Origin of the sequence: Salipiger marinus (genome assembly GCF_035481585.1) — a bacterium.
Classification (GTDB): domain Bacteria; phylum Pseudomonadota; class Alphaproteobacteria; order Rhodobacterales; family Rhodobacteraceae; genus Salipiger; species Salipiger marinus.
This window is the reverse complement of sequence record NZ_JAYKSL010000018.1, coordinates 56,459-111,623: the sequence shown is the minus strand read 5'-3', so window position 1 is coordinate 111,623 and position 55,165 is coordinate 56,459. Positions and strand designations below refer to the sequence as shown.

Sequence of the window (55,165 nt, the reverse complement as noted above, 5' to 3'; positions counted from 1 at the left end):
GTTCATGAACATGCCAATGATGACCTACATCACCGAAGTCTCGCCGCGACCGATCTTGCTGATTGCCGGCTCCGAGGCGCATTCGCGTTACTTCAGCGAGGATGCCTACGCCGCGGCAGCGGAGCCGAAGGAGCTGATGATCATCGACGGCGCCGACCATGTCGATCTGTACGATCGGAGGGACGTGATTCCGTTCGACCGGCTGGCCGAGTTCTTTGGCGAGCATCTCGCGGCCTGAGCCATGCGAGAGGGCCCTGCGCGAGAGCGCGGGCCCCATGCCCGCCCAAATTAGCTGAAGGGAGGCACGTCAACATGTGGACATCGACACTGGGCGCTGCCGCTTTCGCCCTGGGATTGTCTGGAGCTGCCATGGCACAGGAACAGATTCGAGTTTCGTCAGACTGGGGCGAGGTGACCGCCACGCTTGCCGATAACAAGGCCGCCCATGCCTTGCTGGAGATGCTGCCGCTGACCATCGACATGCGCGACCATCTTCGCCAGGAAAAGACAGGCCATCTGCCGTCTGACTTGCCTGAACTGGCGCGACAGCGCGACTTCTCGACCGGCACGCTCGGTCTGTGGAACTCCAATCACGTCGTGATCTACTACAGCTCTGGCAGCGTCCCGGCTCCGGGAATCATCATCCTCGGGCAGATCACGGGCGATGTGTCGGTCTTCGATCAGCCTGGCAACGTCACTGTCGAACTGACCCGTCTCGATTGAACCAGCGGCTGCGCTGACCGAGCCACAATCCCGCTGCGGTTCGGACGGCGGTCCGCCGTTTCATGCCGGATTCCAGGTCCAACTTCTTCGGCCTGCCGGCAGAACACTCACCACACCAAGGATACCTGATGAAGTTTATCGCACCCCTTACCGTCGCCCTCAGCATGTCCGCTGGAGTCGCCATGGGCCAGACCGACGTGACCAGCCGCGTATCGCCGGCGCTCTCGCATTACAACTCCTCCGTCGTCGAAGAAGACGTCTGGCAGAGGCATGACCTTTCCGCCCGCGACCGCAGCGTGGTGACCGTCGCCACCCTGATTGCGCGGCAACAGACAGCGCTGATGCCGCAGGAGTTCTCGCGCGCGCTGGAGAACGGCGTCACGCCTGCCGAGATGTCAGAGGTCGTGACTCATCTGGCTTTCTACTCGGGGTGGGGGAACGCGGCGGCCGCGGCTGAAGCGCTGGCGCCAATCTTTGAGGCGCAAGGTGTCGCCGCGGACAGCCTGCCCGGCGCAGATGTCGACCTGTTGCCGCTCGACATGGAGGCCGAGAGCGCGCGCGAGGAGAATGTGCAGGCCGATCACGCCGAAACCGCCATTGGCGTGGTCGATTATACTCGCGAGACGCTTTTCCGCGACCTCTGGCTGCGCCCGGACCTTGCCCCGCGCGATCGCAGCCTGATCACCGTGACCGCGCTGGTAGCCTCGGGACAGAGCGAGCAGGTGCCGTTCCACTTGGGCCGAGCAATGGATAACGGCCTGACCCGGGACGAGGCGTCCGAAGCTCTGACCCAGCTCGCCTTCTACGCTGGATGGCCGCGCGTGTTTTCGGCGATGCCCGCTTTCCGCAACGTCTTCGATGACCGCGCGGCAGACTAGCGGGCCGCTTGCGAACGAACCTAACAGATCGAAGGAGAACCTGATGAAGAACGTCTGAATCGGAGCCTCTGCAGCGGAGGAAATCCGCGAGGCGCATGGCAAGAGCCAGCCGGGTGTGCGGGTGAGGTGTTGCTGTCCTTAACAGGCCGGCCAGCTCTCCATTTGGTGCGCGGTGGGCTGACGTTTGTAATTGGCAATATTCAGGCAGCTTCCGCTGCGTCAGGTTCCGGCAAGTCGGAACCTTCGTCATCTTGCGGAACATCCTCTCCCTCTTCGGGTGCTGCATCGGTCGGTTGATTGAGTGACCCTTTGCAAACCATGTTGTCCGGCGCGCAGCAGATGTCGCGGTTCTGGTCGGTATACGCTTGGTTCACTGACAGCCCGGACTGCCGCCTCGCCCCTCAAACCATCACCGCTTCGGCCGGCCTGCGCGCCGACATTGGCATCGCGGACGCCCGTCCGAAGCGCATCACGATATCGGGTCTGCGCCCTGGCAGACCGACCAGTGCGGCGAGGTCTGCCCGCAGGGCGGAAACCTCGACCGGCTGATTTATGTATGCGGTCTTCAGCCCTAGGGCGGTCGCCTGCAAGGAAAACCGCTGGCAGGCGCGACCGGCTTGCACCCAGTGTTCGGGCTCGTCCCGTGCCGACACGAACACCGCAATACCGGAGGAGGTGGCGATCTGGCGCGCGTATTTCGCGTTCTCCGCCCTGGCGGTGAACACCATGTCGAAGAGGCGCGGCGCCAGCCAGTCCGGCATGGCGGGGTTGCCGCTGGCTGCGCTGTAAAGGCCGTCGCCCGGTGTCATGGCTGCTGCCGGGTTGAACCGCAGCCAGTGCATCAGTTCTGCCACGAAGGCCGGGTCGGCCATCTGGGCGCTGTTGCCCGCGATCACGAGGTCGCGCAGTTGCTCGATCTGGCCGCGTTCGGTGATCAGGATCAGATCGACGCCCTCGACCGCTGCTGCCGTCGCAAGCTGCGACAGGTCGGCGGCGCTGACCGCACTGCCGTCATAGTCGGATCGCGTGGACTGCCGCAGCGGAATCGCGTCGAAGAGGGCCGTATCGACGACAGGTGCACTGCGCAGATCGACGCGCAGCTTGCCGCCGCCTTCCGGATCGAAGGCAATCTCGCCCGATTGTCCCCGCGCGCGTGCGGCAAGCGCGAGGTTTTCCGCCGCGCATCCGAGGCTTGCAAAAAGATGGTGATCGTCGGGGTCCACAACGGGGGTCCGGCGGGTGAAATCGGGCAGGATGTCGATGCCCTGTGCATCCGGGCGGAACAGCCAGGGCTGGGTGTTGTGTCCGTTTGCGGCCAGCGTCGCATAGCGGATCAGATCGCGGCTGGTGGCCGGAACGGGCAGGGGGGCCCGCAACCCCGCTGCGTAGTCAGACATGTCCGCCGCCGCCCGCCTCCGTTGCCAGCCGGCCCAAGCGGCGCCGCCAAGGGCCAGCGCCCCGAGGCCGCCACCGATCAGCAGGGATCTGCGCCGCATCATGACACCGCGCCTGTGGCGCAGGATGCGAGGGGCGGCATCATTCGGTTGCCACGCCATCGAAGGCCTCATGCGAAGCCTCGGCCTCGGCCTTGGTCTTCTGAACCAGATGGTCCATGTGTTCCGGCGGACCGTAGAGCGTGTAAAGATGCAGGGGCTTTTCGCCCGTGTTGGTGACGTTATGGACCGCCCCGGCGGGCACGATGACGCAGTCGCCGCCCTTGACCTTGTGGGTCACGCCGTCGATCACGGCAGCGCCTTTGCCTTTCTCGATGCGAAAGAACTGGTCATGGGTCGCGTGCGTTTCCGCGCCGATGTCCTGACCCGGTTTCAGCGTCATCAGCACCAGTTGCAGATGCGCGCCAGTGTAGAGAACCTGCCTGAACTTTTCATTCTTCTCGGCAAGCTTCTCGATATCGGCAACATAGCCTTTCATCGCGGTCTCCTTTTCCATGCCTGTCTCTGGCCGGGTCCGGCGGGATGCCAGCGCGCGTGCAGTAAAGGCGTGATTGGCCGCGCCGTCCCTGATGCACATCAATGCAGGGGCCGGTGCATCGGGTCACAGTCGGATCAGGCGCCACATGCGGGGCGAGGCGCGACACGGAAAGGAGACCCGATGCCCAAGGCGACACCCGCAGGGCAAGTCCGTGCCGGGCGCGGCGCGGCGTGCCATGGCGCAGGGTATCCGCCTGCGCCCCACGAGGCGCTGCTGGCGCCCCGGCCTGCCGAGGCGGGAGGCTGGGATTTTGCGCGCAGAACTGACTTGAACGCTCTCGTCCTTGATCGTGTGGGCGCTCTGCCTCGCGAGACGCGAGCGGAACTGTGTGATCGCCGTCCAGCCCCCGGGTGCGGGATTGATGCAGGGACAGGCCCCGGATGACGGCTTTGTTTCATGATCGCCTGAACGTTGCCCTGCTGGGTCTGGCCCTGCTGGGTCTGGTGTCCGGCCTTGTGTTCTGGCTGCTGGGGGAGCCGGGCTTTGCCGCGATCGCGTGGACGGCAGGTGTCATCCCCGTCCTTGCGGCGCTCTGCGTCGAAATCCTGCGCAGCCTTGGGCAAGGCGAGGTCGGGCTCGACATTGTGGCGGCGCTGTCGATGTCGGCAGCCCTTCTGTTCGGCGAGACGCTGGCGGCGGCGGTGGTCGCGCTTATGTATTCGGGCGGCACCTTCCTTGAAAGCTTCGCGCAGGGCCGTGCCCGGCGCGAGATGAGCGACCTTCTGTCCCGCGTGCCCCGCACCGCCACCCGCCACCGCAATGGTGCGCTTGACGAGGTGCCTCTGGCTGACATCGCCCCGGGCGACCTGCTGCTGATCCGGCAGGGCGACGTGGCGCCGGTGGACGGGACGGTAGAGAGCGCGGGCGCGATGCTGGACCAGTCGGCGCTGACCGGCGAGTCGATGCCCGCCCGGCTGGAACACGGGCAGGCCGTCATGAGCGGCTACACCAATGCGGGCGAGGCGTTCGATCTTCGGGTCACGCGGCGTGCTGCCGACAGCACCTATGCCGGGATCGTCAGGCTGGTCGAGGCGGCGCAGAAATCCAAGGCGCCGATGGCGCGGCTGGCCGACCGGTATTCGCTGCTGTTCCTGATCGTGACGGTCGCGCTGGCGACTGCGGCCTGGTGGTTTACCGGCGATCCGATCCGCGCGGTGGCGGTTCTGGTGGTCGCGACACCCTGTCCGCTTATTCTTGCCGTGCCGGTGGCGCTGGTGGCGGGGCTGTCGCGGGCGGCGCATTTCGGGGTTCTGATCAAGGGGGCGAAACCGCTCGAGGCGCTGGCCCGGATCAGGACGCTGATCCTCGACAAGACCGGGACGCTGACAGAGGGGCGGCCACAGATCGTGTCGGTCAACCGGCAGGGGGACCTGTCCGAAGAGGAGATCCTGTATTTCGCCGCCGCGCTCGATCAGGCATCGAAGCATCCGATCGCTCAGGCGGTTGTCGCGGCGGCGCAGGCGCGTGGTCTCGCCCTGCCTGTTCCCGAGAGTGTCGTGGAGACGCCGGGCGAAGGCGTTGCAGGCAGCGTCGACGGACGACGGGTCGTTGTGGGCGGCGCGGGTTTTGTTGCCGCGCAGATCGGTGTGGCCACCCCGGAAGGCACGGTCCTCACGGCGGGGTCGGTGGTCGTGTCGCTTGCCGTGGACGGCAGGTTGGCGGGTCATCTGGTGATGGCTGACGCGCTGCGTGCTGGCACGGCTGACCTGCTGGCGGGGCTGCGCCGGTTGGGGATCACGCGCATCCTGCTGGCGACCGGCGACCGCCGCGCCGTCGCCGCTGCGGTGACGGAGGGGCTGGGGCTCGACGCTGTGCGGGCCGATCTGACCCCCGATCAGAAGGTGCGTCTGGTTGTGACAGAGCGCAAGACCGGCCCGGTCATGATGGTCGGCGATGGCGTCAACGATGCGCCAGCGCTGGCGGTCGCGGATATCGGCGTCGCGATGGGGGCGCGCGGGGCGGCAGCTTCGGCCGAGGCGGCGGATGTCGTGCTGCTGGTCGATCATCTGGACCGCCTGTTGCCGGGGATCGAAATCGCGCAGCGGTCAAAACGCATCGCGCTTGAAAGCGTCGCAGTCGGGATCGGTCTTTCGGTGCTTGGCATGGTGGCGGCGGCTTTCGGATACCTGACACCCGTGCAGGGCGCGCTTTTGCAGGAGGTGATCGACGTTGCGGTGATCCTGAACGCCTTGCGGGCGCTGAGGATCGAGCCGGGGCGGACAGGTCAGGGCGCGGGCAGTCCGGCCGATGCAACAGCGCGCCGCCTGCCGCGGCCCAAATCGACCGCCGCATAGGTCGAAGGGATCCGTCAGATGAACAGGCTCTCTGACATGCCCGAGGCGGAGCTGGAGGATCTGATCCGTGACGGTCGGTTGGGCGGGGGGCCACCCACTGGCCACAGCGTTGTGGCACCGCTGGTCACTGGATCTTATCCCTGCGCTGGTTTGGCAAATTTCTTGCAAGGGCTCCTCAAAGCCGGGCAGGTTCAGGGCAGGTCAGGGGCTGAGCCGGGCCCGCAGCGCCGCAGTTTGCTGCGGCCGCTCTTCTTCTGGAACCTTTTGGCCGGGGGCCGCGTTTGTCTATGAACACTGACCTAGGACAGGAGTGGATCATGGCTGCGACCGCATCCAAGACCGAAAATGGTTCTGCAATGGAGAAAACTGTGAGCAAGGATACCGACGCCGTCAGCGATCAGATCGCAACCCTGCGGGCCGATGTGGCCGCGCTGACCGAACTGGTGGGGGAAATCACCTCGCGTCACGGTCGCGAGGCGCGCAGCCGGGTTGATGCCGCCGCGCATGATCTGAAGGACCGCGCCAACCACGCGGTGCATGATGCCCGCGACCGCACCGAAGAGGCGCTGCGCGAAGCAGGCCGCCGCGCCGCCGAGTTCGAGGACAACACCCGCGGCTCGATCCAGAGCAATCCGTTTCAGGCGGTGGGCCTTGCCGCTGCGGTGGGTTTCCTGATGGGCTATCTGGGCTCGCGGAGGTAATCCGGCTTGCTCGGGATGCTTGAAGCACGGCTGCGCGCGGGTCTGACCCGCGCCTGCCGCAATCTTGCCGGGGCGGTCTGCCTGACCGTCGCGGCCATTTTTTTGACTCGCGCAGCGTGGCTGTCCCTTGCCCTCTCTTATAATCCGCAGACCGCCGCGCTGGTGGTGGGGCTGGTCTATCTGGTGCTGGCGCTGCTGCTGTTCTTCATCCCCGTGCGCCGCCGCGTGCCCGTGGCTGCCGCCCCCCGCGCCACCTCCATGGCTGCGGTGATCGACGCGTTTCTGGCCGGGCGCAATGCCGGGCGGGCGATGCGGGACGACTGAAATCTGCCCTGTCGGGGGCATGGCGCGGATGTGTCCGGATCACACCCGCGCCATGCCTTTTGATTTGTCGCTGTCGGGTCATTGCCCCACCCGCGCAAGTGTGGCACAACCTCTTCCATGGAAATCTGAACGGAAGAGTTTAGCAGATGACCGATTTCGCCATGCTGCGCCGCATGATGGTGGACACGCAGGTTCGTCCTTCGGATGTCACCAAGTTCCCGATCATTGATTCGATGCTGCGGATCCCGCGCGAGCAGTTCGTGCCCGCGGAATTGCGCGATGCCGCCTATGCCGGTCGCAATGTCGACCTCGGCGGCGGTCGCGTGGTGCTGGACCCGCGCACCTTTGCCAAGATGCTCGACGCGCTGAACCTCGGGGCCAATGATCTGGTGCTCGATCTGGGGGCGGGGCTGGGCTATTCCGCCGCCGTCATCGCCCGCATCGCCGAGGCCGTGGTTGCGGTCGAGGATGACGAGGCCCGCGTCTCCGAGGCGCAGGGCCTGCTGAGCGATCATGCCGACAACGTGATCCTGCAGACCGGTCCTCTGGCCGAAGGTGCGCCCCAGCACGGCCCCTATGACGCGATTCTTGTCGAAGGCGGCGTGCAGGCGCTGCCCGACACCATCGCGGCCCAGCTGAAGGAAGGCGGGCGCATCGCCTGCATCTTCATGGAAGGCGCACTGGGAACGGTGCGGGTCGGCTGGAAGATCGATGGCGCCATCAACTGGCGGTTTTCGTTCAATGCCACGGCGCCGGTGCTGCCGGGCTTTGAACACAAGACGGAATTTGCCCTCTAGGCGCCAGCGGCACCTTGAGGGACAGAACAGGCCAGAGAGGGCAGAGCATGGCGCGCAGGACGCTGAAGGGAATGATCGCGGGGGTCTGCCTTGCGGCGGCATCCGTGGGTCCGGTCACGGCCGAGACGCTGGCAGAGGCGCTGGTCGGAGCTTACAACACCAGCGGACTTCTGGAACAGAACCGCGCGGTGCTGCGCGCCGCAGACGAAGACGTGGCGCAGTCGGTGGCCGCGCTGCGCCCGGTCATCGCATGGAGCAGCGATGTCACCCGCAGCTTCAGCGACACCCGCAGCGCTGCCACGCTGAGTTCGGTCAGCAACACCGCCAGCCTTGGCCTGTCCGCGACGCTGACGCTGTTTGACGGCGGCAACAACCGCCTGTCGCTGGAAGGGGCCAAGGAATCCGTGCTGGCCACCCGCGCCGCACTGGTCTCGATCGAGCAGGAGGTGATGCTGCGCGGCGTTCAGGCCTTCATGGAAGTGGTGCGCGCCACCGAAGCCCTGCAGCTGCGCCAGAACAACGTGCGCGTCATCGGCGAAGAACTGCGCGCCGCCGAGGACCGGTTCGAGGTGGGCGAAGTGACCCGCACCGACGTGGCCGCCGCAGAGGCGCGTTTGGCCGAGGCCCGTGCGCTGCTGGCCTCTGCCGAAGGCTCGCTCGACATCGCGCGCGAGGAATATCTGGCGGTGGTCGGGCGCTATCCCGGCACGCTGGTCGAACCGCAGGCCCTGCCGACGCTGCCCGCCAATGTCGAGGCGGCGAAGTCGCAGGCGCTGCGCAACCATCCCGACATGTCGCAGGCCCAGCATCAGGTGACCGCCGCCGAAATCGGCATCGCCATCGCCGAGGCGGCCCGCCGCCCCACGGTGTCGCTGCGCGGCAGCTACGGGCTGGACGAGAACTTTGACAATGACAACCGCCAGATCGGCGGCACCATCGGCCTGCAGGCCGAAGGCCCGATCTATAGCGGCGGCGCGCTCAGCTCCTCGCGGCGTCAGGCGATGGCGGTGCGTGACCAGAACCGGGCGCAGCTGCTGCAGGTCTCGCAGATCGTGCCGCAGAACGTGGGCACCGCCTATGCGCAGCTGCGTGTGGCGCGGGCCTCGATCTCGGCCTCGTCCGAGCAGGTGCGCGCCGCAGGCGTGGCCTTTGACGGCATCCGCGAGGAAGCGACGCTGGGTGCGCGCACCACGCTGGACGTGCTGGATGCGGAACAGGAACTGCTGGACGCGCGCAACGCGCTGATCTCTTCGGAAGTGGACGAGACCATCGCGGCCTATACCGTGCTGGCCACGCTGGGGCTGCTGACCGCAGAGTCGCTGCAGCTGAACGTGCCGCGTTATGATCCCGCCGAATACTACAATCTGGTGAAATCGGCCCCCGTGCAGTCGCGGCAGGGCGCCGATCTGGATCGCATCCTGAATGCGCTGGGGCGCGAATAAGCCTCGCCACGGTCTGTTGTCGGGGTGAGCCGCTCGGGCTACACTCCGGCAACAGGCAAGAGTGGTAAAAAATGTCCGACCCCGTTACCAAAGTTGAAATAGAGGACGTGCTGTCCTCGATCCGGCGACTCGTCACCGAAGACATCCGCACCCGTCAGCAGACCCAGTCCGCCCCCGCAGAGGGGCGGCTTGTGCTGACACCGGCGCTGCGCGTGGCGGAGTCCGCGCCCGAGCCCAGGCCCGAACCCGCCTCCCGTCCCGCGCCGCTGCGCCTGCACACGCCCGTGGCGGTGCCGGACAGCGCCCCGGCAGACGCAGCCCCCGAGCATCAGCCCGAAAGCCCGGCAGACCAGCCGGACATGGCCCGCAAGCTGGCCGAGATCGAATCCGCCTTGGCCCGCCGCAGCCTCGCGTCAGAGACCGGGGCGGAGGCGCCTGCCTCCGAGGAAGAGGGGCCAGCGGCCTTCATCCGCCATGCGTCGGCTCCGGCGCCCGACGCGCCTGTGGCCGCAGCAGACAGCCTGCTGGAGGCCGAGCCGACGGAGGAGGCGGAGGAGGGGCCGCTCTCCCTTGGCAGCGCCGAGGCGGTCCGCGCGGATGCGCCACCGCTTGATCTGTCGCGGCTGGACGAACAGGCGCTGCGGGCGCTGGTGACAGAGATTGTGCGGCAGGAACTGCAGGGTGCGCTTGGCGAGCGGATCACCCGCAACGTGCGCAAGCTGGTGCGGCGCGAGATTCAGCGCGTGATGACCACTCAGGATGTGGACTGACGCTGACGCAGCGGCAGAGGATCATGGTCCAGAACGTCGAAGGCGCGCTCCGCAGGGAGCGCGCCTTCGACATGACGGGCCAGAGCGGCCCGAGGTTCCTGATCAGGCAGCTTCGGCCTGATCGGCAGAGGCGGCAGCGTGACGGCGTTCGCTTTCTTCGCGCGACAGCGCGACAGAGGTGCGAACCCCCTTGGACACGAACTCCATCAGACCGGACACAACCCGTTCGTTGGGGTCGATCCCGGCGCAGGACAGAACCTCGCGGCCATCCCGCGAGCGCGCCCAGCGGGCGATCTGCTCGGGGCCATTGCCGTATTTCTTGTCATCAGCGATGGCATCGTCAAGCGCAGCCAGAACCACGGCGGCAAAAAGCTTCCGCGCGCGGTTGCCTTGCTCGGCATTATAGGCTGTGCTGTCCACGAAATCTTTCATGTTTCGACCTTAGATTATTGCTCTTGTGTTTTCCGGCGTGTGGCGCGTTATGGACCATTCAAACCGATTCGGATACACCACAAGTGCATAGCACGTTTGCGCTCCCCGCATATCTCTGGATGGCTTGAACACGAGATATCGTTGTCTTGCACGGGTCCGACCAGCCAGATATAGGAGGCACCAAAATCCCTTCAACCTTTCTTCAAGGTTTATCCATGCCCAAGATCAACGGTAACGAGATCCGCCCCGGCAACGTGCTGGAGCATGAAGGCGGCCTCTGGGCCGCTGTAAAGGTCGATCATGTGAAGCCCGGCAAGGGCGGCGCTTTCGCCCAGGTGGAACTGCGCAACCTGCGCAACGGCACCAAGCTGAACGAGCGCTTCCGCTCCGCCGACAAGGTGGAACGGGTCCGGCTGGAACAGAAGGACATGCAGTTCCTTTACGAAGAAAACGGCCAGCTGATCTTCATGGACACCGAAACCTATGAACAGGTGCAGCTGCCCGCCGAGATCCTTGGCGAACGTCGGCCGTTCCTGCAGGATGGCATGACCATCTTCGTGGAATTCCACAACGAAGAGGCGCTGAACGCCAGCCTGCCGCAGAAAGTCACCTGCAAGATCGTCGAGACCGAGCCGGTGGTCAAAGGCCAGACCGCCGCCAACAGCTTCAAGCCCGCCGTGCTCGACAATGGCGTGCGCATCACCGTGCCGCCCTTCGTGGCGCAGGACGAGCTGATCATCGTGAACACCGAAACCATGGAATATTCGGAACGCGCATAACCCGCGCGCCGACATTCTGTCCCCGTGCGATCCGGGGGCAGCGACGGACGACCAAGGCCTCCGGCGCCCAGCCCCGGAGGCCTTTTGTATGATTGCTCCCTGCACCACATCCGACATTCCCGCGCTGGCGGCCCTGCTGCGCGGGTTGCAAGCACATCACGCCGCGCATCTGCCGCAGCGTTTCCATGACCGCGCCACCGAGGCCGATCTGCGCGACGTGCTACACCACGCGCTGTCCGAAGGTGCCGAACTGCTGGCCTATCGCGTCGAGGGCGTGCCGCGCGGCTATCTGATGTGGCGCTGGGGGGATCGCCGCGATGGCATGCCGGGTCTGGCACAGCTCGATCACCTCTGGACGGATCCGTCATGGCGGCGGCGCGGCATCGCGCGGCGGCTGCTTGCGGCGTTCGAGGCGCGGACGATAGCGCAGGGCGCCCAAGGCTGGAGCGTGGCGCCGCAGGGCACCAATGCCGCCGCGCGGGCGCTGATGGCGGGGGCAGGGGCACGCCCTGCCGCCCGGATGCTGGAAAAACGTTTCGCCCCGGTCTGACGGGGCAGGCGGTCAGGGCAGGCGGCGCAGCACCGCGTCGCCCGCCGTCATCTCGCCCTCGGCGCGGTCGAAGCGCAGATAGGCGATGCCCTGACCATTGGCCTGCGTGTAAAGCGTGCCCGCGACCTTTTCGCCCGCCATGATCTCGGTGCCGACGGGGGCGCTGCCCTGCACCTCGACCAGCGCCAGACCCTTGCGCAGTTCGGTCTTGTGCTTCATCCGCGCGGTGACCTCCTGCCCGACATAACAGCCCTTGCGGAAATCCACGCCACCAAGCCGTTCGAATCCGGCTTCAAGGATGAAGGTGTCCGGGGTCAGTTCCACCCCGCTCTGCGGCACGCAGGCGGCAACGCGCAGCGCGTCCCAGTCGGCGGGCTGCGACGGCTGGCCATCATAGCCGCGCCAGCCAAGGCTGGGGTGGCGCGGATCGGCAAAGGCGCCCTCGGGGGCGGGGCCGGTGCCTTGGCTCACGGTGATCTCCGTAGGCTCCAGCGTGACCTTGGCGCGCAGCTTGTAAAGCGACAGCGCGCGGGTCAGATCCTCCGCCAGGGCGGCTGCCACGTCCAGCAGGACCGAGCCATCCTGCTGCGGCACAAGGAAGAAATCGGCGCGGTATTTGCCCTGCGCGGTCAGCATCGCGGCATAGACCAGCCCGTGTTTCATCTGCGCCACGTCATTGGTGACGAGCCCCTGCAGGAACTCCGCCGCCTCGGGTCCGCTGACGCGCAGCACCGTCCTGTCTTCGGTCATGGGGGCTCTCCGTGCTTTGGTTGCTGCCCAGACTATAAGGGCTCTACAGCGCGGGTTACAGGGGGGCGTCCGCATCCTCGAACTGCATGGCATGCAGGCGGGCATAGGCGCCGTCGCGGGCGATCAGCTCGTCATGGCTGCCCTGTTCGACCACGCGGCCCTGATCCATCACCACGATCATGTCGGCATTGCGGATGGTCGACAGCCTATGCGCGATGACCAGCGTCGTGCGGCCCGCCGACAGCCGGTCCAGCGCCTGCTGCACCACCTGTTCCGAGGCGGCATCAAGGGCCGAGGTCGCCTCGTCCAGCAGCAGCACCGGCGTGTCGCGCAGNGCCGGTCCAGCGCCTGCTGCACCACCTGTTCCGAGGCGGCATCAAGGGCCGAGGTCGCCTCGTCCAGCAGCAGCACCGGCGTGTCGCGCAGCAGCGCGCGGGCGATGGCGATGCGCTGGCGCTGCCCGCCCGACAGGTTGGATCCGCGCGGTCCGGCGCGGCTGTCCAGCCCCTCTGGCAGGCGAGGCAGGAAATCCGCCACATGCGCGGCCTCCAGCACCTGCTGCAACTCCTCCTCGGTCACGTCATCGCGGCCCAGCAGGATGTTGTCGCGCAGGCTGTCCTCGAACAGCAGCGCGTCCTGCGACACGACCGAAAACAGCCCGCGCAGATCCGCAAGCCGCATGGCGGAGACCGGCACGCCGCCGATGGTGACCTCGCCCTGTTCGGGATCAACAAGACGCGTCAACACGTTGAATACCGTGGATTTTCCCGCACCAGAGGCACCGACCAGCGCCGTGGTCTTGCCCGCCTCGGCGACAAAGGAGGTGCCGCGCAGCACCGCAGCCCCGGAATAGCTCAGCTCCACATTGCGCAGCGCGATTTCCGGCACGCCCGAGGGGGCCGGGACGGGATCGGGCGGGTCGCGCAGTTCTGGCGTGGTTTCCAGCAGTTCCTTGATCCGCTCGATCGAGGCGGCGGCGATCTGCCAGCTGCCGCTGACCGCGCCCAGACGGCGCAGCGGCTCGAAGGCAAGGCCGATGGCGGTGAAGAACGCCATGAAATCGCCCACGGTCTTTTCGCCGGAGATGATCTCTCCGCCGCCGTAAAGCAGCACGCCCAGAATGCCGACGCCCGACATGATGTCGATGAGCCCGGGCAGCGCCGCCTGTCCCATGCTGGAATTGACCGTGGTGCGCACCCGTTCGCGGGTCAGACGGCGGTAGCGCCCCGCCTGATAGGCTTCCAGCCGGTTGAGCTTGACCGGCACGATGCCGTGAAAGATCTCGTTGAGCCGCGTGGACAGCCCCGCCGAGATGTCGCGGGCGTGGCGGGCATATTTGCGCACATAGCGCTGCAGCAGCACGGTGGGGGCGATCATCAGCGGCACGCCGACCAGCGCCACCAGCGTCCAGCGCCAGTCCATGCCGATGGCGACCGCAAACAGCGCCACCAATGCGATGGCATCGCGCCCGGTGCCGGTGATGAGAATGCGCCAGACCTTGTTGATGGCGTCCACATCGCCCTCGACCCGCTGCATCAGATAGCCGGGCCCGTGTTTCTGGTGAAAGGCGCCATCCAGTGTCATCAGATGCGCCAGCAGGTCGTTGCGGATGTCGGCCACGGTCAGCTGCGACACGCGGGTCAGCAGCACCTTCTGCACGATGCTGGCCAGCGCGCGGGCCATGAAGATGCCGAAGATGGCAAAGCCCACCCAGATCAGCGCGGATTCCGACCCGCCCACCAGCACCTGATCGAACATCGGCTTCATCATGTAGCTGAGAAAGCCGAACATCGAGCCTTCGATCATCATGAAGAAGAAGGCCACCGCGATCTGCCCGCGATAGCGCCACAGGTAACTCCACCAGAGCCAGCCAAGCAGGGAGCCGGATTTGCGGGGGGGGCGGGTCACGCCAGATCTTCCGGCGGGCGGCGGGCATCAAACCCGGCCTGCAGCGCCTTGTCGTCATATTCGGTGCGGATCCACTCCTCGAACGAGATGGGATCGCGGCGGTTGCGCGCGGCATAGGTGTCAAGGATGTAGCCCTGAATGCCGGTCTTGGTGAATTCCAGATGGATGTATTTCAGCCCCAGCTGCTTGCGCGCCTCTTCCACCGGCACGCCCTCGAACACCATCAGATAAAGCGCAGAGGCAAAGCCCGCCCGGTCCGCGCCGGACTTGCAGTGGAACATCAGCGGCTTTTCGGCGGTGCGCAGCGTGTCGATCAGATGCACGATGCGGTCGCGCTTGGGCGCCATGCGTGCCCAGAGCTTGGCATGCAGCAGGGTCAGCCCCAGCTTCTCGCAGCTTTCCTTCTCGAACAGGTAATGCGAGAATTTTTCCTCGCCGCGCAGGGTGATGACGGTCTTGATCCCCATGCGCGCGTATTTTTCGAACCGGGCATGGGTGGGATGGTTGGACCGCCAGACCCCGGGGGCCAGCTGAAAGAAATTGGTCCAGACCGTGCGCAGGAAGGCATGGTCGAACACATGGTAATGCAGCTTTGACAGCAGCCGCGCGCCGGGCGTCGAGATATCCGTGCCGAAAGACCGGCGCAGGCGCCGTTCCGCAGTCTCGATGCGTTGCCAGAGTGTCTTGAGCATCCGCTCCATCCTGTCAGTCCCGCGCGGTTTACGGGCAAGCCGCCGCCGTGGCAAGCAGTGCGCCCGTAGGGGCCGCCTCAGGGCGCCGTGGGTGATTGACGCCGCCGCGACTGCGGTTAGGTTGGCCCGAGCCCCGCAATTTCAAGGGGCGCAGTCGGAGATCCCCCAATGTCGCTTGCCCACGGCCGCCCCTATCTGGCCATTCCCGGCCCTTCTGTCATGCCCGATGCGGTGCTGCGCGCCATGCACCGCGCCTCGCCCAACATCTACGAGGGCGCGCTGGTCGAAATGGTGGCCGACCTGATCCCGGACCTGCAATATGTGGCCCAGACCACGGCGCGCGTCGCGATCTATATCTGCAACGGCCATGGCGCATGGGAAGCGGCGCTGGCCAATGTCGCCGAAGAAGGCGATGTGGTGCTGGTGCCCGCCACCGGGCGCTTCGGCCATGGCTGGGCGGAAATGGCGCGCGGGCTGGGGATCGAGACTCAGGTGATCGATTTCGGCACCAAATCCACCTTCGATCCGGCGCAGGTCGCCGCCGCGCTGGAGGCCGACAAGGCCCACCGCATCAAGGCCGTGCTTGCCACCCATGTGGATACCGCCAGTTCGGTGCGCAATGACATCGCGGCGCTGGGGGCAGCGATGCGCGCCACCGGCCATCCCGCGCTGCTGATGGCCGACTGCGTCGCCTCGCTGGGGGTGGACGAGTTCCGCATGGATGACTGGGGCGTGGACGTGATGGTGACCGGCTCGCAGAAGGGGCTGATGGTGCCGCCGGGGCTGGGCTTTGTCTATTTCAACGACCGCGCCGCCGCCCGCCGGACCGAACTGCGCCGGGTCAGCCGTTACTGGGACTGGACGCCGCGCGGCAAGCCGGATTTCTTCTACGAATACTTCGGCGGCACGGCGCCGACCCATCACCTTTACGGGCTGCGCGCCGCGCTCGACATGATTCGCGAGGAGGGGCTGGAGCAGGTCTGGTCCCGTCACGCCACGCTGGCGCGTGCCATCTGGGCCGCGGTGGAGGTCTGGGGGCAGGGCGGGCCTATGACCCTGAACATCACCGACCCCAGCCTGCGCAGCCATGCCGTGACCGCGCTGCGTCTGGGGGCGCCGCATGGCACGCGGCTGCGCGAATGGACCGCCGCGCAGACCGGGGTGACGCTGGGCATCGGGCTGGGCATGACCGAGCCCGATGACCCCAAGGGCACCGGGTTTTTCCGGCTTGGGCATATGGGCCATGTCAACGCGCATATGATCCTCGGCCTGCTGGGCGTGGTCGAATCCGGTCTGCGCGCGCTGGACATTCCCCATGGCAAGGGCGGGCTTGGCGCCGCTGCCGAGGTGATTTCAGGCGCCTGAGCTGGGGCGTCTGACCGCTACTGGCGGGACTTGCGGCGGTGGTCGATCACGGTGATGCCGTGATTGATCGCCACCGCCAGCAGGATCACGACCTCAAGGCCGAAAACGGCCCAGAGCGCCACAAAGATCCAGAGCATGTTGACGAAGATCATCACCAGATTGGCGGGGAAATAGTCCGGGGCGGGTTGGCGGGTCTGCGGATCCATGAGGCCATTCCTGAACTGGGGGCTGCCCGACACAGGATAGAACGAATTGCCCCTGCGTCACGGGGCAGGATCGCAGCCAAGGCTTGCAAATTCGTCAATGCGCGGGAACGTGAACGTCTGAAATATCCGACGCGGCCCCGATCAGCCCCGGGCGGCGGCCAGCGCCTGCGGCAGCGCCTCGGCCAGCGCGTCCAGATCCTGCGGCGTGCCGGCGCTGATCCGGATGCAGCGGTCTTGCGGCGCAACAAAAGGCATGCGCACGAAGACCCCGCGCGCGCCCAGTTCCGCCAGCACCCGCCGCGCGAAGGCGCCGTCGCGCCCGCAATCCACCGCGACAAAATTGGTGGCCGAAGGCAGCGCGGTCAGCCCGCAGCCAGCGGCAATCGCCGTGATGCGATCGCGCGCCTGCGCCACTTCGGCGCGGACATGTTCCAGCCAGCCATGGTCCTGCAGCGCCGCAAGCGCGCCCGCCTGCGCGCTGCGGTTCATGCCGAAATGGTTGCGCACCTTGTCGAAGGCCGCGATCAGCGGCGCCGCCGCCAGCGCATAGCCCACCCGCGCCCCGGCCATGCCATAGGCCTTGGAAAAGGTGCGCAGCCGGATGACGCGCGGATCGTCGATGGCAATGCGCGGGGCCGTGGCTTCGGGCGCAAATTCCACATAGGCCTCGTCCAGCACCAGCAGCGTGCCTTCGGGGATCCGGTCCAGCAGCGCCTCGATGGCGTCGCGGGGCAGCATGCTGCCCATGGGGTTGTCGGGATTGGCGAAATAGACAAGCTTGGCGTCAAGCTCCGCCGCCCGGTCCAGCAGCGCTGCCAGATCCTCGGCATCGTCGCGATAGGGCAGCTTGGTCAGCGCGCCGCCGAATCCCGCCACATGATAGTTGAAGGTGGGATAGGCCCCGTCCGAGGTGACCACGGCATCGCCGGGCGCCACCACCAGCCGCACCAGATAGCCCAGAATGCCGTCGATGCCTTCGCCCACCATCACGTTTTCCGGCGCGCAGCCATGATGCGCGGCCAGCGCGTGGCGCAGGTCATAGCTGGTGGAATCGCCGTATTTCCAGATCTCGGCCTCGGCGGCCTGCATCGCGGCGATGGCCTGCGGCGAGGGGCCGAAGACGTTTTCATTGGCGCCGATGCGGGCGCGGAACGGCGCGCCGCGCTCGCGCTCCTGCGTTTCGGGCCCGACAAAGGGCACGGTTGCGGGCAGGCTGGCGACAAGGGCGGTATAGCGGGGTCCGGTCATGGCGGAGTTATGGCGCGCGGGCGGCAGCCGCGCAAGTGGGGGCTCTGCCCCCTCTGCGGCTGCGCCGCATTCACCCCCGGGATATTTTTGGTCAGAAGAAACCGGCGCGCGCTTCTTCTGACCAAAAATATCCCCGCCGGAGGCGAAAGGCTCGGAACGCGGGAGCGGCGCGCCGCCGCGGCACGGCTTGACCCCGGCGGGGGGGGAGGGCAGGGTCCGCGCGCATCTGACCCTGAAAGTGACCGCCATGGCCCGCACCCCGCCTCCCTTTGCCGCCTTCGAATGGAAGATCGCGTGGCGCTATCTGCGCGCACGGCGCGCCGAGGGCGGCGTCAGCACGATGACATGGATCAGCCTGATCGGCATCACGCTGGCCGTGTTCGCGCTGATCGCGACGCTGTCGGTGCGGTCGGGCTTCCGGGCGGAGTTTGTCGACACGATTCTGGGGGCGAATGCCCATGCCAGCGTTTATGCCTCGGCGCGGGAGGACGAGTTTGGCCGCGTCGTGCGCACCTTTTCCGATTACGCCGAACGCGCCGCCCGGGTGGCCGAGGTGCCGGGGGTGGACCGCGCGGCACCGCTGGTCAAGGGGCAGGTCATGGCCAATGCCAATGGCCGCAATGCCGGGGTCGAGGTGTTCGGCATCGCCGCCGAGGATCTGGCGGGGATCCGGCGCATCGTCGATCCGGAGACCGGGCGCGGCGATCTGGCGCGGTTCGGCGAGGGGCTGGCGCTGGGATCGGGGGTCGCGCGCGAACTGGGGGTCGAGGTGGGCGATCAGGTCCGGCTGATCTCGCCCGAGGGGGTGAAGACCGCCTTCGGGGTCAGCCCGCGCGTCAAGGCCTATGAGGTGGTGTGGATCTTCACCGCCGGGCGCTATGACATCGACCGCACCCGCGCCTACATGCCCTTTGACGAGGCACAGCTTTATTTCAACCGCGAGGGGGTGGCGGACGAGCTGGAGGTCATGGTCAGCGATCCCGAGGCGGTGCGGGGGCTGGCGCAGCCCATTGCCGAGGCTGCCGGGGCGGGGGCGATGATCTGGACGTGGCAGGATGCCTCCGGCGGGTTCCTGCGCGCGCTGGAGGTGGAGGACAACGTGATGTTCGTCATCCTGTCGGTGCTGGTGCTGATCGCCACCATGAACATCGTGTCGGGGCTGATCATGCTGGTCAAGAACAAGGGCCGCGACATCGGCATCCTGCGCACCATGGGGCTGACCGAAGGATCGGTGCTGCGGGTGTTCTTCATCTGCGGCGCCTTCACCGGGGTGATCGGCACGGCGCTGGGGGTGGTGCTGGGCTGTCTGTTCGCCATCTATATCGATCCGATCTTTTCCTTCGTGAACTATGTCGCGGGGGGCGGGGTCTGGGATCCGTCGATCCGGGGCATCTATGCCCTGCCCGCCAAGCTGCAGGCGGGCGATGTGTTCAGCGCCATGGCGCTGTCGCTGGGCCTGTCCTTTGTGGTCACCATCTTTCCCGCGCGCCGGGCGGCGCGCATGAACCCCGTGGAGGCGCTGCGTTATGAGTGATCCGGTTCTGCGCCTGTCGGGCATCGCCAAGACCTACAATCCCGGCAGACCCAATGCCGTTCAGGTGCTGCGCGACGCCGATCTGGAAGTGCAGCGCGGCGAGGTGGTGGCGCTGGTGGCGCCTTCGGGCGCGGGCAAGTCGACGCTGCTGCATATCGCGGGGCTGCTGGACGTGGCCGATGCCGGAGAGGTGGCCATCGGCGGCGAGGTGATGGGCCGCAAATCCGACCGGCGGCGCACGGTGGTGCGGCGGCAGATGGTGGGCTTTGTCTATCAGTTTCACCACCTGCTGCCGGAATTCACCGCGCTGGAGAACGTCGTGCTGCCGCAGCTGGCCAATGGCGCCTCCGCGTCGGAGGCCGAGGCGCGGGCGCGCGGGCTTCTGGACAGCGTGGGGCTGGCCGACCGCGCGGCGCACCGTCCCGCCGCCATGTCGGGCGGCGAGCAGCAGCGCGTCGCCTTCTGCCGCGCCATGGCCAACACCCCGCAGCTGCTGCTGGCGGACGAGCCCACCGGCAACCTTGATCCCGCCACCTCGGACCGGGTGTTCGACGCGCTGGTGCGGCTGGTGCGTGACACCGGGCTGTCGGCGGTGATCGCCACGCATAACCTTGATCTGGCCGCGCGCATGGACCGCCGGGTGCGGCTGACCGAAGGGCGGCTGGTGGCCTTCTAGGCTTTGGTCATTCGGGGGCGGGGGCGGCGCTGCGCGCGTCCTGCAGTTCGGTGCTGAGCCGGGCGCAGCTTTGCTCCACGTCGATCAGCGCCGAGATTTCGGCGGTCGCCTCGACCCCCAGCGACCAGCCGCCGCCCAGCGTCACCGTCAGTTCACGCGGGCGGATGCTGACCGCGCAGATCTCGGACAGCACGCTGAGGATCTTGTGGCTGAGCGAGGAGACATCCTTGCCCTGCTGTTTGGCCTGCACCGGCTTGGCGCGGTCGCCGCGGCGGGCGCTGGACAGCAGGAACGCTTCGGAACTGACGCCGGGGGGCGGGGTGGCAAGGCCCTTGAAGGTGCCCGCCGCGTCGTAAAGCGCAAAAAGGTTCACCGGCACCTGTGGCGCGGTGGCAAGCCCGAGGCTTTGCAGATCCAGCGTGGTATCGCCGCCCCATTGCAGCGCCTGCACCTGCGCCGGGTCAAGTGGTGTCTGCCGCAGCGCGTCGGGTGGCAGCAGCGTGCCGGCTTCCAGATCCTGCAGCGTCAGCACGGGGCCTGTCGTGGGAAAAGGAATGCTGTCGTCTTTTAGATAGCGGATCCAGGCATCGTCGAGCAGATCCTGCTGCCGCGACGGCTCCAGAATCTGCACCTGCGGGGCATCCAGCAATGGTCCCGGCACCGCGCCGGGCAGGAAGGCGCCGGGCTGTTGCTGTTGCTGGGGCAGGGGCGAAAGCGACGGGGTCTGGGCAAGCACGGGCAGCGCAAGCAGGGCAAAGGCTGTGGTCAGCAAAAGGCGCATGGCGGGGGTCCGGAAAAAGGCGTTGGGGTCAATGCCCGCAAGCATGCCCGCGCCGCCGCAGCCGCGCAAGCGCGCTCAGCCGCGCTGCGCCAGAAACACGCCCGCGCCCATCAGCGCGATCCCGGCGAGACGGTTCAGCGTCACCGGGGCGATGCGCGCGCCGAACAGGCCGAAATGGTCGATCAGCGCCGCGCTGATCAGCTGGCCCAGCAGCACGAAGAACACCGCGCGCCCGACGCCGAAGCTTGGGGCCACATAGGTCACGGCCAGCACGTAGAAAGCCACGAAGAGCCCGCCCAGAAACAGGTGGCGCGGCGCGTCCATGGCGCGGACCAGCGCGCGCGGCTCCAGTACCAGCAGCACCAGCGTGGTGGCGGCCAGCGCCACGCAGAACAGGATCACCGCCGCCCCCGCAGGCGAGCCCATCCAGCCGCCCAGCCGGGCGTTCAGTGCGGCAAGGATCGGAATGCCGATGCCGGCGGCCAGCATGATCAGGGCTTGGGAGGGCATGAGCGGATCCTTGCGGCGGAATGCCCGTCCGTGATGCCCGCTGCGCGCTGCGGCGGCAAGTCCCTTGATCCGCGCGGCGGGAAGGGTCAGACAGGGGCAAAGCACAGCAGAAGAGGGCAGAGCGATGCAGAGGATCCTTTGGAGCGTCTGGGGGGCAGGCTTGCTGGGACTTGCGGCCTGCATGGACAGCGCCATGCCTGAACCCAGCGATGGCCGCGCGCTTTATGGCGATTACTGCGCGGGCTGCCACGGGGCTGCCGGGCGCGGCGACGGGCCGCTGGCGGCGGGGATGACGCCTCCGCCCGCCGACCTGACCCTGATCGCCGCGCGCAATGGCGGCGAACTGCCGCGCGCGCAGGTCCTGTCCACCATCGACGGCTATTCCCGCGTCCATCCCGACGGGCCGGGCATGCCGGAATTCGGCGCGCTGCTGCAGGGCGATCTGGTGCCCTACGATTCGGGCGACGGCACGCTGACGCCCACGCCGCGCCGTCTGGTGGCGCTGCTGGAATATCTCGAAACGCTGCAGGTCGAGGGCTGAGGCGGGGGCTCAGGCCCCCACCGCCCGCCGCGTCATGTCCCAGTAAAGGCTGGCCACCTCGGGTTCCGACAGGCGGCCATCGGCGCGATACCATGTGTTGACCCCGGTCAGCATCGCGATCAGTGCAAAGGCCGTGATGCGTGGCTCGTCCAGCTGGAACACGCCCGCGTCGCGGCCCTGCGCCAGAATCGCCTCCAGCTCCTGCTCGTAGGTCCGGCGCAGCGATTCGATGGCGGCAAAGGGCGCGGGCTCCAGATTGCGCAGCTCCATATAGGAGATGAAGATCGCCTCGGGGCGCGCAAGGTTGAAGCGGATATGGAAGCGCACGAAGCTTTCCAGCCGCGCCAGCGGATCCGCGCCGCGCGGCTCTGCCTCCCACGCGGCCAGAAGCTCGTCCATATGGCCCTGCAGCAGCGAGAACAGCAGCGCCTGCTTGTCGGGGGTGTAGTTGTAAAGCGCGCCGACCTGCACCCCCACCTCCCGCGCGATCTGGCGCATGGAGACGGCGGCATAGCCGTGCTTGGCAAAAAGCCGCAGCGCCGCCTCGCGGATCCGCGGCCCGGTGATTTCGGAATGCGATCCAGTGGTGCGGGCCATGGCCGCGTATGTATCTGAACGTGTGTTCAGAACAAGCGCGAAGCGGCGCAAGGCTTGCTCCGGCGGGCGGGCTGCGGCATGACGGGCACAGACAGTCCGGATCCGCCGCCCATGCGCCTTTTGCTTCTGCCCCTCTGCGCCGCGCTTGCGGCCTGCACCCCCTTCCCCGAGCTTGAGGGCGCGCAGACGCCGGGCGTGGCCGAAGCCCCTTGGCCGGATCTGCTGCCGCTGGGGCCGCTTCTGGCCGAAGCCGCACCGCCCCGCGCCACGCCCGAGCAGCAGGAGGGGCTGGAGACGCGCGCCAGCGCCCTGCGCGCCCGCGCCGCAGGGCTGCAGGGGCCGGTGGTGGATGCCCAGACACGGGCGCGGATGGCGGCAGGGGTGCCCGATCCGTTCTGATCCGGTCCGGCGGCGCCGTTGCGCGCCGCCACCGATCCCGTTGCAGACCTGCCGCGATGCGGCTAAGCCAGCGCGGACAGGATCACGGATAAAAAAGGAGCCCTCCCCATGTCTGAACCGCTTCGTCTTGGGATCGCCGGGCTGGGCACCGTGGGGGCCGGGGTCGTCAAGATCGTGCGCCAGAAGGCCGCGCTGCTGGAGGCGCGGACCGGGCGCCCCATCGTGATCTCTGCCCTCTCCGCCCGCAACCGCGACAAGGAACGCGGCGTGTCGCTGGCCACCTATGAATGGGTGGATGATCCGGTGGCGCTGGCCGCGCGCGACGACATCGACGTGTTCGTGGAACTGATTGGCGGCAGTGACGGCCCGGCCAAGGCCGCGACCGAGGCGGCGCTGAAGGCGGGCAAGGACGTGGTGACGGCCAACAAGGCGCTGCTGGCCCATCACGGGCAGGCACTGGCCGAACTGGCCGAGGCCAAGGGCTGCGTGCTGCGCTTCGAGGCGGCGGTGGCGGGGGGCATCCCGGTCATCAAGGCGCTGACCGAGGGGCTGGCCGCCAACGAGGTGACCCGCGTCATGGGCGTGATGAACGGCACCTGCAATTACATCCTGACCCGGATGGAAAACGCGGGCCTGACCTATGAACAGGCCTTCGACGAGGCGGACAAGCTGGGCTATCTGGAAGCCGATCCCGAACTGGACGTGGGCGGGATCGATGCCGGGCACAAGCTGTCGCTGCTGTCGGCGATCGCCTATGGCACGCAGGTGGATTTCCACGCGGTCGAGCTTGAAGGCATCGGGCGCGTCTCTGCCGAGGACATCCGGCAGGCCGCCGACATGGGCTACCGCATCAAGCTGCTGGGGGTCTGCCGCCTGACCGGGCGCGGGCTGGAACAGTCGATGGCGCCCTGCCTTGTGCCCGCCACCTCGCCCTTGGGGCAGCTGGACGGCGGCACCAACATGGTGGTGATCGAGGGCGATCAGGTCGGCCAGATCGTGCTGCGCGGCGCGGGTGCGGGCGAAGGGCCCACCGCCTCTGCCGTGATGGGCGACGTGATGGACATTGCACGCGGCACGCGGCTGTCGACCTTTGGGGCGCCTGCAAGCCTGCTGAAACGCGCCACCCCGGCCAAATCCACGGCGCCCGCGCCCTATTACCTGCGCATGGCGCTGGTCGACAAGCCGGGTGCGCTGGCCAAGGTGGCGGCGGCGCTGGGAGAGGCGGGCGTGTCGATCAACCGGCTGCGCCAGTATGGCCAGTCGCGCGAAAGCGACAGCGCCCCGGTGCTGATCGTGACCCACAAGACCACGCGCGAGGCGCTGGATACGGCGCTGGCCGCGATGCCGGAAACCGGCGTCGTGCTGGGCAGCCCGGTGGCCCTGCGCATCGAGGCCGCCTGAGACGCGGCAGAGTTGCGGGCGCCCCGGCGCCCGTTAGCGCCACCGCGCTTGCCCTTGCGCAAGCGCGCGCGATACACCGCCCTCACCGAACAATTTCAAGGAACGCCCCGATGTCCACCCCCAAGGATTTTAACGACCGCATGCTGTCGCTGGGTCTGGCCCGCGTCGCCGAACAGGCCGCCATCGCCTCGGCGAAGCTGGTGGGTCATGGCGACGAGAAAGCCGCCGATCAGGCGGCGGTCAACGCCATGCGCGAACAGCTGAACATGCTCGACATCGCGGGCGTCGTGGTGATCGGCGAGGGCGAGCGCGACGAGGCGCCGATGCTCTATATCGGCGAGGAAGTGGGCACCGGCAACGGCCCGGGCGTGGACATTGCGCTCGACCCGCTGGAAGGCACCACGCTGACCGCCAAGGACATGCCGAACGCGCTGACCGTCATCGCCATGGGCCCGCGCGGGTCGATGCTGCACGCGCCCGACGTCTACATGGACAAGCTGGCCATCGGCCCGGGCTATGCCGAAGACACCGTGACGCTGGACATGTCGCCCGCAGAGCGGGTGCAGGCGCTGGCCCGTGCCAAGGGCTGCGACGCGTCCGACATCACCTGCTGCATCCTTGAGCGTCCGCGCCATGAGGAGATGATCGCCGAGGTCCGCGCCACCGGTGCCGCGATCCGTCTGATCACCGATGGCGACGTGGCAGGGGTCATGCACTGCGCCGAACCGCAGATCACCGGCATCGACATGTATATGGGCTCGGGTGGCGCGCCCGAGGGCGTGCTGGCTGCCGCCGCGCTGAAATGTATGGGCGGGCAGATCTATGGCCGCCTGCTGTTCCGCAACGACGATGAACGGGGCCGCGCCGCCAAGGCGGGCATCACCGACCTGAACCGCGTCTACAAGCGCGACGACATGGTGACCGATCACGTGATCTTTGCCGCAACCGGCGTCACCAACGGCTCCATCCTGTCGGGGATCAAGCGGGAAATCGGCTGGATCACCACCGAAACCCTGCTGATGCGGTCCAAGACCGGGTCGGTGCGGCGGGTGATCTACCGCAACCCGTTCAAATAACGCCCCGCCCCCCTGCGGGGCAGGACCGGGCACCAGACGAACAAGGGCGGTCCCTGACAGGGGCCGCCGGTTTCTTTTCCGGCAGAGCGCTGGCCGGAGGAAAGGACGACCATGAGCTATCTCGGAGTGGCGCAATCGCTGACCGGCCGTCGCTGGATCGGTCCGGACGTGGAATGCGAACGGCAGGCCGAGGCGCTGGCGCAGGCCACCCATCTGCCCCGCCCGCTCTGTCAGGTGCTGGCCCGGCTGGGCGTGGCCGCCCCCGAGGTGCCCGGCTTTCTGGACCCGAAACTGCGCGACCTGCTGCCCGATCCGCGCAGCCTGCGCGACATGGACAAGGCCGCGGCGCGGATCCTGCAGGCGGTGACGCGGCGCGAGCGGATCGCGGTCTTTGCCGATTATGACGTGGATGGCGGCGCCTCTGCCGCGCTGCTGCTGGACTGGATCCAGCAGATGGGCCATGGCGCCACGCTGTATATCCCCGACCGCATCGACGAAGGTTATGGCCCCAACGTGCCCGCGATGGAAAAGCTGGCGCGCGACCATGACCTGATCGTCTGCGTCGATTGCGGCACGCTGTCCCATGATCCCATCGCCGCCGCGAAAGGCGCCGATGTGGTGGTGCTGGACCATCACCTTGGCGGCGAGACCCTGCCGGACTGTCTGGCGGTGGTGAACCCCAACCGGCAGGACGAGGATGGCGCGCTGGCCCATCTTTGCGCGGCGGGCGTGGTGTTCCTGTGTCTGGTCGAGTGCGGCCGGCTGCTGCGCGAGGCGGGGCAGCGCGGGCCCGATCTGATGGCGATGCTCGATCTGGTGGCGCTGGCCACGGTGGCCGATGTGGCGCCGCTGCGCGGGGTGAACCGCGCGCTGGTGCGGCAGGGGCTGCAGGTGATGGCCCGCCGCGCCCGCCCCGGTCTGGTGGCGCTGTCGGATGTGGCCCGGCTTGATACCGCGCCAAGCGCCTATCATCTGGGCTATGTGCTGGGGCCGCGCATCAATGCGGGCGGGCGCATCGGACAGGCCGATCTGGGCGCGCGCCTGCTGGCCACCCGCGACCGCCACGAGGCCGAAGCGCTTGCCGAACGGCTGGACAGGCTCAACACCGAACGCCGCGAGGTCGAGGAGGCGGTGCGTGCCGCCGCCGTGGCGCAGGCCGAGGCGCGGGGGCTGGATGCGCCGCTGGTCTGGGCGGCGGGCGAGGGCTGGCATCCCGGCGTGGTGGGCATCGTGGCCTCGCGCCTCAAGGAACTGACCAACCGCCCCGCCGTGGTCATCGGGCTGGACGGGGCCGAGGGCAAGGGGTCGGGCCGCTCCGTCTCGGGGGTGGATCTGGGCGCCAGCATCCACCGGCTGGCCACCGAAGGCCTGCTGCTGAAAGGCGGCGGGCACAAGATGGCGGCGGGGCTGACCGTGGCCACCGACCAGCTGGAGGCCGCGATGGCGCGGCTGGCCGATCTTTTGGCCAAGCAGGGCGCGGGGCAGGGCGGCGCCGCAGATCTGCGGGTCGACGGCATGCTGATGCCCGGGGCCGCCAGCAGCGAGCTTTGCGACCGGCTGGATCAGGCCGGGCCCTATGGCGCGGGGGCCTCCGGTCCGCGCTTCGCCCTGCCGGACGTGCAGCTGGGCTTCGTCAAGAAGGTCGGCACCGGCCATCTGAAGCTGAGCCTTGGCGACGGGCTGGGCGCCAAGCTGGAGGCGATCTGTTTCAACGCCTTCGACAGCCCGCTGGGGGCCGCGCTGACCGATCACAGGGGCGCGCGATTCCACATGGCCGGACGGCTGGAGATCAACGAATGGAACGGTCGCAGAACCGTGCAGCTGCGCCTTGAAGATGCCGCGCCCAGCTTGGAGCCGGGATCGGCAACTCGCTGATTTTGCGTGGCTTTTGCAGCGTTCAAGAAAATGTTGCAGAAGCTGCGTTTTGGCGAAAATTCCGCTTGCATGGCCGCCGTGCTTTGCTTAGAACGCCCCTCACCAGCCAGCACGGCCCGTTCGTCTATCGGTTAGGACGCCAGGTTTTCAACCTGGAAAGAGGGGTTCGATTCCCCTACGGGCTGCCACTGGTTTCCTGCCAAGACCTTGTGTCGGGCCGGAAATCAGAGGCAGTTCCAGTGCCATCTGGGATCAGAGGTTCGCACACGACCCTCGCCACGGACCCTGTCACATCGGCAGGACTGCGGCGCAACGTCTGCTTGGCCCGTTCGTCTATCGGTTAGGACGCCAGGTTTTCAACCTGGAAAGAGGGGTTCGATTCCCCTACGGGCTGCCACTGGTTTCCTGCCAAGACCTTGTGTCGGGCCGGAAATCAGAGGCAGTTCCAGTGCCATCTGGGATCAGAGGTTCGCACACGACCCTCGCCACGGACCCTGTCACATCGGCAGGACTGCGGCGCAACGTCTGCTTGGCCCGTTCGTCTATCGGTTAGGACGCCAGGTTTTCAACCTGGAAAGAGGGGTTCGATTCCCCTACGGGCTGCCACTGGTTTCCTGCCAAGACCTTGTGTCGGGCCGGAAATCAGAGGCAGTTCCAGTGCCATCTGGGATCAGAGGTTCGCACACGACCCTCGCCACGGACCCTGTCACATCGGCAGGACTGCGGCGCAACGTCTGCTTGGCCCGTTCGTCTATCGGTTAGGACGCCAGGTTTTCAACCTGGAAAGAGGGGTTCGATTCCCCTACGGGCTGCCATTTTCTCTGAAATTCCCCAGATACCCCCCAGACACAGCCACGCTGCGGCCTTTCCTGTCCTGCCGGACGCCGTGCGTGCCTTCCGCGATCCCGCTTTTCCGCCCTCTCCTGACCGCCTAAAAGACGGGTTGCGACAGGCAAGACAGGAAGGGCGCACCGCGCGATGACCGACACCAGTGACGATGACAAGTATCGCGCCCCGGCGCTGTCCAAGGGTTTGGACATTCTCGAACTGCTCGCCTCCGGCGCGGAGGGGCTGACGCAGGTGGACATCGCCAAGACGCTGGGCCGCACCACGCCCGAAATCTTCCGCATGCTCATGGTGCTGCGCCAGCGCGGCTATGTGGAGCTGGGAGAGGGGGATGACCGCTATCACCTGTCCACCAAGATGTTCGAGGTGGCGCATCGCCACCCGCCGATGCGGCGGCTGACCGCCATCGCGGGCGAGGCGATGCAGAAACTGGCGGATGCGCTCAACCAGTCGATGCATCTGGCCATCCTGCATTCGGGCCGGGTGCTGGTGGTGGCGCAGGTCGACTGCCCGGACAATCACCTCACCTCGGTGCGGCTGGGGGCGCAGGTTCCGGTGGCGGATACCGCCTCGGGCCGGGTGCTGGCGGCGTGGATGGCGCCGCCCGCGCTGGACCGGCTGCTGGCGGAAATGGCCGAACCCGAAGCCCGGCGCGCGGGGTTTCTGGCGGATCTGCCCGGGGTGCGGGCGGCGGGCTATTGCGAAAGCCCCTCGCTGACCATCGCAGGCGTGCATAATCTCTCGGCGCCGGTCTTCGATTTCTCGGGCCGGGTGGCGGCGGCGGTGACGATCCCCTTCATCACCCGGCTCTCCGGCACCTCGACCGTGGGGCCCGATGCCTCGCGTCAGGCGCTGGTCGAGATGGCGGCGGATCTGTCGCGCAGGATGGGCGCAGGCGCGCGCGGCTGAAGCATCTGTCGCAGGCGGGGCTTGCATCGCGGCAGGTTTCTGGCAGGCTTATCCCTAAACAGGGAATCATTCCCGATATGGAGAAAGTGATGACAGACACCGCCGTGATGACAGAGGACATGACCCAGAGGCTGGCGCAGCGGCTTGCGGCGCTGCGCAGCGACCGTGGCCTGACACTGGATGCGCTGGCCGAGGCCTCGGGGCTGTCGCGAGCCGCGCTCTCGCGGTTCGAGAAGGCCGAGGTCAGCCCGACAGCAGAGGCGCTGGGGCGGCTCTGCCATGCCTACGGGCTCAGCATGTCGCGGCTCATGGCCATGGTCGAGGAGGGATTTACCGCGCATCTGCGCCGCGCCGACCAGCCGGTCTGGCGCGACCGTGACACCGGGTTCCTGCGCCGCGTCGCCTCGCCGGGGGGGCGGCTGCTGGCGGCAGAGGTGCTGGACTGCGAACTGGATCCGGGCGCCTGCATCGCCTATCCCGCCGCCGCCGTGCCGGGCATGGAGCATCACCTGCTGATGCTGTCCGGCACCCTGATGGTGGAGGTGGACGGCACCCGCCACGATCTGGATCCGGGCGACAGCCTGCGCTACCGGCTTTCGGGGCCGACCCGCTTTGTGGCGGGCAGCGGCGCTGTGGCGCGCTACATCCTCGTGCTGGTGGCGCCATGATCCGCGCGATTTCCGCCGCCGAGGCGCCCGCCCATCTCGACGCCCTGTCATGGGTGCTGGCCGCCTGTGTCGCCGACGGGGCGAGCGTGGGCTTTGTCCTGCCGTTTCCCGAAACCGAGGCCAGAACCTTCTGGCAGGGGCTGCTGCCCGGTATCACCAGCGGCGAGCGGCAGCTCTGGGGCGCCTTCGCCGAGGGGCGGCTGGTGGGCACGGTGTCGCTGGCGCTGGCGGGCATGCCCAACCAGCGCCACCGCGCCGAGGTGTCCAAGATGCTGGTCCATCCGGAGTTCCGCCGCCGCGGGCTGGGGCGGGCGCTGATGGCGGCACTGCTGCAGGCGGCAGAGGCGGAGGGGAGGTCGCTGATCACGCTCGACACCCGTTCCGGCGATCCGTCGCAGGCGCTTTACGCCAGCTGCGGCTTCCGCGTCGCGGGGGAAATCCCCGGCTATGCGCTGGCCCCCGAAGGCACGGCGCGGCGCGATGCCACCACCTTCATGTATCTCGACCTCTGATCTTTGGCGTCAGGCCCGCCACGGGCGCCGAGCCGGGCGCGGCTGCGCCCGGCGAGACGGGCACCGGCCCGGCCGGGGCACCCGGACGGGCGCCGCTTAACAATTGGGGACGTTGACGGCGAGCCCGCCCAGCGAGGTTTCCTTGTATTCATGACCCATGTCGCGGCCGGTCTGGCGCATGGTCTCGATGCAGGCATCCAGCGACACCAGATGCTGGCCGTCGCCGCGCAGCGACAGCGACGCCGCCGACACCGCCTTGATCGCACCCAACCCGTTGCGTTCGATGCAGGGCACCTGCACCAGCCCCGCCACCGGATCGCAGGTCATGCCCAGATGATGCTCCAGCGCGATTTCCGCCGCGTTCTCGATCTGCTCGGGCGTGCCGCCCAGCACCGCGCAGAGCCCTGCCGCCGCCATCGCCGCCGCCGATCCCACCTCGGCCTGACAGCCCGCCTCCGCCCCGGAAATCGAGGCGTTGTATTTCACCAGCCCGCCGATCGCCGCTGCGGTCAGCAGGAATTCCGGCACTTTCGCGGGCGCCGCACCCGGCACAAAATCCAGCCAGTAGCGGATCACCGCCGGGATCACCCCGGCGGCGCCATTGGTGGGGGCGGTCACCACCTGTCCGCCGGCGGCGTTTTCTTCGTTCACCGCCATGGCAAAGCAGCTCATCCAGTCATTGATCACATGCGGCGCGGTCAGGTTGCGTCCGCGTTCGGCCTGAAGCTGCGCGTGGATCGGTCCGGCGCGGCGGCGCACCTTCAGCCCGCCGGGCAGGATGCCTTCGCCCTGCAGTCCGCGCTCCAGACAGTCCGCCATCACCTGCCAGAGCCGGGCCAGCTCCTCGTCCAGTTCTGCCTTGGGGCGGCGGGACAGTTCGTTGCGCCGCTTCATCTCGGCGATGCTCAGCCCCGAACGCGCCGCCATCTCCAGCATCTGCGCCGCGCTCTGGAAGGGAAAGGGCACGGGCGGGCCCTGATCGCTGTCCTTGCCCTGCGCCAGTTCCGCCTCGGTCAGCACGAAGCCGCCGCCGACGGAATAATAGATCTCCTGCAGGATCACGTCGCCTTCGGCATCCACCGCGCTCAGGATCATGCCATTGGCATGACCGGGCAGGCTGCGGTCATAGTCAAAGCGCAGGTCGCGGGCCGGATCGAAGGCCAGCGGCGCCAGCCCCTGCGGCGTCACGCGGTGATCGCTGCGGATCCGGGTCAGGGACTCTTCCGCCGCCTCGGCATCATAAGTGTCGGGGCGGAACCCGGCGAGGCCGAGCACCGTCGCCCGGTCGCTGGCATGGCCCACCCCGGTGAAGGCCAGCGATCCGTGCAGCGAGGCGCGCAGCCCATGGGCGGTAAAGGGCGCGCCGCGCAGCCGGTCCAGAAACCGGGCCGCCGCCACCATCGGCCCCATGGTGTGCGAGGAGGAGGGGCCGATGCCGACCTTGAACATTTCGAAGACGGACAGGAACATGAGCGGGCTTTCCGGGGCTGGAGGGCTGGGGCGCGCGGCGGGGTCCGCGCCTGAGCGGCAGACTAGGCCGTGGCGCCGCGCTGTCACCCGCCAAAAGCGGCATTTCCCGCCAGATTGCAGACCTTCGCCCGGCACCGCCGGGATCGCGGGCGGCTCAGGGGCAGAAGGGGGGCGCTGCCCCCCGCCCGCCGGGGCGGGCTCCCCCCGGGATATTTCCGCCAAGAAGAAGCAGGAGGGCGCGCAATTTCCGCTCGCGCCCGCAGGGGTTTTTGCCTATAGGGCGGGGGCCGTCAGAACAGGGGATCATGCGCATGACCGGAGAGCTTTCGCCCATCGACAAGGCCAAGTTCGTGGCCGCAAAACGCGCCGCGGAGTTTGTCGAGGATGGCATGCGCGTGGGGCTTGGCACCGGATCCACCGCCGCATGGCTGGTGCGCTGTCTGGGCGAGCGGGTCCGCAAGGAGGGCCTGCGGTTTCGCGGCGTGCCCACCTCCACCCGCACCGCGCAGCTGGCGCGGGAGCTGGGGATCGAGGTGATTTCGCTGGAAGAGGCGGGCTGGCTTGATCTCACCATCGATGGCGCCGACGAGATCGATGGCGAGCTGAACCTCATCAAGGGGGGCGGCGGCGCGCTGCTGCAGGAAAAGATCGTGGCCACCGCATCGGACCAGATGGTGGTGATCGCCGATGCCGCCAAGCAGGTGGAGACGCTGGGCGCCTTCCCGCTGCCGGTGGAGGTGATCGCCTTTGGCCAGAGCGCCACGCAGGCCCTGCTGGAAGAGGCGCTGGTGTCGCTGGACGTGCTGGGGCGCCGGACCAGCCTGCGCATGAACGGCGCCAAGCCCTTTGTCACCGACGAGGGCAACCACATTCTTGATCTGCATCTGAACCGGATCGGCAATGCCCGCGAACTGGCCCTGATGCTGAACCAGATCCCCGGCGTGGTGGAAAACGGTCTGTTCATCGACATCTGCGACCGGGTGGTGATCGGCCATGGCGACGGCCGGGTGGAACTGCGCGACATCACCGGCGGCAGCAGCTCCGAAGAGCGGATCGATCTGGACGAAAGCGACAATCTTTTCACCGATCTCTGAGCGCCTGCGCCGGGTTTGACGGCGCTGCGGTCTGGTCATCGGCGGGTCTGTGTGGTCTACCTTCCGCGCAACCGGACGAGGGTGGATCATGAGCGATTTCGACTACGATCTTTTTGTCATCGGCGGCGGATCGGGCGGCGTGCGCGCGGCCCGTGTCGCGGCGGGAGAGGCGGGCGCCAAGGTGGCGCTGGCCGAAGAGGACCGTTATGGCGGCACCTGCGTGATCCGTGGCTGCGTGCCCAAGAAGCTGATGGTCTTCGCCTCGGAATATGCCCATGTCGCCGAGGATGCGCGCGGCTATGGCTGGGAGATGAGCGAAGGCAGCTTTGACTGGCCGCGCTTCCGCGAGCGGCTGACCTCCGAACTGGACCGGCTGGAAGGCATCTATCGCAAGCTTCTGGCCTCTGCCGGGGTCACCACCTATGACGCGCGGGCGCGGCTGGTGGATGCGCATACGGTGGCGCTGTCCACCGGCGAGACGGTGCGCGCCAAGCACATCCTTGTCGCCACCGGCGGGCGCCCGCTGCGCCCCGAGATCGCCAATGCCGAACTTGGGCTGGTCTCGGATGACATCTTTCATCTGGAAAACCTGCCGAAATCCATCCTGATCGTGGGCGGCGGCTATATCGCCTGCGAATTCGCCTGCATTCTCAACGGGCTGGGCGTGGAGGTGACGCAGTATTACCGCGGCGCCCAGATCCTGCGCGGCTTTGACGAGGAAGCGCGCGGGCTGATCGCGGAAAGCATGGTGGATCAGGGGATCCATCTGCATTGCGGCACCGACATCGTCGAGATGCGCCGCGCCACCGCACAGGATCATGACGGCGCGCAGGATGGCGACATTCCCATGGGCGCGGCGCTGCAGGACATGACCGCCGATCACAGCGGCGGACGTCCGGGCGACGGTCCGGTCTGGGTCAAGGCCACCAACGGCAACACGCATGTCTTCGATCAGGTGCTGTTCGCCACGGGCCGCGTGCCCAACACTGCCGAGATGGGGCTAACCGAGGCTGGCGTGACGCTGGGCCGCCGGGGCCAGATCGAGGTGGACAAGTTCAGCCAGACCAGCGTGCCTTCGGTCTATGCCATCGGCGACGTGACCGACCGGGTCAACCTGACGCCGGTGGCCATCCGCGAGGGCATGGCCTTTGTCGAGACGGTGTTCCGGGGCAACCCCACGCCGGTGGATCACGACCTGATCCCCTCGGCGGTGTTCACCCAGCCGGAATTCGGCACGGTGGGCCTGTCGGAGGAACAGGCGGCGGAGCAGGAGCCCATCGAGGTCTATGTGACCTCGTTCCGGCCCATGCAGACCGCCTTTGCCGGACGCCCCGACCGGGTGATGATGAAGCTGGTGGTGGCACAGGACAGCCGGCGGGTGCTGGGGTGCCATATCGTCGCGCCCAATGCGGGGGAAATGATCCAGCTCGCCGGGATCGCCGTAAAGATGGGCGCGACCAAGGAGGATTTCGACCGGACCGTGGCGGTGCATCCGACCATGGCCGAAGAGATCGTGACCCTGCGCAAACCCGTTCGCACCGCTTGAAAATCCTGTGCGAATGCACAGGTTGGAAGTGGACACACAGGGACGATATTCAGAGGGAAGAGAGTTCATGGCAGGACACGGCGGCGGCCCTTGGGGCGGCGGTGGTAACAGGGGCGGCAACGGTCGTCCCCCCGGCGGAGGCGGAGGCGGCGGCAAGCGCCCGGAAGATCCGCAGATCCCCGAGATCGACGAACTGATGAAAAAGGGGCAGGAACGGCTGCGCGTGCTCATGGGCGGGCGCGGCGGTGGTGCCAATAACGGCGGCGGCAGCGGTTCGGGCGGCGGGTTCTCCGGCGGCCCGAAACTGACGCGCGGCACGATCATCGTCGGCGCGCTGGTCGCGGCGGGGGTCTGGGCGGCGCTCAGCTTTTACACCGTGCGCCCGGAAGAGCAGTCGGTGGAACTGTTCCTTGGCAGCTATTCCTCGACCGGCTCGCCGGGCCTGAATTTTGCGCCTTGGCCGTTCGTCACGCATGAGGTGGTCAACGTCACCTCCGAACGGACCGAAACCATTGGCGGAGGCCGGGCCAACGGGTCCGAAGGGCTGATGCTGACCACCGATGCCAATATCGTGGACATCGAGTTTCAGGTGGTCTGGAACATCAACGATCCCGCCAAGGTGCTGTTCAACATCCGCGATCCGCAGCTGACCGTGCAGGCCGTCTCCGAGGCGGTGATGCGCGAGATCATCGCGGCGTCGAACCTCGCGCCGATCCTCAACCGCGACCGGGGCATCATCGCCGACACCGCGCGGCAGGAAATCCAGCAGACGCTGGACGAGTATGAAAGCGGCATCACCATCGTGCGGATCAACCTTGATACCGCCGACCCGCCCCGCGAAGTGATCGACGCCTTCCGCGAAGTGCAGGCCGCCGAACAGGAACGCGACCGGCTGGAACGTCAGGCCGATGCCTATGCCAACCGCGTCGTGGCCGAGGCCCGTGGTCAGGCCGCGCAGATCCGCGAAGAGTCCGAAGGCTATCGCGCGCAGGTCGTCAACGAGGCGCTGGGTGAGGCGTCGCGCTTCTCCGCCGTGCTGGCGGAATACGCCAAGGCGCCCGAAGTCACCCGCCGCCGTCTCTATCTGGAGACGATGGAACGGGTGCTGGGCGGGGTCGACAAGACCATCCTCGATCAGGGTGTGACCGGCGGCGCGCAGGGCGGTGGCGTGGTGCCTTACCTGCCGCTGAACCAGCTGAACCGCAGCACCGCAGGGGGGAACTGAGCCATGCGCAAGACGACCTTCATCCTGCCCGCGATCGTTGTTCTGGCCATCGTCGCCATGTCCTCGATCTTTGTGGTGGACGAGCGCGAAAAGGCGCTGGTCATGCAGTTCGGCCAGATCCGCTCCGTCAAGGAAAGCCCGGGGCTTGGCTTCAAGATCCCGGTCATTCAGGAGGTGGTGAAATATGACGACCGCATCCTGTCGCTTGACACCGAAACCATCGAGGTGACGCCCTCGGATGACCGCCGTCTGGTGGTCGACGCCTTCGCCCGCTACCGCATCGCCGATGTGGTGCAGTTCCGTCAGGCCGTGGGTCTGGGCGGGGTCCGCACCGCAGAGGACCGGCTGCAGGGCATCCTGAACGCGCAGATCCGCGAGGTTCTGGGTGCGGATCAGGTGACGTCGGACGTGATCCTGTCGACTGACCGCCGCATCCTGACCAACCGCATCCGCGATCAGGCCCGCGCACAGGCGCTGTCGCTGGGGCTCGATGTGGTGGACGTGCGGCTGAAGCAGACCAACCTGCCGTCGCAGAACCTTGAAGCCACCTTTGCCCGGATGCGCGCCGAGCGTGAACGGGAAGCGGCGGACGAGATCGCCCGCGGCAACGAGGCCGCGCAGCGGGTGCGGGCTCTGGCCGACCGGACCGTGGTGGAAACCCAGTCCGCCGCCAGCCGCGACGCCGACATCATCCGCGGTGAGGCCGATGCCGAACGTAACGGCATCTTCGCCGAAGCCTATGGCGCGGATCAGGAGTTCTTTGGCTTCTACCGCTCGCTGCAGGCCTATGAGACGGCGCTGGGGCAGGGCAACTCCTCGCTGGTCATGACCCCGGATGGCGAGTTCTTCGAGTATTTCAAGAGCCAAGGCTCGCAGGGAATCCCCACCGCCGCCGCGGCGGAGGAAGCTCCGGCAGCGGAAGCTCCGGCCGAAGACGCTCCGGCAGCAGAGACGCCGGCGGAGCAGACCCCGGCAGCCCCGGCAGCCCCGGCAGCAGAACCGCAGACCGAGGCAGCCCCGGCAGAGGAGGCCCCGGCAGCGGACAGCCCCGAAGCCGAGCCCGCCACCCCGGTCACGCCCGGCAGCAACTGACCCCGCACCACGCGCGAGGACAAACGACAAGGGCCGGTCGAAAGACCGGCCCTTTTTGCGTGACGTTCCCCCACAGCGTCAGTCCTGACGGCATGAGGTGCCCTCGATGTCGCGGGCGGGAAACCGAACGCCCCTCCCGCCACCAGACGCTGTGGCGCAACTGGGTCGTTGCAGGGGCATAGGGGGGGGACGACGCTGCTGCCGCGGGATTTGGCGCGCTGTTCATCCTTGCCCGCCTGCCGGTCTTGGTCCTGCCGTCGCAGCGGCGCGGTCGGGACTTCACGAGGCGGAGCTGCCCGTCCGGCGTTCGGGCCTGATCCCGCAGCAAGAGCCGGTCTGCGGGATCAGAGGGGGCCCGACCGGGGGTCGCCCGGTCGGGCCATGGCACCGCGCGTGGTTCTGACGGACGCGCGGCTTCGCCAAGGTCAGGCCGTCGTCGGGCCGCGCCACTTCGGGATCAGCTGGCGCAGGGCGATCGGGACCACCAGCAGCAGGCCGATGGCCGTAGAGGTCAGGTTCGGCGCGACCAGCAGGATTGCGGCGAAGACCAGCACGATGCGTTCGAACCAGTAAAGCGGGGCGAAAAGCCAGCTAGACACCGCAGAGGCCAGAACCCAGATCCCGAGGATGGCGCCGCTGAAGGCCAGCGCGAAGGCCTCCCATGTGAAGCCGTCGGTCACGAGCAGCAGCGCGGGCTGGAAGGCAAAGACGAAGGGCACCAGCGCCTTGCCCATGCTCAGCCGGAACGCCGTGTTCCCGGCCTTGAAGGCATTCGCCCCCGCGATCCCCGCACCGGCATAGGCGGCCATCGCCACGGGGGGTGTCACATCCGCCAGCACCCCGTAGTAGAACACGAAGTAATGCGCGACCATCGGCTGCACGCCCAGCATGCCAAGGATCGGTGCCGCGACCGCCACCATGATGATGTAATTCGCTGTGGTGGGGATGCCGCAGCCCATCAGGATGCAGACGATTGCGGTCAGGATCAGGGTGAACAGCAGCGTCAGCGAGGCGACGGTCATCAGCTCGAAAGGCAGGAAGGCCAGCGTGTCATGCAGCGAGGTGGCCCAGCCCTGCGCGATGCTTGTCACCATATAGGCGATCTTGAAGCCCACGCCGGTCAGGGTGACGATGCCGATCACGACGCCGACAAGCGCCGCGGCGGCGGTCACCGACAGTGACTGCTTGGCGCCAAGGATGAAGCCTTCGACGATGCCGGTCACGGTGCCCTTGAGGCCGTCGGCAAGGCCCGAGGCCTGCACCTGCTGGATCGCAAGCACGAGGATACAGGCGGTGATCGAGTAGAAGGCGGCGGCAAAGGGCGTGCGGCCCGACAGCAGCACCGCGACGAGGATGACTAGCGGCAGGACGGACAGCCAGCCTGCCTTCAGCACCTTCCACGCGTTCGGAAGCTCGTCCGCCGAGAGACCACGCAGGCCAAGACGCCGCGCTTCAAGGTGAACCTGCACCAGCACGCCAAAGAAATGCATGAAGGCGGGCACAAGTGCCGCGGTCAGGATCGTGGTCAGGGGAACGCCAAGATATTCGATCATCAGGAAGGCGACCGCGCCCATGACCGGGGGCGTGATCTGCCCGCCGGTCGAGGCGGCGGCCTCGACCGCGGCGGCGAAGTGGCGCGGATAGCCGACGCGGATCATCGCGGGGATGGTCAGGGCGCCGGTGGTCACGGTGTTGGCGATGGAGGATCCGGAAATCGAGCCGAGCAGGGCGGAGGACAGCACCGACACCTTGGCCGGGCCGCCCGCGTAGCGTCCGGCCAAGGCGGAGGCGATGTCGATGAAAAGCTGGCCAAGGCCGATCCGCGTCGCCATCACGCCGAACAGCACGAAATGGAACACGTAAGTGGCGATCACGCCAAGTGCTGTGCCGTAGATGCCCTGCGAGGTCAGGTATAGGTGGTTGACGATGTTCGACCAGCTGGCGCCGGGATGGACGAGGATCCCCGGCATGGCCTGCCCGAAATAGGCATAGGCGATGAACAGCAGCGCGATCACCGGCAGCGGCCAGCCCATGGAGCGCCGCACGGCCTCCAGCAGCACCACGATCAGGATCGTCCCCATCACCACGTCGATGGGCAGCGGATTGCCGACCCGGAAGGCCAGTTCGCTGTAGATCCACGGAACGTAAAGCGCGCTGATGATGCCCGCGATGGCAAGCACCCAGTCAAGAAGCGGCAGGCCGAAGGGCGCGCGCCCGCTGCTGACATGCTCCTGCTTGCCGAAGGCAGAGAAGCTCAGGAACACGACCAGCAGCGTCAGGCCCAGATGCAGCCCGCGATGCACCGTCGCCTGAGGAATGCCGAATCCGGCCGTGTAGAAGTGATAGCAGGACAGCAGGAACAGGACCGCGCCGGTGGTCAGGGCCAGCGGTCTGGCCAGCTTGCGGAACCGGAGTTCCGGGTCGAATTCCTCTTCGATCGCCTGCAGTTCTTCGGCGGTCAGGTGACGGACTTCCTCGCCGTCCTTGCTGCGATCCTCGGTCATTCACTGCTCTCCTGGGGGGCAAAAGGGGGCCGCGCCGGACGCAACCCCCTGAAAAAGCCATGCGGCGCAGGATCGATCCCGCGCCGCCGTGACATGTTACTGAAGCAGGCCCGCTTCCTTGTAGAACTTCTCGGCGCCGGGGTGCAGCGGCACACCGATGCCGTTCAGCGCGGTGTCCTTGGTGATCATCTTGCCCTTGGAGTGACCGGCATCCAGCTGCTTGCGGGTGTTGTCGTTCCACAGCGCCTTGGTGATCTCGTAGATCAGATCTTCGGGCTGCTCGGCGCTGGTGATCCACTGCGCCCCGACCGACAGCGTGGTCACGTCGTCGGCATTGCCCTCATAGGTGCCCCCGGGCACGGTGTCTTCGGCGAAGAACTTGAATTCTTCGCAGATCTTCGGCGCGTCGTCACAGCTGATCGGGATCACCTTGACGTCATGCTGGCTGGCCAGTTCCGAAATGGCACCGGCGGGGTAGCCGCCGACGAAGAAGAACGCATCCATGGCGCCATCGCGCATCCGGTCCGCAGCCTGATCGGGCTTGAGGAATTCGGGGGTGATATCTTCCTCGGAGAGGCCGTAACCGTCAAGGATGATCCGCGCATCGACCAGCGTGCCCGATCCCGGCTCGTCCATGGAGACGCGCTTGCCCTTCAGATCGGCGACCGTGCTGATGCCGGACTCGGCGCTGGCGATCAGGTGGATGCTTTCGGGATAGAGGTTGGCGATGGCGCGCAGGCTTTCGACCGCGGGCTTGCCTTCCCAGATGCCCGTGCCGGTATAGGCCCAGGTCGCGACGTCGGACTGGGAAAAGCCGGATTCAAGCGTGCCGCCTGCAATGGCGTTGATGTTCGCGACCGAGCCGTTCGCGGACAGGGCAGAGGCAACGAGGCCGGGAACGCCGCAGGATCCGCCCTCTTCGCAGGAGCGCGAGCCCGGCGGGTTCGAGATCGCGTTCGCGAGAAGACCCCCGATCGGGTAATAGGTCCCGGCGGTGCCGCCGGTGCCGATGCGGAAGAAGCTCATCTCCTGCGCGCCGGCAGACGAAGCGGCAACGCCAAGGGCCAGCGCAGCGCTGGCAACGATCTTCATATGTTTCATGGTCTCCACAATCCTCCGTGCAGTGTCATGCCGGAAGTTAATCCGACGGGAAGACACGATACAAGCCTTCACCTGACGGCTCCGTTACATCCCGTGATCTGGCGTGCAAGTCCTTGGGGTCGACGAAACGGCGTCCTGATGGCCATGTATGCGGCTTGCGAGGCCCGTTTCCGCGCGATCAGCCTGCGCCGCGCGGCATCGGGGACACAGCCGCTCCTGCGCGTCTCTCTCCCGCCCGCGATGGGGGACGCGGGCGCACTGTGTCCTTGCTGCCCGCTGTTTCTGGCGGGGCGGGGCAGGGCGGAGAGGGGGGTGCGACGCTCACCGCGCTTTCACCGTCAAGTCACATGGGCTTGACAGGCTGAAACCATTTCTTCCGTGGTGCCGCCGCGCACCTATGTTAGGTTTGTTCATGAGGAGGCGGGGCAGGTGTGCCGTTGCGCGACCTGCTGCCCAACAGAAGGAGTCCCCGGTGAAACAAACCTCACTTGCAGCAACGTTCCAAAGCGCGCGTCCGCTGCGGCTGTTCTGGCTCGCGACGCTGTCCATGGTCCTGATCCTGTCGCAAAGCCTGATGGCCGCCGCCCGGGGCGCGCCCGAAAGCTTTGCCGATCTGGCCGAACGCATCAGCCCCTCGGTGGTCAACATCACCACCTCCACCATGGTGGCAGGCCGCACCGGACCGCAGGGCATCGTTCCCGAAGGCTCGCCCTTCGAGGATTTTTTCCGTGAATTTCAGGACCGCAACGGTCAGAATGGCGACAGGCCGCGCCGGTCCTCGGCGCTGGGCTCGGGCTTCGTGATTTCCGAAGACGGCTTCATCGTCACCAACAACCACGTCATCGAGGGTGCCGACGAGATCACCATCGAATTTTTCTCGGGGCGCGAACTGGTGGCCACGCTGGTGGGCACCGACCCCAATACCGACATCGCGCTGCTGAAGGTCGAGGCCGAGGAGCCGCTGCCCTTCGTCAGGTTCGGCGATTCCGACACTGCCCGCGTGGGCGACTGGGTCATGGCCATGGGCAACCCGCTGGGACAGGGCTTTTCGGTCTCGGCAGGCATCGTGTCGGCGCGCAACCGGGCGCTGTCGGGCACCTATGACGATTACATCCAGACCGACGCCGCCATCAACCGCGGCAATTCCGGCGGCCCGCTGTTCAACATGACCGGCGACGTGATCGGGGTGAACACCGCGATCCTGTCGCCCAATGGCGGCTCCATCGGCATCGGCTTTTCCATGGCCTCCAACGTGGTGACCAAGGTTGTCGACCAGCTCAAGGAATTCGGCGAGACCCGCCGCGGCTGGCTGGGCGTGCGCATTCAGGATCTGACCCCCGACATGGCCGAGGCGCTGGGTCTGGCGGATGCCACCGGCGCCATGGTGTCGGACGTGCCGGAAGGTCCGGCGATGGATGCGGGCCTGCAGGCGGGGGATGTCATCACGTCGTTCGACGGCAAGGAGATCGAGGACACCCGGCAGCTGGTCCGGCTGGTCGGCAATACCGAGGTCGGCAAGGCGGTGCGGGTGATCGTCAACCGCAACGGCACCACCGAGACGCTGCTGGTCACGCTGGGCCGCCGCGAGGACAGCGAAGAGACCTTCCCGGCCTCGCAGCAGCAGGATCTGCCTGAAGAGCCGTCGAGCATGGATCTGATGGGCCTGACCCTGTCGCCGCTGACCGCAGATCTGCGGCAGGAACTGGCGCTGGAGGACAGCGCTCGCGGGCTGGCGGTGACGGCGGTGGACGAAGCCTCCGAAGCCTTCGAGAAGGGCCTGCGTCCGGGCGATGTCATCACCGAAGCCGGGCAGGCGCAGGTGCTGAGCCTGAGCGATCTGGAGGACAAGATCGCCGAGGCGCAGGAGGCGGGCCGCAAGTCGATCCTGCTTCTGGTGCGCCGCGGCGGCGATCCGCGCTTTGTCGCGCTGTCGCTGGAGGCCACCGAATAAACGGCGGTCTGACCGGATCATCTGGAAAGGGCGGGGAGACATCCCCGCCCTTTTGCATTGTGGCCCGGTTGCAGCGGGGGTTTCACACCCCCGCACCCCCGTGGAGTTTAGGGGCAAGATGAAGGGCCTTGCCGGGGGCTGCGGGGCGTGCGGGCGCGTTGGCGCTTTGGTGTGCGACCGGGTGCCGGGGCGGGGTCTGGGGCCGTGATTGCGGCCCGCGGCGGGGGTTGCGAATTTCTGACTGCCTGCAAGCTGGGCGGCGGCGGGCGAACTGCTTAATCTTGCGGCATGGAATGCCATTTTGCGGGGCCGCGCATGCTGTGCTCTGCCCTGTGCCGCGCGGCGCGCGGCATCCTTGGCGAAGCGGACGGGGTGCCATGAATGCAGCCCGCCGAACCAGGAACAGGGACAATTCGGAGGTATGAGATGCTTCGTCTGAAAGCAGGGATCGCGGCGCTGGCGCTGGCGGCCAGTCTGGCCGGGGCGGCGATGGCCGAGGGCACGCTGCGCATCGGCATGACGGCGGCGGATATTCCGCTGACCACCGGCCAGACCGATCAGGGCGGCGAGGGCATGCGGTTCATGGGCTATACGGTCTATGATTCGCTGATCGAATGGGATCTGACCAGCGCCGACAAGCCGTCGATGCTGATCCCCGGGCTGGCCACCGACTGGTCGGTGGATCCGGAGGACCAGACGAAATGGACCTTCACGCTGCGCGAGGGGGTGACGTTTCACGACGGTTCGCCCTTCAACGCCGAGAATGTGGTGTGGAACCTCGACAAGCTGCTGGTGGAAGGGTCGGAGCAGTACGATCCCCGGCAGGCGGCGCAGGGCAAGTCGCGCATTCCCGCCATCGCGTCCTACAGCGTGGTGGATGATCTGACCGTGGAGATCGTGACCAAGGAACCCGATGCCACGCTGCCCTATCAGCTGGCATGGATCCTGATGTCCTCCAAGGCCAACTGGGAGGCGCTGGGCAAGGACTGGGAGCAGGTGGCGATGGCGCCTTCGGGCACCGGGCCGTGGAAGCTGGAGACCTTCGTGCCGCGCGAGCGCGCCGAGATGGTGCCTTTTGCCGATTACTGGGATGAAAGCCGCATTCCGCAGCTCGACAAGCTGGTGCTGATCCCGCTGCCGGAACCGAACGCCCGCGCGGCGGCGCTGATGTCGGGGCAGGTGGACTGGATCGAGGCGCCCGCGCCCGACACCATCCCGGCGATGGAGGGCAACGGCTTTGTCATCTCCTCCAACGCCTATCCGCATAACTGGACATGGCATCTGAGCCGGGTCGAAGGCTCGCCATGGAATGACATCCGGGTGCGCAAGGCCGCGAACCTTGCCATCGACCGTGAAGGCATGGCGCCGCTGCTGGGCGGGCTGATGGTCCCGGCCAAGGGCTTCCTGCCGCCGAGTTCGCAGTGGTTCGGCGAGCCCGAGTTCGACATCAGCTATGATCTGGAGGCCGCGAAGGCGCTGATGACCGAGGCCGGGTTTGGTCCGGAAAACCACCTGCAGGTGAAGGCGCTGATCTCGCCCTCGGGGTCGGGGCAGATGCTGCCGCTGCCGATGAACGAGTTTCTTCAGCAGAGCCTTGCCGAGATCTGGATCGACGTGGAGTTCATGGTCGTCGAGTGGAACCAGATGATCAACCTGTGGCGGGCGGGGGCGGCGGATGCTTCTGTCGAAGGCGCCATGTCCATCAACTTTACCTATTTCATTCAGGATCCGTTCACCGGGCTGATCCGGCATCTGGACTGCAACCTGATCGCGCCCAACGGCACCAACTGGGGCCATTACTGCGACCCCGAGATGCAGGATCTGTTCGCCCGCATCAAGACCACCTTCGATCCCGCCGAACAGGATGCGGTGATGCGCGAGACGCATGAGAAATATGTCGATGACGCGCTGTTCCTGATGGTCACCCATGACGTGGCGCCGCGCGCGCTGTCGCCGAAGGTGAAGGGATTTGTGCAGGCGCAGAACTGGTATCAGAACTTCTCGTCCATCACCATGGAGTGACCCCCACCGGGGTCGCCGCCCCTGCCGCGTTCCAGCGCGGCGGGGGCCTCAGCCAGGAGCCAGCCCGTGCTCAGCTATTTTCTCCGCCGTCTGATCCTTGTCCTGCCCGTGGCCTTCGGCGTGTCGGTCATCTGTTTCCTGCTGGTGCAGATCGCGCCCGGCGATCCGCTGACCGCGATCATGCCGGTGGATGCCACCGCCGAGGAGCAGGCGGCGATGCGTGCCGCCTATGGCTTGGACAAGCCCCTGCCGGTGCAATACGCGATCTGGATCGGCAATCTTGCGCAGGGCGACATGGGCCGGTCCATCGCCACCGGACGCCCCGTCGCGCAGGAGGTGTTCGGCGCGGTGCAGAATTCGCTGCTGCTGGCGGTGAGCGCGGCGGTGATCGCCTTTCCGCTGGGGATCTTTCTGGGGTTTCTGGCGGGTTATTTCCGCGACACGGCCCTGGACAAGGTGGTGACCGCGCTGTCGATCACCGGGGTGTCGGTGCCGAATTACTGGCTGGGCATCGTGCTGGTCATCATCTTTTCGGTCAATCTGGGCTGGCTGCCGTCGATGGGGGCGGGGCCGGGCGGATCGCAGGACTGGGCCTGGGACTGGCTGCACATGCGCCATCTGGTGCTGCCCGCCGTGACGCTGGCGGTGGTGCCCATCGGCATCGTGGCGCGCACGGTGCGGGCGCTGGCGGGGGACATCCTGACCATGGATTTTGTCACGGCGCTTTACGCCAAGGGCATGAGCCGCGCCGACGTGCTGCGCCATGTCGCCCGCAACGCCGCCGCCACCGCGCTGTCGGTGATGGGGCTGCAGCTGGGCTATCTGCTGGGCGGGTCGATCCTGATCGAGACGGTGTTCAACTGGCCGGGGTCGGGGTTTCTGCTGTCCAACGCCATCTTCCAGCGTGACCTGCCGCTGCTGCAGGGCACCATCCTTGTGCTGGCGCTGTTCTTTGTCGCCATGAACCTGATCGTCGATGTGGCGCAGGCCGCCATCGACCCCCGCATCAAGAGGAGCTGAGCCATGGCCTTGGCGGAAAGCGGACCCCTTGCCGGGGCCGGGGCGCAGAAGCCGCAGGGCTACTGGGCGGGTGTGGGGGCGCGGCTGCTGCGCGACCCGGTGGCGATGATCTGCGCGGTGGTGCTGCTGGCGCTGATCCTGTCGGCAGTGTTTGCGCCATGGCTGGGGCTGGCCGATCCCTACAAGGGCTCGATGATCGCCCGGCTGAAGCCGCTGGGCACCGACGGTTATCCGCTGGGCACCGACGAGCAGGGGCGCGACATGCTGGCCCGGCTGATCTATGGCGGGCGGCTGACGCTGTTCATCGGGCTGATCCCGGTGGTGCTGGCGTTCTTCATCGGATCCGCGCTGGGCATCGTGGCGGGGTATGTGGGCGGCATGGTCAATACCGTCATCATGCGGGTGGTGGACGTGTTCTTCGCCTTCCCCTCGGTGCTGCTGGCCATCGCCATTTCCGGCGCGCTGGGCGCGGGGATCGTCAACAGCCTTGTGTCGCTGACCATCGTGTTCATCCCGCCCATCACCCGCGTCGCCGAGGCGGTGACTTCGGGCGTGCGCGGCCTTGACTACATCGACGCGGCGCGCGCCACCGGTGCCAGCGCATGGACGGTGATCCGGGTGCATGTGATCGGCAACGTGCTGTCGCCGATCTTTGTCTATGCCACCTCGCTGACCAGCGTCTGCATGATCCTTGCCGCCGGGCTGTCCTTTCTGGGCATCGGGGTGCGCCCGCCAGAGCCGGAATGGGGGCTGATGCTGAACACGCTGCGCTCGGCCATCTATGTGAACCCGTGGCTGGCGGCGCTGCCGGGGGTGATGATCTTTCTGACCTCGCTGTGCCTGAACCTGCTCAGCGACGGATTGAGGAGTGCGATGAATGTCCGCGACTGAGAGCTTTGCCCAGACCCCCGACAAGGGCGGCCCCGCGCAGCCGCTGGTCATCGTGCGCGACCTGCAGAAACATTTCCCGATCCGGGGCGGCATCCTTGGCCGCACCACCGCCCATGTGCAGGCGGTGGACGGCGTGTCCTTCAGCGTCCGCAAGGGCGAGACGCTGGGCATCGTCGGCGAATCCGGCTGCGGCAAATCCACCACCGCGCGGCTGCTGATCGGCCTGATCGAAAAGGACAGGGGCGAGATCATCTTTGACGGGCAGGCGCTGGGTGAAAGCCTGAGCCTGCGCGACCTGCGCCGCGACGTGCAGATGGTGTTTCAGGACAGCTATGCCTCGCTGAACCCGCGGCTGACCATTCTGGATTCCGTGGCCTTCGGCGCGCGGGTGCAGGGGCTGGACGAGCCGGAGGACCGCGCCCGCAGCCTGATGGCACGGGTGGGGCTTGATCCTGACCGCTTCGCGCACCGCTACCCGCACGAGCTGTCGGGCGGCCAGCGCCAGCGCGTCAACATCGCGCGGGCGCTCGCCATGTCGCCCCGGCTGGTGGTGCTGGACGAGGCGGTGTCGGCGCTCGACAAATCGGTGGAGGCGCAGGTGCTGAACCTGCTCACCGATCTGCGCCGCGAATACGGGCTGACCTATATCTTCATCAGCCATGACCTGAACGTGGTGCGCTATATCTCGGACCGTATTCTGGTCATGTATCTGGGCGAGGTGGTGGAGGTGGCGCCGGTGGACAGCATCTGGCAGCAGCAGGCGCATCCCTATACCCGGTCGCTGTTTTCGGCGATGCCGTCCATGGATCCGGACAACCGCACCAAGGTGCCGCCACTGGCGGGCGATCCGCCGAACCCGATCAACCCGCCCTCGGGCTGCCGCTTTCACACCCGCTGCCGCTATGCCGAAGCGGTGTGCAAATCCGCAGCACCCCGGCTCGGGGCCCTGCCGGGGGCGCCCGACCATCTGACCGCCTGCCATCTGCATGATGCCGCCTCCGGCCATTCAAGGGCTGGCATGGGGATCCCGGCATGACCCGGCTGCTGGACATCCGCAACCTGACGCTGCGCTTTACCGGCAAGCGGACGGTGCATGCGCTCAACAACGTGTCGCTGGCGATGGAACAGGGCGAAACGCTGGCCCTGCTCGGCGAAAGCGGCTCCGGCAAGTCGGTGACGCTGAAGGCGCTTCTGGGGCTGCTGCCGCCCAAGCGCACGCAGATCGAAGGCCAGATGACGGTGAACGGCATCGACGTGCTGTCGCTGTCGGGCCGCGCGCTGCAGAAATACCGGGGCGGCGAGGTGTCCATGGTGTTTCAGGAACCGGCGCTGGCGCTGGATCCGGTCTATACCATCGGCCATCAGATCGCGGAATCGGTGATGCGCCACAAGGGTGTGAGCCGGGCCGAGGCCATGTCCACCGCGCTTGATATGCTGGACCGGGTTCGCATTCCTTCGGCGAACCGGCGGCTGCACAATTACCCGCATGAACTGTCGGGGGGGATGCGGCAGCGGGTGATGATCGCGCTGGCGCTGGCCTGCCGTCCGCGCCTGCTGCTGGCGGATGAACCCACCACCGCGCTGGATGCCACGGTGCAGATCCAGATCCTGCTGCTGCTGCGCGAATTGCAGAAGGAATTCGGCATGGGCGTGATCTTTGTCACCCATGACATTGGCGTGGCGGTGGAAATCTCGGAACGGGTGGCGGTGATGTATGCTGGCCAGATCGTCGAGGAGGGCACCACGCGCGAGATCATCAAGGAGGCCCGCCATCCCTATACCCAAGGCCTGCTGGCGGCCAACCTGCATGACGTGGCGCGGGGCGCCCGGCTTAACGCCATTCCTGGCGCGCCGCCCTCGCTGGAGGTGAAGCCCGATGCCTGCTCCTTTGCGCCGCGCTGTCCGCTGGCCCATGCCGACTGCCTGAAGGGGCTGCCGCCGATGGTGCATCCGGCGCCGCGCCGCCGGGTCGCCTGTGTCTGCGCCGAACGGATGGCTGCGGAATGAGCGCGGACCGCTGGCACTGCCTGATGCCCTATCCGCCCGCGCCGGTGCCCCATGCCGCCAGCGGGCCGCTGTCCGGCCTGCGGCTGGCGGTGAAGGATATCTTCGACGTTGCGGGCTACCCCACCGGCTGCGGCTGTCCGCTGAAGCTGGCGCAGAGCGGGATCAAGCCCCGCACCGCCTCTGCCGCGCTGGCGCTGCTGGAGGCGGGCGCGGATTTTGTGGGCAAGACCCATACCGACGAGCTGGCGTGGTCCATGTATGGCATGAACGCGCATTTCGGCACGCCGGTGAACCCCGCAGCCCCCGACCGCATCCCGGGCGGGTCCTCCTCCGGCTCTGCCGTGGCGGTGGCGGCGGGGCTTGCGGACATCGCCATCGGTTCGGATACCGGCGGATCGGTGCGCGCGCCCGCCAGCTTCTGCGGCATCTGGGGGATCCGGCCCAGCCATGGCGCGCTGCCGCTCGATCACACGATGGAGCTTGCCGCCAGCTATGACACCTGCGGGATCTTCGCGCGGGACGGGGCGACGCTGCTGCGCGCGCTGCAGGTGCTGCTGCCTGATCCGGGCGTCGCGCTGGATGCGCCCGACCTGCTGCGCCCCGCCGACATGTGGGATCAGCTTGCACCCGCGCCGCGCGCAGTGCTGGAGCGCGCCTTTGCCGGGCAGAGCGCGCGCGAGCTGAGCATCTTTCCCCAAGGGGTGGAGGCCGCCTATGCGACCTTCCTGACCACGGTCAATGCCGATGCCCGCGACAGCGTGCTGCCCTTCATCCGCGACACCGCCATGCCGCTGGTGCGTCGCATCGACGGGCGTGTCGCCGCCGCCGAGGCGCTGACCGAGCCAGAGATCGCGCAGGCCCGCGCTGACCGCGCCGTGTTTGCTGCGGAACTGGACGCGCGGCTGGGGCCGCAGGGCGTGCTGCTGGCGCCGGTGGTGCATGACGCGCCCTTCAGGCTCGACGCGCCGCTCGCGGTGTTCGACAGCTACCGCCATCACGCCATGCGGCTTTTATGCGTGGCAGGGCTTGCGGGGCTGCCGCAGGTGGTGTTTCCGGCAGGGCAGGTGGAGGGCGCGCCCTATGGCGCAGCCTTGATCGGCCCGCGCGGATCCGATCTGGCGCTGGTGGCGCTTGCCTGCGAGATGACGAAAGGACAGACCCATGGATCCCATTGAACAGCGTCTGGCAGAGCTTGGCCTGTCGCTGCCCCCCTCCGCGCCGTCCCGCGCGCTGTTCCTGCCCGGCAAGATCAGCGGCAACCTGCTGTTCCTCTCCGGCCAGATCTGCGAATGGGAAGGGGTTCCGCAATATTTCGGCCCGGTGGCCGAGGGGTTCGACATGGACACGGGGCAGGCGGCGGCGCGGATGTGCGCGTTGAACCTGCTTTATTCCATCAAGACCGTGGCGGGGTCGCTGTCGCGGGTCAGCAGCGTGATCCGGCTGGGGGGCTTTGTCGCGGCGCCGCAGGGGTATGGCGAAGGGCCGTTCATCGTCAACGGTGCCTCGCAGCTGTTCATCGATCTTTACGGCGAGGCGGGGCGGCACGCGCGCACGGCGGTCAATGTCGCCTCGCTGCCTGCCAATGCGCTGGTGGAAATCGACGCGGTGGTGGAGCTTGGCTAGGCCCGTCCTGCTGATGAACCCCAACAGCAGCGAAGCCACCACGCGGGCCATGGTGGCCATCGCCGCCCGGGTCTTGCCCCGGGTCGAAGGCTGGACCGCGCCCGCCGGACCGCCGCTGCTGACCGATCCGGCGGTGCTGGCGCAGGCGGGCGATCTGGTGGCGGCGGCGGAGGTGCCAGAGGGCATCGCGGCGGTGATCGTGTCGGCCTTTGGCGATCCCGGTCAGGCGGCGCTGGCGGCGCGGCTTGCCGTGCCGGTGGTGGGCATTGGCGGCGCTGCGGCGCGGGCGGCGGCGCGGGGCGGCAGGCGCTTTGCGGTGGTCACCCACACACCCGCTTTGGTTGAGTCCATCGATGCGCTGATGCGGCAGGCCGCCCCCGGGGAGGGCTGGCTGGGCACCTTTCTGGCCGAGGGCGATCCCGCCGGTCTGGGGGCTGATCCGCCGCGGCTGGATGCCGCGTTGCTGGCCGCGATCCACCATGCGACAGCCGCCGGGGCAGAGGTGGTCATCATCGGCGGCGGCCCCTTGGGAGAGGCGGCAGAGCGACTCAGGGACCTGTCGCCATGCCCGCTGGTTTCGCCCATTTATGAGGCAGCGCAGGAAGTGCTAGCAAAACTTTGCCGGTAGAGCGGTCAACAGGCGAAAAACCGCCAAAAATATGCACAAAAAAACAGCACATTTTCGGGCGTTCGGCGAAGTTTTGCTACAGTGCAGCGAAACCTCGCTTTACAGGGAACCCCCTTTGATTACGGGGTGTTGTGTTTCCCGATGCGGAAACCACATTCCGCTCCAGCCTTGTTCACGGAGCAAACTTTTGCGGAATCACCCGACCCTGACCCCTGCCATGCCCGGAAACTCCCTTCAGGCGCGGCCCAGCCGTCGCCGTTTCCTGACCAGCCTTGCCGGATCGGTCGCGGTGCCCGCTCTTCTTGGGGCCTCGCCGCTGATCGCGCAGGACGCTGCCGCCCCGACGCCGCCGCCCGAAGACGCGGGCAGCCCGTTTTCCTTTGACCTGCTGTCGGAGGGGATGGCGCGCGCCGCCATGAGCCCGCCGCGCAACCCTGAGGTGATCGAGGGGTTTCTGGCCGATCTGGATTACGACGGCTACCAGCGCATCCGCTTTGATCCCGAACGTGCCCGCTGGCGCGAGCCGGATGTGGGATTCCGGCTGAGCGCCTTTCATCTGGGCTGGCTTTTTGAAACTCCGGTGCATCTCTTCGAGGTGGTGGACGGCCAGTCCCGCCCGATGACCTTCGGCACGCAGGATTTCGACTATTCCAGCCTTGAGAGCGTGGAGATTCCCGCCGTCACCCCCATGCCGGGCGTGGCCGGGTTCCGGCTGAACACGCCGCTGAACCGCGCCGACATCTTTGACGAACTGGTGGCCTTTCTGGGCGCCAGCTATTTCCGGGCGCTGGGGCGCGGCACGCTCTACGGGCTCAGCGCGCGCGGGCTTGCGGTGAACACCGGCCTTGCCGCCGGAGAGGAATTCCCGCGCTTCAGCGATTTCTGGCTGGAACGCCCGCAGCCCGGCGCCGAGACGCTGACGCTTTATGCGGCGCTGGAAAGCCAGTCGGTGACCGGCGCGTACCGGTTCATCATCCGTCCCGGCACAGACACGCAGATCGACGTGACCGCCCGGCTGTACCTGCGCAACGACATCGAACAGCTTGGCATCGCGCCGCTGACCTCCATGTTCCTCTATGGCGGTGCCGATGCCGGGGAGTTCGACGATTTCCGCCCGGCGGTGCATGACAGCGAGGCGCTGGTGTTGACGACGCGGGCGGGCGCCACCATCTATCGTCCTCTGAACAACCCGCCGCGGCTTGCCAGCAGCTATTTCGGGGCGATGAGCCCGAAAAGCTTTGGTCTGGTGCAGCGCACCCGCGATTTCAGTGAATACCTTGATGCAGAGGCGCATTACGAAAAGCGCCCGACACTGATGGTGGAACCGCTGGGCGACTGGGGCGAGGGCACGGTGCGGCTGGTGGAGATTCCGTCCAAGCTTGAAGCCAATGACAACATCGTCGCCTACTGGATCCCCGATGTGGACACCACGGCAGGCGCGGCGCTGGAATTCTCGTACCGGCTGAGCTGGGGTCTGGCGCCCGAGGGCGACGGATCGGTCGACCGGGCGCGCGTGGTGCGCACCCGCGTCGGCAAGGGCGGCGTTTCGGGGATGGAGCAGGACACCGATCGGCGGAAATTCGTCATCGATTTTGAAGGCGGCCTTCTGGGGGAACTTCCCGGGGACGCCGAAGTTGAGGTGCAGACAACTGCCGCGCGCGGCGAGATCGCCGAAGCCGTGGTAAGCCGCATTTCAGGGACCAACACCTGGCGGCTGGTGCTGGAAGTAGAAGCCCCCGGCGGAACAGCCGCGGAACTTTCGGCGGAATTGATCGGCTACGGCCATACACTGACAGAAACCTGGACCTATCAATGGGTGAAGGAATGAGTGCTGAACTGAAGAACATGAGCGATCTGAGCCAAGCCGCGCTGGTGGAACAGCCGCACTGGGCTCCGCCGGAGGCGCCGCTCGAGATGCCGGAGCAGGTGGTTGAGACCGAGGTCCAGCCCGCCGTCTGGCTGCATGACTGGGTGCAGCGCGTGCTGCTGCCCCGTCAGCGGATCTGAGGAGCGCGCCAATGCCCGTGCTGCCGCGGCCCAGTCGCTCCACTATAGCCATCAGGGCCACGGCGGTGATCTTTTCGCTGCTGGCAGCCGGGACAGCCACGGTGCTGCTGCTTGAAGTTGCGCTGCAGGACGGGTCCGACCTGTGGGATTACGTCCGCGCGGTGCTGATCCTTGTCACCACCGCATGGCTCGCCTGGGGGGCGGGGCTGGCGCTGAGCGGGCTTGCCCCGCAGCGGCGCACCTCCGTGCCCGAAATGCAGGAGCCCCAGCCGCCCACCGTGGTGCTGGTGCCGATCTGCAACGAGGATCCGGTGACCACCTTCGCCCGCATTGCCGCGATGGACCGTTCCATCCGGCAGGCGGGGGTTGCGGCGCATGTGGCGATCCTGTCCGACACCCGCGATCCGCAGGCCGCCGATCTGGAGCGGCGCACCTTCGTGCGCCTGCTGCAGGAGACCGAAGGCGAGGGCCGCATCTTCTACCGCCGCCGGACCGACAACCGGGGCCGCAAGGCTGGCAACGTGGAGGATTTTTTCCGCAAGTCGGGCTCTGCCTACGAGCTTGCGGTGATCCTTGACGCCGACAGCCTGATGGAAGGATCCGCGATCCGCGCCATGATCGCGCGGATGCAAGCGGATTCCGGTCTGGGGCTGCTGCAGACCCTGCCGCGCGTGATCGGCGGGCGGTCGTTCTTTGCCCGCGCGATGCAGTTCGCGGCGGCCTTTCACGGGCCGGTCTTCACCCGGGGACTGGCGCGGATGCAGGGCGCGGCGGGGCCGTTCTGGGGCCATAACGCCATCGTGCGGGTCCGTGCCTTTGCCGCAAGCTGCGCGCTGCCGGAACTGCAGGGCAAGCCGCCCTTTGGCGGGCATATCCTCAGCCATGACTATGTGGAGGCGGCGCTGCTGGCCCGCGCGGGCTGGAAGGTGGAGGTCGATTCCACCATCAACGGCTCGTTCGAGGAGGGGCCGGAAAACCTGCTGTCCTTCGCCAAGCGCGACCGCCGCTGGTGTCAGGGCAACCTGCAGCACATGCGCCTGCTGACCGCCCCCGGCCTTGCGCCGTGGAGCCGGTTCGTCTTTGTGCAGGGCATCTTTGCCTATCTGGTGTCGCTGCTCTGGGCGGGGTTCCTTGTGGCCTCGCTGATCGCGGCGATCACGGCCCCCGTGCCGGATTACTTCCCCGATCCGCATCAGCTTTTCCCGGTTTTCCCCTCGGACCGCACCAAGGAGATGATCGCGCTGATGCTGGGCATCTTCGGCCTGCTCATCATGCCGAAATTCGCCATCCTGCTGGAATCGGTGCTGGCGCGCCGCGATGCGGGCTTTGGCGGCTGGGGCCGCGCCGCGCTGTCGGTGCTGGCCGAGATCCTGCTCACCTCGCTGATCGCGCCGCTGATGCTCATGTATCAGACCCGCGCCGTGCTGCAGGTGCTGTCGGGGCGCGATGGCGGCTGGCCCGCCAGCCAGCGGGCCGAAGGCTGGCTGAGCCTGCGGCAGGGCGTGCGGGCGGGGCTGTGGATCATGGTGACCGGCGCGCTGGCGCTTGGCGCCACCGCGCAGCTGTCGCCGGGGCTGGCGCCTTGGCTGCTGCCCGTCAGCCTGCCGATGATCCTTGCGCCCGCGCTGATCGCATGGACCTCGCGTCCGCTGACCCACAAGCTGTTCATCACCCCCGACGAGCTTGATCCCTCGCCGGTGGTGCGCGACTACCGCGCCACGGTGGCCCGCTGGACCGACGGTCCCGCCGCTGCCGCCGTGCCGCAGGGCGCACCCCTGCCGGGCGGAGGGACAAGCCATGCCGCCGCCTGACACCAAAGCGACACCGGCCCAGCAGGGCGACGCCAAGAAACTGGTGACGTTTCCGGGCGTGCCAGAGGGCACGGTCCGTCGCCCCCGCGACCCGCGCATCGACGCCTTTCGCGGCCTCGCGCTGGTGATGATCTTCGTCAATCACGTGCCGGGCAACCCTTATGAGGCGTTGACCATCCGGAACTTCACGTTTTCGGACGCGGCTGAGACTTTTTTCATCATGTCGGGCATCGCGGCGGGTCTGGCCTATGCCGGGCGCTTCCTGCCGGAGGCGCGGGCGCGCACCGGGCTCTGGCATGGCGTGGCTCCGATGTGGGGGCGCAGCTGGACGCTGTATCTGGCGCATCTGTTCCTGACCGCTTGGGCCATGGCGATCTATGCCGCCGCCTCGGGCATGTTCGGGATGCCGGAGCTTCTGGCGCAGATCAACCTGCGCCCGGTCTTCGCCACCACCGAAGAGGCGCTGTTCGGCGTCGCCGCGATGACCCACCAGCTGGGCTATGTGAACATCCTGCCCGCCTATACCGTGCTGCTCTTCGCCGGTCCGGTGCTGGTGCTGCTCGGGCTGTGGCGGCTGGGGGCGCTGCTGGCGCTGTCCGGGCTTTTGTGGTTCGCCGCCGGGCTGTGGCGGCTGAACCTGCCGAATTTCCCCAATGAAGGCGGCTGGTTCTTCAACCCGCTGTCATGGCAGCTGCTGTTCGTGGTGGGCCTCGCCATCGGTCTGCGCCTGCGCGACGGGCAGCGGCTTGTGCCCCGCTCGAAGCCGCTTTTCGCGCTGGCGGCCGGGTTCTGCCTGCTGGTGCTGGTGTGGAAACACGTCCCCGCCGTGGCGGAGGTGCTGAACCACCAGATGTCGCGTCTGGCCGATCTGGGCGCGCCGTTCCATCTGGTCAGCCATGACAAGACCTATGTCGCGGTGCCGCGCCTGCTGAACGTGCTGGCGCTGGCCTATGTGCTGTCCTGCCTGCCGATGGTCACCGCCGCCTCGGCGCATCGC

The 55,165-nt window shown here is 67.3% G+C and carries 52 protein-coding genes, 4 tRNA genes and 1 pseudogene (2 of these 57 cut by a window edge); 43 read left to right on the top strand and 14 right to left on the bottom strand.

Translation table 11 applies throughout. The features are described from left to right. The 3 genes from VK682_RS20440 to VK682_RS20430 form a co-directional block, all read left to right on the top strand. On the top strand, positions 1 to 238 hold the end of the coding sequence (locus VK682_RS20440; RefSeq protein ID WP_230797493.1) for an alpha/beta hydrolase. Its footprint begins 854 nt before the window's first position; the window shows 238 of its 1,092 coding nt (coding positions 855–1,092); its start codon lies beyond the left edge, outside the window; it ends in the stop codon at positions 236 to 238. A gap of 131 nt (positions 239 to 369) precedes the next feature. Further along, a complete protein-coding gene (locus VK682_RS20435) occupies positions 370 to 723 on the top strand; it encodes a cyclophilin-like fold protein (protein ID WP_230797492.1) in 354 nt (117 codons plus the stop codon). A gap of 128 nt (positions 724 to 851) precedes the next feature. After that, positions 852 to 1,601 (top strand): carboxymuconolactone decarboxylase family protein, encoded by a 750-nt coding sequence (locus VK682_RS20430; protein WP_230797491.1) that lies wholly within the window; start codon positions 852 to 854, stop codon positions 1,599 to 1,601. A 401-nt stretch (positions 1,602 to 2,002) separates the two neighbouring features. Here the strand turns inward: VK682_RS20430 and VK682_RS20425 are convergent, their stop codons facing one another. After that, positions 2,003 to 3,100 (bottom strand): Acg family FMN-binding oxidoreductase, encoded by a 1,098-nt coding sequence (locus tag VK682_RS20425; RefSeq protein ID WP_230797490.1) that lies wholly within the window; start codon positions 3,098 to 3,100, stop codon positions 2,003 to 2,005. Between the two features lie 37 nt (positions 3,101 to 3,137). Continuing rightward, the gene (locus VK682_RS20420; protein ID WP_230797489.1) at positions 3,138 to 3,533 is read right to left on the bottom strand and encodes a cupin domain-containing protein; all 396 of its coding nucleotides are present in this window, start codon (positions 3,531 to 3,533) and stop codon (positions 3,138 to 3,140) included. 440 nt (positions 3,534 to 3,973) lie between these two features. On the opposite strand from VK682_RS20420, the gene VK682_RS20415 reads away from it, so the two are divergent. The 6 genes from VK682_RS20415 (at position 3,974) to VK682_RS20390 (ending at position 9,921) form a co-directional block, all read left to right on the top strand. After that, positions 3,974 to 5,887 carry a heavy metal translocating P-type ATPase gene (locus VK682_RS20415; RefSeq protein WP_230797488.1) on the top strand — a complete coding sequence of 638 codons (1,914 nt, stop codon included), beginning with the start codon at positions 3,974 to 3,976 and terminating at the stop codon, positions 5,885 to 5,887. Between the two features lie 368 nt (positions 5,888 to 6,255). Then, positions 6,256 to 6,588, top strand: coding sequence for an ElaB/YgaM/YqjD family protein (locus tag VK682_RS20410; protein WP_230797487.1), 333 nt, complete (start codon positions 6,256 to 6,258; stop codon positions 6,586 to 6,588). A gap of 6 nt (positions 6,589 to 6,594) precedes the next feature. Further along, the gene (locus VK682_RS20405) at positions 6,595 to 6,912 is read left to right on the top strand and encodes a hypothetical protein (RefSeq protein ID WP_230797486.1); all 318 of its coding nucleotides are present in this window, start codon (positions 6,595 to 6,597) and stop codon (positions 6,910 to 6,912) included. 146 nt (positions 6,913 to 7,058) lie between these two features. Further along, positions 7,059 to 7,709: a protein-L-isoaspartate O-methyltransferase family protein gene (locus VK682_RS20400; RefSeq protein ID WP_230797485.1), complete on the top strand. Its 651-nt coding sequence runs from the start codon at positions 7,059 to 7,061 to the stop codon at positions 7,707 to 7,709. 47 nt (positions 7,710 to 7,756) lie between these two features. Further along, positions 7,757 to 9,151: a TolC family outer membrane protein gene (locus VK682_RS20395; protein ID WP_089844403.1), complete on the top strand. Its 1,395-nt coding sequence runs from the start codon at positions 7,757 to 7,759 to the stop codon at positions 9,149 to 9,151. A 71-nt stretch (positions 9,152 to 9,222) separates the two neighbouring features. Further along, positions 9,223 to 9,921 carry a hypothetical protein gene (locus tag VK682_RS20390; protein WP_230797484.1) on the top strand — a complete coding sequence of 233 codons (699 nt, stop codon included), beginning with the start codon at positions 9,223 to 9,225 and terminating at the stop codon, positions 9,919 to 9,921. 102 nt (positions 9,922 to 10,023) lie between these two features. Here VK682_RS20390 and VK682_RS20385 read toward each other — a convergent pair whose 3' ends face one another. After that, positions 10,024 to 10,353 carry a DUF6280 family protein gene (locus VK682_RS20385; RefSeq protein ID WP_089844398.1) on the bottom strand — a complete coding sequence of 110 codons (330 nt, stop codon included), beginning with the start codon at positions 10,351 to 10,353 and terminating at the stop codon, positions 10,024 to 10,026. 215 nt (positions 10,354 to 10,568) lie between these two features. On the opposite strand from VK682_RS20385, the gene efp reads away from it, so the two are divergent. Both efp and VK682_RS20375 read left to right on the top strand, forming a co-directional pair. Continuing rightward, positions 10,569 to 11,132 carry an elongation factor P gene (efp, locus tag VK682_RS20380; RefSeq protein ID WP_089844397.1) on the top strand — a complete coding sequence of 188 codons (564 nt, stop codon included), beginning with the start codon at positions 10,569 to 10,571 and terminating at the stop codon, positions 11,130 to 11,132. 88 nt (positions 11,133 to 11,220) lie between these two features. Continuing rightward, positions 11,221 to 11,682, top strand: coding sequence for a GNAT family N-acetyltransferase (locus VK682_RS20375; RefSeq protein ID WP_230797483.1), 462 nt, complete (start codon positions 11,221 to 11,223; stop codon positions 11,680 to 11,682). Between the two features lie 12 nt (positions 11,683 to 11,694). Here VK682_RS20375 and ygfZ read toward each other — a convergent pair whose 3' ends face one another. From ygfZ to VK682_RS20360, 3 genes and pseudogenes are all read right to left on the bottom strand, one after another. After that, entirely contained in the window at positions 11,695 to 12,432 is a 738-nt protein-coding gene (ygfZ, locus tag VK682_RS20370) for a CAF17-like 4Fe-4S cluster assembly/insertion protein YgfZ (RefSeq protein WP_230797482.1), read from the bottom strand. A gap of 55 nt (positions 12,433 to 12,487) precedes the next feature. Beyond that, a pseudogene (locus VK682_RS20365) lies at positions 12,488 to 14,340 on the bottom strand (ABC transporter ATP-binding protein). Continuing rightward, positions 14,337 to 15,032, bottom strand: coding sequence for a phosphatase domain-containing protein (locus VK682_RS20360; protein WP_230797481.1), 696 nt, complete (start codon positions 15,030 to 15,032; stop codon positions 14,337 to 14,339). The pseudogene VK682_RS20365 and the gene VK682_RS20360 overlap by 4 nt, the downstream one beginning before the upstream one ends. 168 nt (positions 15,033 to 15,200) lie before the next feature. On the opposite strand from VK682_RS20360, the gene VK682_RS20355 reads away from it, so the two are divergent. Further along, positions 15,201 to 16,397 (top strand): pyridoxal-phosphate-dependent aminotransferase family protein, encoded by a 1,197-nt coding sequence (locus tag VK682_RS20355; RefSeq protein WP_230797480.1) that lies wholly within the window; start codon positions 15,201 to 15,203, stop codon positions 16,395 to 16,397. A 17-nt stretch (positions 16,398 to 16,414) separates the two neighbouring features. On the opposite strand, the gene VK682_RS20350 is transcribed toward VK682_RS20355, so the two are convergent. Next, the gene (locus VK682_RS20350) at positions 16,415 to 16,603 is read right to left on the bottom strand and encodes a histidinol phosphate aminotransferase (protein ID WP_089844385.1); all 189 of its coding nucleotides are present in this window, start codon (positions 16,601 to 16,603) and stop codon (positions 16,415 to 16,417) included. A gap of 141 nt (positions 16,604 to 16,744) precedes the next feature. After that, complete coding sequence (locus tag VK682_RS20345; protein ID WP_230797479.1) at positions 16,745 to 17,851, bottom strand: pyridoxal phosphate-dependent aminotransferase; 1,107 nt, start codon at positions 17,849 to 17,851, stop codon at positions 16,745 to 16,747. Between the two features lie 247 nt (positions 17,852 to 18,098). Between VK682_RS20345 and VK682_RS20340 the strand changes: the two genes are divergently transcribed. Both VK682_RS20340 and VK682_RS20335 read left to right on the top strand, forming a co-directional pair. Beyond that, entirely contained in the window at positions 18,099 to 19,385 is a 1,287-nt protein-coding gene (locus VK682_RS20340; RefSeq protein ID WP_230797478.1) for a lipoprotein-releasing ABC transporter permease subunit, read from the top strand. Continuing rightward, positions 19,378 to 20,061 (top strand): ABC transporter ATP-binding protein, encoded by a 684-nt coding sequence (locus VK682_RS20335; RefSeq protein ID WP_230797477.1) that lies wholly within the window; start codon positions 19,378 to 19,380, stop codon positions 20,059 to 20,061. Before VK682_RS20340 ends, VK682_RS20335 begins: the two co-directional genes overlap by 8 nt. A gap of 7 nt (positions 20,062 to 20,068) precedes the next feature. Here the strand turns inward: VK682_RS20335 and VK682_RS20330 are convergent, their stop codons facing one another. Further along, positions 20,069 to 20,842: a hypothetical protein gene (locus VK682_RS20330; protein WP_230797476.1), complete on the bottom strand. Its 774-nt coding sequence runs from the start codon at positions 20,840 to 20,842 to the stop codon at positions 20,069 to 20,071. A 75-nt stretch (positions 20,843 to 20,917) separates the two neighbouring features. After that, positions 20,918 to 21,352, bottom strand: a complete 435-nt coding sequence (locus VK682_RS20325; protein ID WP_089844661.1) for a DMT family transporter — start codon at positions 21,350 to 21,352, stop codon at positions 20,918 to 20,920. Between the two features lie 193 nt (positions 21,353 to 21,545). Between VK682_RS20325 and VK682_RS20320 the strand changes: the two genes are divergently transcribed. Next, positions 21,546 to 21,893, top strand: a complete 348-nt coding sequence (locus VK682_RS20320; protein ID WP_324782466.1) for a c-type cytochrome — start codon at positions 21,546 to 21,548, stop codon at positions 21,891 to 21,893. Between the two features lie 9 nt (positions 21,894 to 21,902). Here VK682_RS20320 and VK682_RS20315 read toward each other — a convergent pair whose 3' ends face one another. Then, a complete protein-coding gene (locus VK682_RS20315) occupies positions 21,903 to 22,490 on the bottom strand; it encodes a TetR/AcrR family transcriptional regulator (protein ID WP_230797474.1) in 588 nt (195 codons plus the stop codon). A 111-nt stretch (positions 22,491 to 22,601) separates the two neighbouring features. Here VK682_RS20315 and VK682_RS20310 point away from each other — a divergent pair, with 111 nt between their 5' ends. From VK682_RS20310 to VK682_RS20260, 11 genes are all read left to right on the top strand, one after another. Then, positions 22,602 to 22,889, top strand: a complete 288-nt coding sequence (locus VK682_RS20310) for a hypothetical protein (RefSeq protein ID WP_089844377.1) — start codon at positions 22,602 to 22,604, stop codon at positions 22,887 to 22,889. A gap of 108 nt (positions 22,890 to 22,997) precedes the next feature. Then, a complete protein-coding gene (locus tag VK682_RS20305; protein ID WP_324782465.1) occupies positions 22,998 to 24,290 on the top strand; it encodes a homoserine dehydrogenase in 1,293 nt (430 codons plus the stop codon). A gap of 110 nt (positions 24,291 to 24,400) precedes the next feature. Further along, the gene (gene glpX, locus VK682_RS20300; RefSeq protein ID WP_089844372.1) at positions 24,401 to 25,366 is read left to right on the top strand and encodes a class II fructose-bisphosphatase; all 966 of its coding nucleotides are present in this window, start codon (positions 24,401 to 24,403) and stop codon (positions 25,364 to 25,366) included. A gap of 111 nt (positions 25,367 to 25,477) precedes the next feature. Then, the gene (gene recJ / locus VK682_RS20295) at positions 25,478 to 27,241 is read left to right on the top strand and encodes a single-stranded-DNA-specific exonuclease RecJ (RefSeq protein WP_230797473.1); all 1,764 of its coding nucleotides are present in this window, start codon (positions 25,478 to 25,480) and stop codon (positions 27,239 to 27,241) included. 113 nt (positions 27,242 to 27,354) lie between these two features. Beyond that, a tRNA-Glu gene (locus VK682_RS20290) sits at positions 27,355 to 27,429 on the top strand. Positions 27,430 to 27,563: 134 nt separating this feature from the next. After that, positions 27,564 to 27,638, top strand: a tRNA-Glu gene (locus VK682_RS20285). A 134-nt stretch (positions 27,639 to 27,772) separates the two neighbouring features. Continuing rightward, positions 27,773 to 27,847: transfer RNA gene (locus VK682_RS20280), tRNA-Glu, on the top strand. Positions 27,848 to 27,981: 134 nt separating this feature from the next. Further along, positions 27,982 to 28,056, top strand: a tRNA-Glu gene (locus VK682_RS20275). Between the two features lie 163 nt (positions 28,057 to 28,219). Then, positions 28,220 to 28,996, top strand: a complete 777-nt coding sequence (locus VK682_RS20270; protein ID WP_230797472.1) for an IclR family transcriptional regulator — start codon at positions 28,220 to 28,222, stop codon at positions 28,994 to 28,996. 89 nt (positions 28,997 to 29,085) lie between these two features. Continuing rightward, positions 29,086 to 29,664 (top strand): helix-turn-helix domain-containing protein, encoded by a 579-nt coding sequence (locus VK682_RS20265; RefSeq protein ID WP_230797471.1) that lies wholly within the window; start codon positions 29,086 to 29,088, stop codon positions 29,662 to 29,664. Beyond that, positions 29,661 to 30,176: a GNAT family N-acetyltransferase gene (locus VK682_RS20260; protein WP_230797470.1), complete on the top strand. Its 516-nt coding sequence runs from the start codon at positions 29,661 to 29,663 to the stop codon at positions 30,174 to 30,176. The genes VK682_RS20265 and VK682_RS20260 overlap by 4 nt, the downstream gene beginning before the upstream one ends. A gap of 96 nt (positions 30,177 to 30,272) precedes the next feature. Here VK682_RS20260 and VK682_RS20255 read toward each other — a convergent pair whose 3' ends face one another. Continuing rightward, complete coding sequence (locus VK682_RS20255; RefSeq protein ID WP_324782464.1) at positions 30,273 to 31,646, bottom strand: L-serine ammonia-lyase; 1,374 nt, start codon at positions 31,644 to 31,646, stop codon at positions 30,273 to 30,275. Between the two features lie 311 nt (positions 31,647 to 31,957). On the opposite strand from VK682_RS20255, the gene rpiA reads away from it, so the two are divergent. The 4 genes from rpiA to hflC all read left to right on the top strand — a co-directional run bounded on the left by rpiA (position 31,958) and on the right by hflC (position 36,603). Further along, complete coding sequence (gene rpiA / locus VK682_RS20250; protein ID WP_230797468.1) at positions 31,958 to 32,740, top strand: ribose-5-phosphate isomerase RpiA; 783 nt, start codon at positions 31,958 to 31,960, stop codon at positions 32,738 to 32,740. Between the two features lie 88 nt (positions 32,741 to 32,828). Next, positions 32,829 to 34,286, top strand: coding sequence for an FAD-dependent oxidoreductase (locus tag VK682_RS20245; protein ID WP_230797467.1), 1,458 nt, complete (start codon positions 32,829 to 32,831; stop codon positions 34,284 to 34,286). Between the two features lie 67 nt (positions 34,287 to 34,353). Beyond that, positions 34,354 to 35,511 carry an FtsH protease activity modulator HflK gene (gene hflK / locus VK682_RS20240; RefSeq protein WP_230797466.1) on the top strand — a complete coding sequence of 386 codons (1,158 nt, stop codon included), beginning with the start codon at positions 34,354 to 34,356 and terminating at the stop codon, positions 35,509 to 35,511. Positions 35,512 to 35,514: 3 nt separating this feature from the next. Beyond that, complete coding sequence (hflC, locus tag VK682_RS20235; RefSeq protein ID WP_230797465.1) at positions 35,515 to 36,603, top strand: protease modulator HflC; 1,089 nt, start codon at positions 35,515 to 35,517, stop codon at positions 36,601 to 36,603. Between the two features lie 425 nt (positions 36,604 to 37,028). Here hflC and VK682_RS20230 read toward each other — a convergent pair whose 3' ends face one another. Both VK682_RS20230 and VK682_RS20225 read right to left on the bottom strand, forming a co-directional pair. After that, positions 37,029 to 39,107 (bottom strand): TRAP transporter permease, encoded by a 2,079-nt coding sequence (locus VK682_RS20230; protein WP_324782463.1) that lies wholly within the window; start codon positions 39,105 to 39,107, stop codon positions 37,029 to 37,031. A 96-nt stretch (positions 39,108 to 39,203) separates the two neighbouring features. Continuing rightward, positions 39,204 to 40,199 (bottom strand): TAXI family TRAP transporter solute-binding subunit, encoded by a 996-nt coding sequence (locus VK682_RS20225; RefSeq protein WP_380716257.1) that lies wholly within the window; start codon positions 40,197 to 40,199, stop codon positions 39,204 to 39,206. Between the two features lie 556 nt (positions 40,200 to 40,755). Between VK682_RS20225 and VK682_RS20220 the strand changes: the two genes are divergently transcribed. The 13 genes from VK682_RS20220 to VK682_RS20160 all read left to right on the top strand — a co-directional run. Then, entirely contained in the window at positions 40,756 to 42,159 is a 1,404-nt protein-coding gene (locus VK682_RS20220; RefSeq protein ID WP_230797499.1) for a DegQ family serine endoprotease, read from the top strand. Between the two features lie 426 nt (positions 42,160 to 42,585). Further along, the gene (locus VK682_RS20215) at positions 42,586 to 44,181 is read left to right on the top strand and encodes an ABC transporter substrate-binding protein (protein WP_324782462.1); all 1,596 of its coding nucleotides are present in this window, start codon (positions 42,586 to 42,588) and stop codon (positions 44,179 to 44,181) included. Between the two features lie 66 nt (positions 44,182 to 44,247). Further along, positions 44,248 to 45,201: an ABC transporter permease gene (locus VK682_RS20210; protein ID WP_324782461.1), complete on the top strand. Its 954-nt coding sequence runs from the start codon at positions 44,248 to 44,250 to the stop codon at positions 45,199 to 45,201. A 3-nt stretch (positions 45,202 to 45,204) separates the two neighbouring features. Further along, the gene (locus tag VK682_RS20205) at positions 45,205 to 46,092 is read left to right on the top strand and encodes an ABC transporter permease (protein WP_324782460.1); all 888 of its coding nucleotides are present in this window, start codon (positions 45,205 to 45,207) and stop codon (positions 46,090 to 46,092) included. After that, positions 46,079 to 47,128 (top strand): ABC transporter ATP-binding protein, encoded by a 1,050-nt coding sequence (locus tag VK682_RS20200; RefSeq protein ID WP_230797460.1) that lies wholly within the window; start codon positions 46,079 to 46,081, stop codon positions 47,126 to 47,128. Before VK682_RS20205 ends, VK682_RS20200 begins: the two co-directional genes overlap by 14 nt. Further along, positions 47,125 to 48,099 (top strand): ABC transporter ATP-binding protein, encoded by a 975-nt coding sequence (locus VK682_RS20195; protein ID WP_089844345.1) that lies wholly within the window; start codon positions 47,125 to 47,127, stop codon positions 48,097 to 48,099. Before VK682_RS20200 ends, VK682_RS20195 begins: the two co-directional genes overlap by 4 nt. Next, the gene (locus VK682_RS20190; protein WP_324782459.1) at positions 48,096 to 49,274 is read left to right on the top strand and encodes an amidase; all 1,179 of its coding nucleotides are present in this window, start codon (positions 48,096 to 48,098) and stop codon (positions 49,272 to 49,274) included. The genes VK682_RS20195 and VK682_RS20190 overlap by 4 nt, the downstream gene beginning before the upstream one ends. Further along, positions 49,261 to 49,722 carry a RidA family protein gene (locus tag VK682_RS20185; RefSeq protein WP_324782458.1) on the top strand — a complete coding sequence of 154 codons (462 nt, stop codon included), beginning with the start codon at positions 49,261 to 49,263 and terminating at the stop codon, positions 49,720 to 49,722. Before VK682_RS20190 ends, VK682_RS20185 begins: the two co-directional genes overlap by 14 nt. Next, positions 49,715 to 50,350, top strand: coding sequence for an aspartate/glutamate racemase family protein (locus tag VK682_RS20180; RefSeq protein WP_324782457.1), 636 nt, complete (start codon positions 49,715 to 49,717; stop codon positions 50,348 to 50,350). The genes VK682_RS20185 and VK682_RS20180 overlap by 8 nt, the downstream gene beginning before the upstream one ends. Before the next feature lie 217 nt (positions 50,351 to 50,567). Beyond that, a complete protein-coding gene (locus VK682_RS20175) occupies positions 50,568 to 52,178 on the top strand; it encodes an OpgD/OpgG family glucan biosynthesis protein (protein ID WP_324782456.1) in 1,611 nt (536 codons plus the stop codon). Then, the gene (locus VK682_RS20170) at positions 52,175 to 52,357 is read left to right on the top strand and encodes a hypothetical protein (protein WP_230797455.1); all 183 of its coding nucleotides are present in this window, start codon (positions 52,175 to 52,177) and stop codon (positions 52,355 to 52,357) included. Before VK682_RS20175 ends, VK682_RS20170 begins: the two co-directional genes overlap by 4 nt. An 11-nt stretch (positions 52,358 to 52,368) precedes the next feature. Continuing rightward, entirely contained in the window at positions 52,369 to 54,168 is a 1,800-nt protein-coding gene (gene mdoH / locus VK682_RS20165; RefSeq protein WP_089844337.1) for a glucans biosynthesis glucosyltransferase MdoH, read from the top strand. Then, a protein-coding gene (locus tag VK682_RS20160; RefSeq protein ID WP_089844335.1) for an OpgC family protein crosses the window boundary here: on the top strand, positions 54,155 to 55,165 show its 5' portion. 264 nt of this gene lie beyond the right edge of the window; the window shows 1,011 of its 1,275 coding nt (coding positions 1–1,011); it begins with the start codon at positions 54,155 to 54,157; the stop codon falls past the right edge of the window. The genes mdoH and VK682_RS20160 overlap by 14 nt, the downstream gene beginning before the upstream one ends.

Excerpts from the sequence above, each read along its gene's own strand:
- VK682_RS20435 (WP_230797492.1), top strand. The coding sequence starts at position 370 with ATGGCACAGGAACAGATTCGAGTTTCGTCAGACTGGGGCGAGGTGACC.
- VK682_RS20430 (WP_230797491.1), top strand. The coding sequence starts at position 852 with ATGAAGTTTATCGCACCCCTTACCGTCGCCCTCAGCATGTCCGCTGGA.
- VK682_RS20425 (WP_230797490.1), bottom strand. The coding sequence starts at position 3,100 with ATGATGCGGCGCAGATCCCTGCTGATCGGTGGCGGCCTCGGGGCGCTG.
- VK682_RS20420 (WP_230797489.1), bottom strand. The coding sequence starts at position 3,533 with ATGAAAGGCTATGTTGCCGATATCGAGAAGCTTGCCGAGAAGAATGAA.
- VK682_RS20415 (WP_230797488.1), top strand. The coding sequence starts at position 3,974 with ATGACGGCTTTGTTTCATGATCGCCTGAACGTTGCCCTGCTGGGTCTG.
- VK682_RS20400 (WP_230797485.1), top strand. The coding sequence starts at position 7,059 with ATGACCGATTTCGCCATGCTGCGCCGCATGATGGTGGACACGCAGGTT.
- VK682_RS20395 (WP_089844403.1), top strand. The coding sequence starts at position 7,757 with ATGGCGCGCAGGACGCTGAAGGGAATGATCGCGGGGGTCTGCCTTGCG.
- VK682_RS20390 (WP_230797484.1), top strand. The coding sequence starts at position 9,223 with ATGTCCGACCCCGTTACCAAAGTTGAAATAGAGGACGTGCTGTCCTCG.
- VK682_RS20385 (WP_089844398.1), bottom strand. The coding sequence starts at position 10,353 with ATGAAAGATTTCGTGGACAGCACAGCCTATAATGCCGAGCAAGGCAAC.
- efp (WP_089844397.1), top strand. The coding sequence starts at position 10,569 with ATGCCCAAGATCAACGGTAACGAGATCCGCCCCGGCAACGTGCTGGAG.
- VK682_RS20375 (WP_230797483.1), top strand. The coding sequence starts at position 11,221 with ATGATTGCTCCCTGCACCACATCCGACATTCCCGCGCTGGCGGCCCTG.
- ygfZ (WP_230797482.1), bottom strand. The coding sequence starts at position 12,432 with ATGACCGAAGACAGGACGGTGCTGCGCGTCAGCGGACCCGAGGCGGCG.
- VK682_RS20360 (WP_230797481.1), bottom strand. The coding sequence starts at position 15,032 with ATGCTCAAGACACTCTGGCAACGCATCGAGACTGCGGAACGGCGCCTG.
- VK682_RS20355 (WP_230797480.1), top strand. The coding sequence starts at position 15,201 with ATGTCGCTTGCCCACGGCCGCCCCTATCTGGCCATTCCCGGCCCTTCT.
- VK682_RS20350 (WP_089844385.1), bottom strand. The coding sequence starts at position 16,603 with ATGGATCCGCAGACCCGCCAACCCGCCCCGGACTATTTCCCCGCCAAT.
- VK682_RS20345 (WP_230797479.1), bottom strand. The coding sequence starts at position 17,851 with ATGACCGGACCCCGCTATACCGCCCTTGTCGCCAGCCTGCCCGCAACC.
- VK682_RS20340 (WP_230797478.1), top strand. The coding sequence starts at position 18,099 with ATGGCCCGCACCCCGCCTCCCTTTGCCGCCTTCGAATGGAAGATCGCG.
- VK682_RS20335 (WP_230797477.1), top strand. The coding sequence starts at position 19,378 with ATGAGTGATCCGGTTCTGCGCCTGTCGGGCATCGCCAAGACCTACAAT.
- VK682_RS20330 (WP_230797476.1), bottom strand. The coding sequence starts at position 20,842 with ATGCGCCTTTTGCTGACCACAGCCTTTGCCCTGCTTGCGCTGCCCGTG.
- VK682_RS20325 (WP_089844661.1), bottom strand. The coding sequence starts at position 21,352 with ATGCCCTCCCAAGCCCTGATCATGCTGGCCGCCGGCATCGGCATTCCG.
- VK682_RS20320 (WP_324782466.1), top strand. The coding sequence starts at position 21,546 with ATGCCTGAACCCAGCGATGGCCGCGCGCTTTATGGCGATTACTGCGCG.
- VK682_RS20315 (WP_230797474.1), bottom strand. The coding sequence starts at position 22,490 with ATGGCCCGCACCACTGGATCGCATTCCGAAATCACCGGGCCGCGGATC.
- VK682_RS20310 (WP_089844377.1), top strand. The coding sequence starts at position 22,602 with ATGCGCCTTTTGCTTCTGCCCCTCTGCGCCGCGCTTGCGGCCTGCACC.
- VK682_RS20305 (WP_324782465.1), top strand. The coding sequence starts at position 22,998 with ATGTCTGAACCGCTTCGTCTTGGGATCGCCGGGCTGGGCACCGTGGGG.
- glpX (WP_089844372.1), top strand. The coding sequence starts at position 24,401 with ATGTCCACCCCCAAGGATTTTAACGACCGCATGCTGTCGCTGGGTCTG.
- recJ (WP_230797473.1), top strand. The coding sequence starts at position 25,478 with ATGAGCTATCTCGGAGTGGCGCAATCGCTGACCGGCCGTCGCTGGATC.
- VK682_RS20270 (WP_230797472.1), top strand. The coding sequence starts at position 28,220 with ATGACCGACACCAGTGACGATGACAAGTATCGCGCCCCGGCGCTGTCC.
- VK682_RS20265 (WP_230797471.1), top strand. The coding sequence starts at position 29,086 with ATGACAGACACCGCCGTGATGACAGAGGACATGACCCAGAGGCTGGCG.
- VK682_RS20260 (WP_230797470.1), top strand. The coding sequence starts at position 29,661 with ATGATCCGCGCGATTTCCGCCGCCGAGGCGCCCGCCCATCTCGACGCC.
- VK682_RS20255 (WP_324782464.1), bottom strand. The coding sequence starts at position 31,646 with ATGTTCCTGTCCGTCTTCGAAATGTTCAAGGTCGGCATCGGCCCCTCC.
- rpiA (WP_230797468.1), top strand. The coding sequence starts at position 31,958 with ATGACCGGAGAGCTTTCGCCCATCGACAAGGCCAAGTTCGTGGCCGCA.
- VK682_RS20245 (WP_230797467.1), top strand. The coding sequence starts at position 32,829 with ATGAGCGATTTCGACTACGATCTTTTTGTCATCGGCGGCGGATCGGGC.
- hflK (WP_230797466.1), top strand. The coding sequence starts at position 34,354 with ATGGCAGGACACGGCGGCGGCCCTTGGGGCGGCGGTGGTAACAGGGGC.
- hflC (WP_230797465.1), top strand. The coding sequence starts at position 35,515 with ATGCGCAAGACGACCTTCATCCTGCCCGCGATCGTTGTTCTGGCCATC.
- VK682_RS20230 (WP_324782463.1), bottom strand. The coding sequence starts at position 39,107 with ATGACCGAGGATCGCAGCAAGGACGGCGAGGAAGTCCGTCACCTGACC.
- VK682_RS20225 (WP_380716257.1), bottom strand. The coding sequence starts at position 40,199 with ATGAAGATCGTTGCCAGCGCTGCGCTGGCCCTTGGCGTTGCCGCTTCG.
- VK682_RS20220 (WP_230797499.1), top strand. The coding sequence starts at position 40,756 with ATGGTCCTGATCCTGTCGCAAAGCCTGATGGCCGCCGCCCGGGGCGCG.
- VK682_RS20215 (WP_324782462.1), top strand. The coding sequence starts at position 42,586 with ATGCTTCGTCTGAAAGCAGGGATCGCGGCGCTGGCGCTGGCGGCCAGT.
- VK682_RS20205 (WP_324782460.1), top strand. The coding sequence starts at position 45,205 with ATGGCCTTGGCGGAAAGCGGACCCCTTGCCGGGGCCGGGGCGCAGAAG.
- VK682_RS20200 (WP_230797460.1), top strand. The coding sequence starts at position 46,079 with ATGTCCGCGACTGAGAGCTTTGCCCAGACCCCCGACAAGGGCGGCCCC.
- VK682_RS20195 (WP_089844345.1), top strand. The coding sequence starts at position 47,125 with ATGACCCGGCTGCTGGACATCCGCAACCTGACGCTGCGCTTTACCGGC.
- VK682_RS20190 (WP_324782459.1), top strand. The coding sequence starts at position 48,096 with ATGAGCGCGGACCGCTGGCACTGCCTGATGCCCTATCCGCCCGCGCCG.
- VK682_RS20185 (WP_324782458.1), top strand. The coding sequence starts at position 49,261 with ATGGATCCCATTGAACAGCGTCTGGCAGAGCTTGGCCTGTCGCTGCCC.
- VK682_RS20175 (WP_324782456.1), top strand. The coding sequence starts at position 50,568 with ATGCCCGGAAACTCCCTTCAGGCGCGGCCCAGCCGTCGCCGTTTCCTG.
- VK682_RS20170 (WP_230797455.1), top strand. The coding sequence starts at position 52,175 with ATGAGTGCTGAACTGAAGAACATGAGCGATCTGAGCCAAGCCGCGCTG.
- mdoH (WP_089844337.1), top strand. The coding sequence starts at position 52,369 with ATGCCCGTGCTGCCGCGGCCCAGTCGCTCCACTATAGCCATCAGGGCC.